Annotated in this window: 60 protein-coding genes, 1 tRNA gene and 1 pseudogene (1 of these 62 running past the window's edge); 35 read left to right on the top strand and 27 right to left on the bottom strand. The window is 66.5% G+C overall.

The genetic code is table 11. The features are described 5' to 3' along the window. Positions 1-58: the end of a LysR family transcriptional regulator gene (locus MBENS4_RS07650; protein ID WP_052322095.1), read on the top strand. It extends 875 nt beyond the left edge of the window; 58 of the gene's 933 nt are visible here — the last part of the coding sequence; the start codon falls outside the window, past its left edge; it ends in the stop codon at positions 56-58. Positions 59-99: 41 nt separating this feature from the next. Here the strand turns inward: MBENS4_RS07650 and cutA are convergent, their stop codons facing one another. After that, positions 100-438, bottom strand: coding sequence for a divalent-cation tolerance protein CutA (gene cutA / locus MBENS4_RS07645; RefSeq protein WP_039389844.1), 339 nt, complete (start codon positions 436-438; stop codon positions 100-102). 1 nt (position 439) lies between these two features. Further along, positions 440-1,534, bottom strand: a complete 1,095-nt coding sequence (locus tag MBENS4_RS07640) for a COX15/CtaA family protein (protein ID WP_052322094.1) — start codon at positions 1,532-1,534, stop codon at positions 440-442. 132 nt (positions 1,535-1,666) lie between these two features. Here MBENS4_RS07640 and MBENS4_RS07635 point away from each other — a divergent pair, with 132 nt between their 5' ends. From MBENS4_RS07635 to MBENS4_RS07610, 7 genes are all read left to right on the top strand, one after another. Next, positions 1,667-2,044, top strand: a complete 378-nt coding sequence (locus MBENS4_RS07635) for a MerC domain-containing protein (protein WP_039389842.1) — start codon at positions 1,667-1,669, stop codon at positions 2,042-2,044. Positions 2,045-2,164: 120 nt separating this feature from the next. Continuing rightward, complete coding sequence (gene thiS, locus MBENS4_RS07630) at positions 2,165-2,395, top strand: sulfur carrier protein ThiS (RefSeq protein ID WP_084592131.1); 231 nt, start codon at positions 2,165-2,167, stop codon at positions 2,393-2,395. A gap of 79 nt (positions 2,396-2,474) precedes the next feature. Next, positions 2,475-3,281 carry a bifunctional sulfur carrier protein/thiazole synthase protein gene (locus tag MBENS4_RS07625; RefSeq protein WP_304413561.1) on the top strand — a complete coding sequence of 269 codons (807 nt, stop codon included), beginning with the start codon at positions 2,475-2,477 and terminating at the stop codon, positions 3,279-3,281. A 155-nt stretch (positions 3,282-3,436) separates the two neighbouring features. Continuing rightward, positions 3,437-3,964 (top strand): hypothetical protein, encoded by a 528-nt coding sequence (locus tag MBENS4_RS07620; protein ID WP_039389840.1) that lies wholly within the window; start codon positions 3,437-3,439, stop codon positions 3,962-3,964. Between the two features lie 233 nt (positions 3,965-4,197). After that, the gene (locus MBENS4_RS23980; protein WP_052322093.1) at positions 4,198-4,527 is read left to right on the top strand and encodes a hypothetical protein; all 330 of its coding nucleotides are present in this window, start codon (positions 4,198-4,200) and stop codon (positions 4,525-4,527) included. A gap of 3 nt (positions 4,528-4,530) precedes the next feature. After that, entirely contained in the window at positions 4,531-4,851 is a 321-nt protein-coding gene (locus tag MBENS4_RS23975; protein WP_052322092.1) for a hypothetical protein, read from the top strand. Between the two features lie 56 nt (positions 4,852-4,907). After that, on the top strand, positions 4,908-5,642 hold the full coding sequence (locus MBENS4_RS07610; protein WP_052322091.1) for a class I SAM-dependent methyltransferase: 735 nt from the start codon (positions 4,908-4,910) through the stop codon (positions 5,640-5,642). Between the two features lie 89 nt (positions 5,643-5,731). Here the strand turns inward: MBENS4_RS07610 and MBENS4_RS07605 are convergent, their stop codons facing one another. The 4 genes from MBENS4_RS07605 to MBENS4_RS07590 all read right to left on the bottom strand — a co-directional run bounded on the left by MBENS4_RS07605 (position 5,732) and on the right by MBENS4_RS07590 (position 11,885). Next, the gene (locus tag MBENS4_RS07605; RefSeq protein ID WP_039389838.1) at positions 5,732-6,838 is read right to left on the bottom strand and encodes a transporter substrate-binding domain-containing protein; all 1,107 of its coding nucleotides are present in this window, start codon (positions 6,836-6,838) and stop codon (positions 5,732-5,734) included. Positions 6,839-6,885: 47 nt separating this feature from the next. Then, positions 6,886-8,691, bottom strand: a complete 1,806-nt coding sequence (locus MBENS4_RS07600) for an AMP-dependent synthetase/ligase (RefSeq protein WP_039389836.1) — start codon at positions 8,689-8,691, stop codon at positions 6,886-6,888. 315 nt (positions 8,692-9,006) lie between these two features. Next, positions 9,007-10,818, bottom strand: a complete 1,812-nt coding sequence (ggt, locus tag MBENS4_RS07595) for a gamma-glutamyltransferase (protein WP_084592001.1) — start codon at positions 10,816-10,818, stop codon at positions 9,007-9,009. A gap of 11 nt (positions 10,819-10,829) precedes the next feature. After that, positions 10,830-11,885, bottom strand: coding sequence for a quinone-dependent dihydroorotate dehydrogenase (locus MBENS4_RS07590; RefSeq protein ID WP_039389834.1), 1,056 nt, complete (start codon positions 11,883-11,885; stop codon positions 10,830-10,832). A gap of 363 nt (positions 11,886-12,248) precedes the next feature. Between MBENS4_RS07590 and MBENS4_RS07585 the strand changes: the two genes are divergently transcribed. The 10 genes from MBENS4_RS07585 to MBENS4_RS07540 are packed head-to-tail and all read left to right on the top strand — an operon-like array spanning position 12,249 to position 19,138. After that, a complete protein-coding gene (locus MBENS4_RS07585; RefSeq protein ID WP_039389832.1) occupies positions 12,249-12,656 on the top strand; it encodes an SUF system Fe-S cluster assembly regulator in 408 nt (135 codons plus the stop codon). Then, a complete protein-coding gene (sufB, locus tag MBENS4_RS07580) occupies positions 12,657-14,159 on the top strand; it encodes a Fe-S cluster assembly protein SufB (RefSeq protein ID WP_039389829.1) in 1,503 nt (500 codons plus the stop codon). It abuts the gene before it with no gap. Further along, positions 14,159-14,644, top strand: a complete 486-nt coding sequence (locus MBENS4_RS07575) for an endonuclease domain-containing protein (RefSeq protein ID WP_039389827.1) — start codon at positions 14,159-14,161, stop codon at positions 14,642-14,644. The genes sufB and MBENS4_RS07575 overlap by 1 nt, the downstream gene beginning before the upstream one ends. Then, complete coding sequence (locus MBENS4_RS07570; protein WP_039389825.1) at positions 14,641-15,024, top strand: hypothetical protein; 384 nt, start codon at positions 14,641-14,643, stop codon at positions 15,022-15,024. The genes MBENS4_RS07575 and MBENS4_RS07570 overlap by 4 nt, the downstream gene beginning before the upstream one ends. Before the next feature lie 51 nt (positions 15,025-15,075). Further along, positions 15,076-15,831 (top strand): Fe-S cluster assembly ATPase SufC, encoded by a 756-nt coding sequence (sufC, locus tag MBENS4_RS07565; RefSeq protein WP_039389823.1) that lies wholly within the window; start codon positions 15,076-15,078, stop codon positions 15,829-15,831. Beyond that, complete coding sequence (locus tag MBENS4_RS07560; protein WP_039389821.1) at positions 15,828-16,568, top strand: SufD family Fe-S cluster assembly protein; 741 nt, start codon at positions 15,828-15,830, stop codon at positions 16,566-16,568. Before sufC ends, MBENS4_RS07560 begins: the two co-directional genes overlap by 4 nt. Continuing rightward, on the top strand, positions 16,565-17,779 hold the full coding sequence (locus MBENS4_RS07555; RefSeq protein WP_039389819.1) for an aminotransferase class V-fold PLP-dependent enzyme: 1,215 nt from the start codon (positions 16,565-16,567) through the stop codon (positions 17,777-17,779). Before MBENS4_RS07560 ends, MBENS4_RS07555 begins: the two co-directional genes overlap by 4 nt. After that, positions 17,776-18,264, top strand: a complete 489-nt coding sequence (locus MBENS4_RS07550) for an SUF system Fe-S cluster assembly protein (RefSeq protein WP_039389818.1) — start codon at positions 17,776-17,778, stop codon at positions 18,262-18,264. Before MBENS4_RS07555 ends, MBENS4_RS07550 begins: the two co-directional genes overlap by 4 nt. Continuing rightward, complete coding sequence (locus MBENS4_RS07545; protein ID WP_052322090.1) at positions 18,261-18,782, top strand: GNAT family N-acetyltransferase; 522 nt, start codon at positions 18,261-18,263, stop codon at positions 18,780-18,782. Before MBENS4_RS07550 ends, MBENS4_RS07545 begins: the two co-directional genes overlap by 4 nt. After that, positions 18,779-19,138, top strand: coding sequence for a HesB/IscA family protein (locus tag MBENS4_RS07540; protein ID WP_039389816.1), 360 nt, complete (start codon positions 18,779-18,781; stop codon positions 19,136-19,138). The genes MBENS4_RS07545 and MBENS4_RS07540 overlap by 4 nt, the downstream gene beginning before the upstream one ends. Positions 19,139-19,285: 147 nt before the next feature. On the opposite strand, the gene MBENS4_RS07535 is transcribed toward MBENS4_RS07540, so the two are convergent. Together MBENS4_RS07535 and MBENS4_RS07530 are read right to left on the bottom strand one after the other, a co-directional pair. Continuing rightward, positions 19,286-20,218 (bottom strand): hypothetical protein, encoded by a 933-nt coding sequence (locus MBENS4_RS07535; RefSeq protein ID WP_039389814.1) that lies wholly within the window; start codon positions 20,216-20,218, stop codon positions 19,286-19,288. A gap of 101 nt (positions 20,219-20,319) precedes the next feature. Next, positions 20,320-20,805 carry a hypothetical protein gene (locus tag MBENS4_RS07530; protein WP_039389811.1) on the bottom strand — a complete coding sequence of 162 codons (486 nt, stop codon included), beginning with the start codon at positions 20,803-20,805 and terminating at the stop codon, positions 20,320-20,322. A gap of 170 nt (positions 20,806-20,975) precedes the next feature. Here MBENS4_RS07530 and MBENS4_RS07525 point away from each other — a divergent pair, with 170 nt between their 5' ends. Then, a complete protein-coding gene (locus MBENS4_RS07525; RefSeq protein WP_039389809.1) occupies positions 20,976-21,962 on the top strand; it encodes an adenosine kinase in 987 nt (328 codons plus the stop codon). A 91-nt stretch (positions 21,963-22,053) separates the two neighbouring features. Next, on the top strand, positions 22,054-22,581 hold the full coding sequence (locus MBENS4_RS07520) for a hypothetical protein (RefSeq protein ID WP_039389806.1): 528 nt from the start codon (positions 22,054-22,056) through the stop codon (positions 22,579-22,581). A 167-nt stretch (positions 22,582-22,748) separates the two neighbouring features. On the opposite strand, the gene MBENS4_RS07515 is transcribed toward MBENS4_RS07520, so the two are convergent. Both MBENS4_RS07515 and purD read right to left on the bottom strand, forming a co-directional pair. Then, complete coding sequence (locus tag MBENS4_RS07515) at positions 22,749-23,243, bottom strand: hypothetical protein (protein WP_039389804.1); 495 nt, start codon at positions 23,241-23,243, stop codon at positions 22,749-22,751. A 4-nt stretch (positions 23,244-23,247) separates the two neighbouring features. Beyond that, positions 23,248-24,531, bottom strand: coding sequence for a phosphoribosylamine--glycine ligase (gene purD, locus MBENS4_RS07510; protein WP_039389802.1), 1,284 nt, complete (start codon positions 24,529-24,531; stop codon positions 23,248-23,250). Between purD and xseA the strand changes: the two genes are divergently transcribed. From xseA to MBENS4_RS07490, 4 genes are all read left to right on the top strand, one after another. Next, complete coding sequence (xseA, locus tag MBENS4_RS07505; protein ID WP_052322089.1) at positions 24,493-26,076, top strand: exodeoxyribonuclease VII large subunit; 1,584 nt, start codon at positions 24,493-24,495, stop codon at positions 26,074-26,076. The genes purD and xseA overlap by 39 nt on opposite strands. A gap of 27 nt (positions 26,077-26,103) precedes the next feature. Continuing rightward, positions 26,104-26,307, top strand: a complete 204-nt coding sequence (locus MBENS4_RS07500) for a DUF2093 domain-containing protein (RefSeq protein WP_039389797.1) — start codon at positions 26,104-26,106, stop codon at positions 26,305-26,307. A 16-nt stretch (positions 26,308-26,323) separates the two neighbouring features. Beyond that, positions 26,324-27,223, top strand: a complete 900-nt coding sequence (locus tag MBENS4_RS07495) for a M23 family metallopeptidase (protein ID WP_039389795.1) — start codon at positions 26,324-26,326, stop codon at positions 27,221-27,223. 202 nt (positions 27,224-27,425) lie between these two features. Then, positions 27,426-28,442, top strand: coding sequence for an esterase-like activity of phytase family protein (locus MBENS4_RS07490; protein ID WP_039389792.1), 1,017 nt, complete (start codon positions 27,426-27,428; stop codon positions 28,440-28,442). Positions 28,443-28,545: 103 nt separating this feature from the next. Here the strand turns inward: MBENS4_RS07490 and rpmB are convergent, their stop codons facing one another. Beyond that, complete coding sequence (gene rpmB, locus MBENS4_RS07485; protein WP_039389789.1) at positions 28,546-28,830, bottom strand: 50S ribosomal protein L28; 285 nt, start codon at positions 28,828-28,830, stop codon at positions 28,546-28,548. 114 nt (positions 28,831-28,944) lie between these two features. Here rpmB and MBENS4_RS07480 point away from each other — a divergent pair, with 114 nt between their 5' ends. Further along, complete coding sequence (locus MBENS4_RS07480) at positions 28,945-29,400, top strand: nucleoside deaminase (RefSeq protein ID WP_039389786.1); 456 nt, start codon at positions 28,945-28,947, stop codon at positions 29,398-29,400. 168 nt (positions 29,401-29,568) lie between these two features. On the opposite strand, the gene MBENS4_RS07475 is transcribed toward MBENS4_RS07480, so the two are convergent. Genes MBENS4_RS07475 through nadC form a run of 3 tightly spaced genes read right to left on the bottom strand, consistent with a single transcriptional unit; the run spans position 29,569 to position 31,598 of the window. Beyond that, positions 29,569-30,294: a ribonuclease T2 family protein gene (locus tag MBENS4_RS07475; protein WP_084592000.1), complete on the bottom strand. Its 726-nt coding sequence runs from the start codon at positions 30,292-30,294 to the stop codon at positions 29,569-29,571. 1 nt (position 30,295) lies between these two features. Then, complete coding sequence (locus MBENS4_RS07470) at positions 30,296-30,703, bottom strand: hypothetical protein (RefSeq protein WP_039389784.1); 408 nt, start codon at positions 30,701-30,703, stop codon at positions 30,296-30,298. A 19-nt stretch (positions 30,704-30,722) separates the two neighbouring features. Then, positions 30,723-31,598: a carboxylating nicotinate-nucleotide diphosphorylase gene (gene nadC, locus MBENS4_RS07465; protein WP_039389781.1), complete on the bottom strand. Its 876-nt coding sequence runs from the start codon at positions 31,596-31,598 to the stop codon at positions 30,723-30,725. A 374-nt stretch (positions 31,599-31,972) separates the two neighbouring features. Here nadC and MBENS4_RS07460 point away from each other — a divergent pair, with 374 nt between their 5' ends. Then, entirely contained in the window at positions 31,973-32,182 is a 210-nt protein-coding gene (locus MBENS4_RS07460; protein WP_039389778.1) for a hypothetical protein, read from the top strand. 145 nt (positions 32,183-32,327) lie between these two features. Here the strand turns inward: MBENS4_RS07460 and MBENS4_RS07455 are convergent, their stop codons facing one another. From MBENS4_RS07455 to MBENS4_RS07415, 9 genes are all read right to left on the bottom strand, one after another. Next, positions 32,328-33,128: a LytR/AlgR family response regulator transcription factor gene (locus tag MBENS4_RS07455; protein ID WP_039389775.1), complete on the bottom strand. Its 801-nt coding sequence runs from the start codon at positions 33,126-33,128 to the stop codon at positions 32,328-32,330. An 81-nt stretch (positions 33,129-33,209) separates the two neighbouring features. Next, the gene (locus tag MBENS4_RS07450) at positions 33,210-34,376 is read right to left on the bottom strand and encodes a sensor histidine kinase (RefSeq protein WP_039389773.1); all 1,167 of its coding nucleotides are present in this window, start codon (positions 34,374-34,376) and stop codon (positions 33,210-33,212) included. Between the two features lie 61 nt (positions 34,377-34,437). Continuing rightward, positions 34,438-35,148: a DsbA family protein gene (locus MBENS4_RS07445; RefSeq protein WP_039389772.1), complete on the bottom strand. Its 711-nt coding sequence runs from the start codon at positions 35,146-35,148 to the stop codon at positions 34,438-34,440. 65 nt (positions 35,149-35,213) lie between these two features. Then, entirely contained in the window at positions 35,214-36,575 is a 1,362-nt protein-coding gene (locus MBENS4_RS07440) for a M48 family metalloprotease (protein ID WP_039389770.1), read from the bottom strand. A gap of 255 nt (positions 36,576-36,830) precedes the next feature. Beyond that, positions 36,831-38,204 (bottom strand): PAS domain-containing protein, encoded by a 1,374-nt coding sequence (locus MBENS4_RS07435; protein WP_039389768.1) that lies wholly within the window; start codon positions 38,202-38,204, stop codon positions 36,831-36,833. Positions 38,205-38,307: 103 nt separating this feature from the next. Further along, positions 38,308-39,612 (bottom strand): MFS transporter, encoded by a 1,305-nt coding sequence (locus MBENS4_RS07430; RefSeq protein ID WP_084592128.1) that lies wholly within the window; start codon positions 39,610-39,612, stop codon positions 38,308-38,310. Between the two features lie 76 nt (positions 39,613-39,688). Continuing rightward, a complete protein-coding gene (locus MBENS4_RS07425; RefSeq protein WP_445321505.1) occupies positions 39,689-40,111 on the bottom strand; it encodes a DUF2141 domain-containing protein in 423 nt (140 codons plus the stop codon). Positions 40,112-40,137: 26 nt separating this feature from the next. After that, positions 40,138-40,872: a sterol desaturase family protein gene (locus tag MBENS4_RS07420; protein ID WP_039389767.1), complete on the bottom strand. Its 735-nt coding sequence runs from the start codon at positions 40,870-40,872 to the stop codon at positions 40,138-40,140. Positions 40,873-41,183: 311 nt separating this feature from the next. Continuing rightward, positions 41,184-42,677 (bottom strand): DEAD/DEAH box helicase, encoded by a 1,494-nt coding sequence (locus MBENS4_RS07415; protein ID WP_039389765.1) that lies wholly within the window; start codon positions 42,675-42,677, stop codon positions 41,184-41,186. Between the two features lie 307 nt (positions 42,678-42,984). Between MBENS4_RS07415 and MBENS4_RS24675 the strand changes: the two genes are divergently transcribed. Then, positions 42,985-43,152, top strand: coding sequence for a DUF1289 domain-containing protein (locus tag MBENS4_RS24675; protein ID WP_084591999.1), 168 nt, complete (start codon positions 42,985-42,987; stop codon positions 43,150-43,152). Between the two features lie 197 nt (positions 43,153-43,349). Next, positions 43,350-43,565, top strand: a complete 216-nt coding sequence (locus tag MBENS4_RS26085; RefSeq protein ID WP_039389762.1) for a hypothetical protein — start codon at positions 43,350-43,352, stop codon at positions 43,563-43,565. Between the two features lies 1 nt (position 43,566). Here MBENS4_RS26085 and MBENS4_RS07405 read toward each other — a convergent pair whose 3' ends face one another. Both MBENS4_RS07405 and MBENS4_RS07400 read right to left on the bottom strand, forming a co-directional pair. Next, the gene (locus MBENS4_RS07405) at positions 43,567-44,076 is read right to left on the bottom strand and encodes an MmcB family DNA repair protein (protein WP_039389760.1); all 510 of its coding nucleotides are present in this window, start codon (positions 44,074-44,076) and stop codon (positions 43,567-43,569) included. A gap of 50 nt (positions 44,077-44,126) precedes the next feature. Next, the gene (locus MBENS4_RS07400; RefSeq protein WP_039391961.1) at positions 44,127-44,450 is read right to left on the bottom strand and encodes a hypothetical protein; all 324 of its coding nucleotides are present in this window, start codon (positions 44,448-44,450) and stop codon (positions 44,127-44,129) included. A gap of 259 nt (positions 44,451-44,709) precedes the next feature. Here MBENS4_RS07400 and MBENS4_RS07395 point away from each other — a divergent pair. From MBENS4_RS07395 to MBENS4_RS07365, 7 genes are all read left to right on the top strand, one after another. Then, positions 44,710-44,786, top strand: a tRNA-Arg gene (locus tag MBENS4_RS07395). A 245-nt stretch (positions 44,787-45,031) separates the two neighbouring features. Then, positions 45,032-46,240 (top strand): helix-turn-helix domain-containing protein, encoded by a 1,209-nt coding sequence (locus tag MBENS4_RS07390; protein ID WP_039389758.1) that lies wholly within the window; start codon positions 45,032-45,034, stop codon positions 46,238-46,240. A 322-nt stretch (positions 46,241-46,562) separates the two neighbouring features. Then, positions 46,563-47,339: a ribbon-helix-helix protein, CopG family gene (locus tag MBENS4_RS07385; RefSeq protein ID WP_039389756.1), complete on the top strand. Its 777-nt coding sequence runs from the start codon at positions 46,563-46,565 to the stop codon at positions 47,337-47,339. After that, the gene (gene mobF, locus MBENS4_RS07380) at positions 47,336-50,284 is read left to right on the top strand and encodes a MobF family relaxase (protein WP_052322087.1); all 2,949 of its coding nucleotides are present in this window, start codon (positions 47,336-47,338) and stop codon (positions 50,282-50,284) included. Before MBENS4_RS07385 ends, mobF begins: the two co-directional genes overlap by 4 nt. Positions 50,285-50,346: 62 nt before the next feature. Then, a complete protein-coding gene (gene parA / locus MBENS4_RS07375) occupies positions 50,347-51,003 on the top strand; it encodes a ParA family partition ATPase (RefSeq protein ID WP_039389754.1) in 657 nt (218 codons plus the stop codon). Continuing rightward, positions 51,000-51,260 carry a ribbon-helix-helix domain-containing protein gene (locus tag MBENS4_RS07370; protein WP_039389752.1) on the top strand — a complete coding sequence of 87 codons (261 nt, stop codon included), beginning with the start codon at positions 51,000-51,002 and terminating at the stop codon, positions 51,258-51,260. Before parA ends, MBENS4_RS07370 begins: the two co-directional genes overlap by 4 nt. Positions 51,261-51,298: 38 nt before the next feature. Beyond that, positions 51,299-51,508, top strand: a complete 210-nt coding sequence (locus MBENS4_RS07365; RefSeq protein ID WP_039389751.1) for a hypothetical protein — start codon at positions 51,299-51,301, stop codon at positions 51,506-51,508. A gap of 322 nt (positions 51,509-51,830) precedes the next feature. On the opposite strand, the pseudogene MBENS4_RS07360 reads toward MBENS4_RS07365, so the two are convergent. Beyond that, positions 51,831-52,753, bottom strand: a pseudogene (locus tag MBENS4_RS07360) (nucleotidyl transferase AbiEii/AbiGii toxin family protein). Further along, positions 52,740-53,570: a type IV toxin-antitoxin system AbiEi family antitoxin domain-containing protein gene (locus MBENS4_RS07355; RefSeq protein ID WP_039389749.1), complete on the bottom strand. Its 831-nt coding sequence runs from the start codon at positions 53,568-53,570 to the stop codon at positions 52,740-52,742. Before MBENS4_RS07355 ends, MBENS4_RS07360 begins: the two are co-directional and overlap by 14 nt. Positions 53,571-54,231: the final 661 nt, after the last annotated feature.

Here is a 54,231-nt window from a genome sequence, read left to right as displayed (position 1 = left end):
CATTCGCTTCGCCCGCCAGCTTGCGCCTCAGCCCGGCCTGAGCGTGCAGGCAGATTGACCTGTGCGCCCGTCAGGCGGGCCTGCGCGCCCGGGTGTCTGTCAGAGGTCGCCCAGCCAGCCCAGCGTGGCCGGGGCGCCCGTGTCGCAGACCCAGCCCAGCACGGCGGGCGCCTCGTAGGGGTGGATCTCGCCAAGGCGCGCGACGGCGGCTTCGAGCAGGTCGGCGCGGGTCTTGAGCAGCAGGCCGACTTCGCGCGCGGTGTCGATCCGGCCCTCCCATTCGAACACGCTGGTGATCCCCGGGATCACGTTGCCGCAACCGGCGAGCTTCTCTTCGACAAGGGTGCGTGCGGCCGCGAGTGCGGCGGTTTCATCGGGGCAGGGACACCAGACAAGTGCTCCTGAAAGGGGCGCGCCGGAAAGGGGCCCGTCCGCCATCTCAGGCCGCGCTCAGCAGGTTGACCGGATCGCGGCGGCCCAGCGCATGGGCACCCCAGACCACGCTCATCACCAGCAGCGCGGCGCAGACCTGGTGGGCGACCGCCAGCCACAGGTTCACGCCCGACCAGATTGTCGCAACGCCGAGCAGGATCTGCAGGCCGAAGGCCATGTGGATCGCCACCGAGGCCGGGCGCTGGCGAATCGCGCGCAGGCGCCGCCCCATGACGACGAGGATCGCCACGACCACCCAGGCCCACCAGCGGTGAAGGAAGTGGACGAGGAAGGGATCGTTGAAGAGCGCATGGAAGAGCCCACTCGACGCATCGATGCCCTCCGGGAAGAGATGGCCCTGCATCAGTGGCCAGGCGTCGAGGTGGAACCAGCCGGCTCCCGCGACGTAGCCCGCGCGCATGCCCGCGACGAGCGCCCCGTAGAACAGCTGGAGCGTCAGCGCGGCCAGCGCCACGAAGGTGAAGCGCCCGAGCGAGGAGCGCGGCGTGCCCTGTTCGAGCTGTTTCAGGTCGAGCGCGGTCCACACGAGGCCGCCCAGCGTCAGGAGCGCGGTCAGGAGGTGCGCGGCAAGCCGGAAGTGGCTCACCCGGTCGAGCGCGTCGGGGGAGAGCCCGGAAGAGACCATCCACCAGCCCACCGCGCCCTGCAGGCCGCCCAGCGCGAGGAGGGCGAGCAGGCGCGGCTTGTAGCCCAGCGGGATCGTGCGGCGCACCCAGAACCAGATCAGCGGCAGCGCAAAGACCAGCCCGATGATGCGCGCGATCAGCCGGTGTGCCCATTCCCAGAAATAGATGAACTTGTAGTCGGCAAGCGTCATGCCCGCCGGGCCGTTGACATCAAGGTACTGCGGGATCTGGCGGTACTCGGCGAACTCGGCCTGCCACTGCGCGTCGGTCAGCGGGGGCAGGGCGCCGGTCACCGGCTTCCACTGCGTGATCGAGAGGCCGGATTCGGTGAGGCGCGTAATCCCGCCGATAGCCACGATGAGCACGACCAGCACGGCGACGGTGAACAGCCAGCGCACCATCGCGCCGATGTCGTCGTGGGTTCCGATGAGAGGGCGACCGTCCATGTTCTTCATGGGGACTCTTCCTGAGCCCTTGCCGCAGGTTACGCAAGGGCCCGCAGCCTCCGGGCGCGGTAAGGGCTCGGTTCGCGGCAAATTTCGGCCCCGCTCTTGATTAATGTTACAACGTTACATATTTGCCGAGCGATGCGCAGCAACCCTTCCTCGATTCGTGGACGGCTCGACCGGGCCGGAATCCTGCTCAGCGGGCTTTGCGCGGTGCACTGCGTGGCAGGCATCGTGCTGGTCGGCGTGCTGGGGCTGGGCGGGGAACTGCTGCTCTCGCCCGCAATTCATGAGGTTGGGCTGGCCCTTGCCGTCGTGTTCGGCGCGGCCTCGCTCGGATTTGGCGTTCTGCGCCATGGCCGGATGACTCCGCTGGTAACCGGCGGGGCGGGCATCGTGCTGATGGCGCTCGCGCTGTTTGTCGGCCATGGCCTGCCCGAGGCGCTGCTCACCATCTGCGGCGTGGCCCTTGTCGCGGGCGCGCATCTCTTCAACCTGCGCGGCCACGCGGCCCACTGATCCCTGCGGGTGGGACGCGCAGGCGATGACCCTGCGCACCGAGGCGAAAAGCGCCGCTCATATACCGGCTCGGCGGCGGGAAACCTTGCGCTCGGCGCAGGGCGCGCTATCTGCACCCACATGGCCCAGAACGACACGCCGAACGCCCTTATCTCGCTCACCGTCAACGGCGAGCCGCACCGGATCGCGGCTGGCTCGACGATTGCCGACCTTGTCGCGCACATCGGCCTTGATCCCACCAAGGTCGCGGTCGAGCACAACGCCGAGATCGCGCCGCGCTCCACTCTGGCCGACGTGACCCTGGGCGAGGGCGACATCCTCGAGATCGTCCATTTCGTGGGCGGTGGCTGACGCGCCTCCAGCTCCGTCCCCCGTTCCTGTTTCTCCTGTGATTTTCGCGCGCCTCGACGCCGCTGAAAGGATGCGACCCGTGACCGATACCGCCGCCGCCGCCACTGCCTCCAACGAGGCCGACACCTGGACCGTTGCCGGGCGCACCTTCACCTCGCGCCTGATCGTGGGCACGGGCAAGTACAAGGACTTCGAGCAGAACGCGGCTGCGGTCGAGGCTTCGGGCGCCGAGATCGTCACGGTCGCGGTGCGCCGCGTCAACGTGTCGGACCCCAAGGCGCCGATGCTGACCGACTACATCGACCCGAAGAAGATCACCTACCTCCCTAACACGGCGGGCTGCTTCACGGCCGAGGATGCGATCCGCACGCTGCGCCTGGCGCGCGAGGCGGGCGGCTGGGACCTCGTCAAGCTGGAGGTGCTGGGCGAGGCGCGCACGCTCTATCCCGACATGCGCGAGACGCTGAAGGCCACCGAGATCCTCGCCAAGGAAGGTTTCCTGCCGATGGTCTACTGCGTCGATGATCCGATCGCGGCCAAGCAGCTTGAAGAGGCGGGCGCGGTGGCGGTCATGCCGCTGGGCGCGCCGATCGGTTCGGGCCTTGGCATCCAGAATCAGGTCACCGTGCGCCTCATCGTGGAGGGCGCCAAGGTGCCCGTGCTGGTCGATGCGGGCGTGGGTACCGCGTCGGAAGCGGCGGTCGCGATGGAACTGGGCTGCGACGGCGTGCTCATGAACACCGCCATTGCCGAGGCGAAGAATCCGGTAAGGATGGCGAAGGCAATGCGCCTCGCGGTGGAGGCCGGACGCCACGCATATCTTAGCGGGCGCATGCAGAAGCGCCGCTATGCAGACCCCTCGAGCCCGCTTTCCGGCATGATCTGATGGTTAATGATTTTATTGCCTAATACTTTCGGTCAGTGAGGTGTTCAAACGATTGCATGTTTAACGCGCGGGTAAGCGCGTGGGGCTTAAAGTGTGTCCATCACGGGAAAGGCGAAAGCTGAACAACGACACATAACAAGCAACGGACACAGCACATGGAATACGCAGGCACGGCAAGTCTCACGATCAGCGAGCTTCGGGAATTCGCAAGCTTCACCCCTTCGGAACAGCGCTATATCCGGCGCAGTCTCGATGTTGGCCTGGGGCGCCAGGACGCTTTCAAGCTCTGGGGCCGCGATGCCGGGGAAATGGCCTCTATCCGGGGCCAGTACGAGAGCTACCGTGACCTGCCGGCCCTGCGCGGCCAGCGCCCGGACGAGTATGGCTTTGCCGATCTCGATCCGTTCATGGGCAAGCTGGTGCGCATGGCCGCCTACGACCTGGCGCAGGGCGGGCTGGACAGCTTCTCCGCCTTCCGCTTCCTCTACGAACGCCTGCTGGGCGCCTGGGCCCGGCCCTGGCTCCCCGGGGCCTTCTGCGGCGCGGCCGCGCTCCCGCAGATCCGCCCCGACCGGCGCAAGACCCTGCTGCACTCGATCAGCGAGGCTGCCGCGACGGCGCCGGGCTGGTCGGCGCGCGAACCCGGCTTCTACCCCGAGTGGATCGAGCTCGAAGCTGCCTGAGATACCTTTCCTTTACCGCAGGGCCCTCGGGTCGCACCGCTTTCCCTGCACCGGGCCCCTCTAGAACGTAGCGTGAGGCCCAAACCGCAACCTGCGACCGGAAAATCCGGCGCAGGTTGTCGCCGTTCGGACAAATCGAAGGCGGCCCTGCACCCGAAGAGCGTTATGGCATCTTGTACTCCCGAGAGATCCGGTCTCTGTCGCAGCCGGAACGGAAGCAAGAGGTGTAACGCGTGACCAACAAGCCGCAGATGGCCAAACCCCAGACCGCCGGTCGCCGGGACATGCCCGGCCTGGACGAAGGCGATGACCAGACCTTCGCGATGATCACCGCGCTGGCCAGCGAACTGGCCATGGCGCGCGAGCGTATCGACACGCTCGAGCGCCTGCTGGCCCAGGCCGGCACGCTCGACGCAGGCGCGGTCGAGGCCTATGTTCCCGACGAGGACGCCGCCAAGGCGCGCGGCGCGCTGCGCCAGCGCCTGATCGGCAAGGTATTCCGCCCGATCCGCGAGGCGGCCATGCGCCGCGCGGCCAAGACCACTTCGAACCAGGGAGCCTGAACCATGTCGCATCCGATGCTTGCCAGCGCCAACCACGACGAGACCACCGAACAGCTCTTCGTGCGCGACCTGCAGTACTGGCTCTACACCGAGGTCGAGCCGCACGAGCGCCAGATCGCCGAGGAACTGGACCCGGGCCTCAGCCACAACGCGCGCGCCGAAGAGGTCTTCGACAAGCTGCACAAGGAGCCTGCGTTCCTGGGCTGGTCGAACATGCGCCGCACGACGCAGGAACTCCTTTGGGATTCGGTGTGGAACTGCGTCGATCGCCAGGCCGGTGAGCTGGACGCCAAGCTTCCGAGGCGGCCGAGATCGGCTCGCTGACGCTGGCCGAGGACTTCCAGGTCCCCGATTACCTGGAAGACGCCCACGTCCACCTCATGCCCGGCGGCTACGGTTCGGACACCGATGGCGTGCGCCAAGGCGCGCTGATGGACCGGGGCGGCGCGGTCTACATGCTGGGCCGCAACGGCGGTTTCCTCAACGACGGGCGCGGCAAGGCCGTCGCGGCGCACCTTGCCTCGTGCTACCCCGATTTCCAGCCCGAGAAGCTGGTCGAACTGGGCTGCGGCGTGGGCTCGAGCGTGATTCCCGTCGCCGAAGCCTACCCCAAGGCGGAGGCCTACGCGGTCGACGTCGGCGCCTCGGTGCTGCGCTACGCGCACGCGCGCGCCGCGCACCTGGGGGCGGCGATCCACTTCGTGCAGGACGATGCCGAGAAGACCCGCTTTGCCGATGAGAGCTTCGATCTCGTCTTCACCGCGGCGGTCATGCACGAGACCTCGCCCGAGGCGATCCGGAACATCCTCACGGAAAGCCACCGCCTGCTGCGCAAGGGCGGCATCGCGGTTCACCTCGAAGTGCCCGTCAAGTACGAGACGCTCGACCTGTGGAGCCAGGTGATCGCGGGCATGGAACGCGACTACAACAACGAGCCCGCCTGGCAGGAAGCCACCTCGGCCGACTACGGCGCGCTGATGACGGCGGCCGGGTTCGAGGACGTGAAGGTCGGTTTCCAGGATGCGGTCCTGGGCCCGGACATGTCGGCGAGCAAGTTCGGCGAGGAATCGAAGGGCGTCTTCCTGTCCTGGTTCGTGACCTCGGGCCGAAAGTAAGACGGGGCCTCATCAGGGCTTCAAACGAAAAGGGGCGCTCTTCCAAACCGGGAGAGCGCCCCTTTTTCGTGGCCGGCGTCCGCCGCGCGCTACTTCACCTTGCCCAGCACCCGGGTGAGGTCATTGCGCCATTTCGACCCTTCGACGATCTGGAGCAGGGAGATGTCGACAGGCTCGCGCAGGGCGCTGTCGGGGCCGGTGGCGATGGCATAGTCCTGCCGCCCGAACGTGCCGGGAAGGACGCGCAGGGTATTCGTGGTGTCGTTGCGCACGCGGTAGCGCAGCAGCGGCTCGTCGTAGACGAAAGCCTCGATCCGGCCCTCGCGCAGGGCCGCAAGGCCGCTCTCGATGTCGGGATAGCCGGTAAAGGCGATGCCCTCGCTGGAGAGCCATTCATCGCTTGCGGACGCGCGGATCGAGCCGACCGAGGCCACGGCGAGGTCCTCCGGCCCGCCGATCGCGCCGGTCAGCCGCCCGCTCGTCAGTGAGGAGGCGATCATGCCGGTGAAGGTCGAAATGATCAGGATTGCCGCGAACATCCAGACCAGCGCGATGGCCTTGCCCGCCGCCGTCCGTGGCGCCTTGTCGCCATAGCCCACCGTGGTCATCGTCACCGCGGAGAACCAGAAACCGGCAAACAGGCCGCGCGGGCCGGGCGCAAATTCCTCGGCGTTGTGGCGCCGCTCGACCAGCCAGAACAGGAGCCCCAGCAGCAGCAGCAGCAGCGCGCACAGCGCCAGAATTGCCTGAAGGAACTGGAGCGTGAAGAAGTTGCGCAGGAGCGAGAGCCAGGCGGGCGGCGCCTTGGGCACGGCGATGCCGAAGCCGGTGGCGTAGAAGGGGTGGGTGAAGTCGACCTGCTCCTCGCGCGCGGCCGTCACCGTGAGCGCGCCCACGCTGGCGTCATAGCGCCCGTCGACCACCCCATCGACCTTACCGGCCAAGTCGCTCTCGACGAATGTGTACTCGTAGCCCCGCTGCTCGGCGATTTCGCGCCACATGTCGATGGCAAGGCCCGACCAGGCGCCATCGTCGTCCTTCATCACGAAGGGCGGGGCTACGCGCGTCGCGACGGTCAGGCTATGCCCGGTCTCCTGCGCCCGGGCAGGAAGGGCCGAGAGGCAGGAGGCGAGTGCCAGGAAGACCGCGAGAAGGGAAAGCAGGGCAGGCGGTGTCTTCACTGGCAGGCGGGGCATGGGCACTCCGTGATGGGCCGCGACTGCGGCCGGGAGCGCCCATCCAGTCAGCTGCGGTAAAGGGCGTCCAGACGCGCGCCGTAGCGTTCCTTGAGCTTGTGGCGGCGGATTTTGAGGCTGGGGGTCAGTTCCTCGTTCTCGATCGCGAAGGGCTCGTCGGCAAAGGCGAACTGGCGGACCTTCTCGATCACCGACATCTCGCGGTTGACCCGGTCGATGGCCTCGCGAATGGCCGCGCGGAAGGCGGGCAGGGCCTGGAGGGTGGCCAGATCGCCCTCCTCACCGTTCTCCTGCGCCCATTCGCGCGCCCAGTCCGCATCGGGTACGATCAGGCCCACGACGTAGGGACGACGGTCGCCCGCGACCATGGCCTGCGCGATCTCGTTCTGGAGGGTGAGCATCGATTCGATCCGCTGGGGCGAGACGTTGTCGCCCTTGTCGTTGACGATCATGTCCTTCTTGCGGTCGGTGATGCAGATGCGGCCCTTCTCGTCGATGTGGCCGATGTCGCCGGTGTGGAGCCAGCCGTTCTGGAGCGCGGCCTCGCTCGCGGCCGCGTTCTGCCAGTAGCCGTGCATGACCAGCTCGCCGCGCACGAGGATTTCGCCATCCTCGGCAATCTGCACTTCGGCGCCGCGCATTGGCGGGCCGACAGTGTCCATCTTGATCCCGGCGCGCGGCCGGTTGACCGAGATGACGGGGCCGCTCTCGGTCTGGCCGTAGCCCTGCAGGAGCGTGAGGCCCATCGCCTCGAAGAAGATGCCGATCTCGGGGTTGAGCGGCGCGCCGCCCGACACGAGCGCCTTCATCCGCCCGCCGAACTTGGCGCGGATCTTGGGGCGCAGCGTACGCTCGAGCAGCGCGTCGAGCGGGTAGTCAGTCAGGCGCCGTTTGCCGGCGGCCTTGCGCATGGCGACCGCGATGGCCTGGTCCATCATCCACTTGGCCGCGCCGCCCTGCTTCTCGATCTGCTTCATGATCTTGGTGCGCAGAACCTCGAACAGGCGCGGCACGACGACCATGATCGTGGGGCCGACCTCCTCGATGTTGGCGGCGAGCTTTTCCAGCCCTTCGGCGTAGTAGATCTGGCCGCCGAGGCCGATCGGGAAGATCTCGCCCGCGGTGTGCTCGTAGGCGTGGCTCAGCGGCAGAAAGGAGAGGAAGACCTCGGGACGGTCGAGGTGGAAGTCGTCGAGGATGACCTGCGTGGTGCCCGCGATGTTGGTGAGCAGCATGCCGTGGTGCTGGCGCACCCCGCGCGGCGCGCCGCCCGTGCCGCTGGTGTAGATGATGCAGGCGAGGCTGTCGCGCCCGATGGAGACAAGGCGCGCCTCCACCGCCGCGCGCGCGGCCTGCGCATCGCCCGTCAGCATGTCGTCCCACAAGGAAGTCGCGAAGTTGCCGCCCTGCAGGCTGGGGAGCGCCTCCATGCCCACGACATGGCGGCACAGGTCGGTCTGGACGATGGCGGGAAGCAGCGGCTTTGCCAGCTTCGCGCTCGACACGATGGCTGCGCAGGCGCCCGAATTTTCAAGGATATGCGTATGATCGCGGGTGGTGTTGGTGGTGTAGGTGGGCACCGTCACGCAGCCCGCGGCCATGATCGCCAGGTCGGCGAGGCACCACTCGGGCCGGTTCTCCGAGACGATCAATACGCGCTCGCCGTCGCGCAGGCCCCGCGCGCGCAGGCCCTCGGCGAGGAGGCAGACTCGCCGCGCGGCCTCGGCCCAGCTGATCGAGGTCCATTCACCCTCGCGCTTGGCCCAGAGCATGGGCGCCTCGCCCAGCGCATCGGCGCGGGCCAGGAACAGCGATACGACGTTGGCGCACCTGTCGAATTCGACAAGATCCATGGGCTCGGAAATCCTCTCTGCCTTGTACCGGGCTTGTACCGGGCCCGCGCACGTAGACTGTGCCAGGCGTGCTTCTCGGATCAAACGCTTAGGCCGCGCAATCGGTTGCGGCAAGCGGGCAGGGGGATTGTCAGAAAGGTCGCAAGGCGGACACGGGCTGTCGCTTGGAGGGGGTAGAAGACGAATTTCCGAGGGCCATCGCCCTCGGGCTCCACAAACTGTAGGCCTCACCTTACGCGCGCGGCCTTTGCAGTGGGAGGTGAGGTCGCCCATTTGGGGGTCAAGGGGCGATGGCCCCTTGAATCATGTCTCTTCCTACTCGTGCGCGCCGTTGAGGCTGTTCTTGCGGCGCTTGATGATCGTGACGTTGCCCAGCGTATCCATGCCCACGCCTTCGCTGCGCGGATCGGCCGCGCCCAGCCACTGGCCATTGACCTTCTCGACCGCGTTGGCCTTGAGGCCCAGCGGCGCGATCTTGACGTTCTCGCCCAGCGCCTGGAGCGCGGGGAGCATGGCTTCAAGCTCGGTGCCCTCTTCGAGCGTCGCGGTCTTTGAGCCGGGCGCGTAGATGAGGCCCATTGCGATGGCGTCCTGCGCGGACATGTCCCAGTCGATCACGCCGATGATGGCTTTGGCGATCTGGCAGATGATGGTGGAGCCGCCCGCGGCCCCGATGGCCAGGCGCACCGAGCCGTCGGGAGCATAGACGATGGTGGGTGACATCGAGCTGCGCGGCCGCTTGCCACCCTCCACCCGGTTGGCGACGAGATAGCCGTCCTGGCTCGGCACCGGGTCGAAATCGGGCAGCTCGTTGTTGAGGAGAAAGCCCGAGGCGGCGATGCCCGATCCGAAGTAGCCGTTGATGGTGGTGGTGACCTGCGCAACGTTGCCCTGCTTGTCGACGACGGCAAGGTCGCTCGTGCCCGGATCGTCGCGGAAGGGGACGCGCTGGCGCGCGGGCGCACCCTCGGGCGTGCCGGGCTCGATCACCTGCATCGTGCGCGCCGGATCGATCCGGGCCGAACGGCGGGCGAGGTAGGCGGGGTCGAGCAGGCCCTTGACCGGGACACCCACGAAGTCGGGGTCGGCCATGTAGAGGTTGCGGTCGGCGTAGGCGAGGCGCTCGGATTCGGCGAGGAGGTGCCAGGAGACCGGGTTGTCCTTGCCCAGCGCCTTCATGTCGAAGCGTTCGAGCTGCTTCAAGATCATCAGCACGGTCAGGCCCCCCGAAGAGGGCGGGCCCATCGAGCAGACCTTGTAGCCCCGGTAATCGTCGCAGACCGAGGGGCGTTCCTTCGCCTCGTATCCGGCGAGGTCGGCAGTGGTGATCGGCGAGGAGACGGGCTCGGCGCTGTTGAGCGCGTGGACGATGCTCTGCGCGATATCGCCCTTGTAGAAGGGCTCGGGCCCTTCGGCGGCGAGGCGTTCGAGCGTCTCGGCCAGGGCCGGAGTCTTGAGCGTCGAGCCGATGGCGACGGCCTCACCGCCCGGAAAATAGGTCTCCTTGGCCCAGCCGGTCACGTGGCGGCTGTAGAGATTGAGGCCGTTGTGGAGGCGGTCGGTCACCACGAACCCGTCGCGGGCGAGCGCGATGGCCGGCGCGAAGAGATCGGCCCAGGGCAGCGTGCCCCACTGCGCGTGGGCCTTGGCCATGGCGGCGAGCGCACCGGGCACGCCCGAACTGAGCGCACCCTGGTAGATCTCGCGGCCCGGGCGGCGTTCGCCCTTGGCATCGAGGAACCAGCTTTCGTCGGCGGCACCCGGCGCGGTCTCGCGCCCGTCGATGGCGGCGATCGAACCGTCGGCCGCGCCGTGGCGGACCCAGAACAGGCCGCCGCCAATCCCGGAATTCTGCGGTTCGACCACGTTCAATGCAAGCATCGTCGCGATGGCGGCATCGGTCGCGCTGCCGCCGCGGTTGAGGATCTCGACGCCCGCGGCGGCCGCGCGCGGGTCGGCCGCGCTGACCACGCCGATCCCGGTACCGTCGCGGTTCTGCGCGGCAGGGGGCGGTGTCTGCATCTCGGCAGGCGCGGTGGCGGTGCAGCCTGCGGTGCCCACAAGAAGGGCAAGCGAGGCGGAAAGGGCGAAGGGCGTGCGCAGGACGGCGAGGGAATTTCGAAGCATTGCGCGGGAGGCTATTCGCTTCCGACCGCCTCGGCAATGGTGGTGAAGCCATCGCGCTTCATCAGCGTTTCCAGCCCCTTGCAGATGTGCTTGGCGATATAGGGGCCTTCGTAGACCATCGCGCTGTAGAGCTGGACGAGGCTGGCGCCCGCGCGGATGCGGGCCCAGGCATCCTCGGCGGTGGCGATGCCGCCCACGCCGATCAGCGGCAGCGCGCCGCCGGTCGCCCTGCGGAAATCCCGCAGGCGCTGCTGGGCCAGGTCCTTGAGCGGTGCGCCCGACAGGCCGCCACCCTCGCCCGCGTGCGCAGAGGCCAGCGGAGGGCGCGAGATGGTGGTGTTCGAAACGATCAGCGCGCCCAGTTTGCGCTCGATGGCGATGCGCGCGATCGCGTCGATGTCGGCGGGCTCGAGATCGGGGGCGACCTTGAGGAAGACGGGCGGGGCCTTCACCGGGCAGACCTCGTCACGCGCGGCGATGACGCCGTCGAGCAGGCCGGTCAGCGCCGATTCGTCCTGCAACGCGCGCAGGCCCGGCGTGTTCGGGCTGGAGATGTTGACCGCAAGGTAGGTGGCGTAAGGTGCCATCATGCGCGCCATGGTCGCGTAGTCGGCGACGCGGTCGGTCGAATCCTTGTTGGCGCCGATGTTGATCCCCACCACGCCCGGGCGCGCGGCGCGGGCCGAAAGGCGCTTGCGGGCCGCCTGGCCACCGCCATTGTTGAAGCCCATGCGGTTGATCACCGCGCGGTCCTCTTCGAGGCGGAAGAGGCGCGGCTTGGGATTGCCCGGCTGGGGCAGGGGCGTGATCGAGCCGACCTCGGCAAATCCGAAGCCCAGCTTCAGGAGCGCGTCGGGCACCTCGCCGTCCTTGTCGAACCCGGCGGCCATGCCGACCGGATTGGGAAAGGCAATGCCGGCCACTTCGCTCGCCAGTGCCGGATGGGGCGCAGGGGCGGGCAGGAAGCGGGCCATCGCGAGCGTGCGCAGCGCGATGCCATGTGCCGATTCGGCGTCGAATCGAAAAAGGGCGGGGCGAAGGGCTTTGTAGGTCACAGCCGCGCTCATAGCCGCGTTGCGCGAAGGCCACAAATCTTTCGTCTAACAACAATTGTCAGCAAAAAAGCGTTCTTAGCCCGCACCCTCCCGCAGCACCATGTCGCAAATCTACAATTCCTGAACGGCGCCTCAGCCTACATGGGATGCGCGACCCGAAGGGCTCGTAGCGGGATGCGCACGAGTTCTTTATACCTTGAGGCGGCTTTCTGCATCGGCGGAAAGCCGCCCTTTTTTATGACCTTGTGTGCGCATTTTGCATCCAGGCGGCGCGTGCGACGGTCTGCGCCCCATTGAAAACCGCGGCGTCCTGCGCTAGTTGAATTGGAGAGATTTAATCCAGTTTAACCCTCGGGTGCGAGAAGTCCTTTAGCGATGCGCTTGTCCAGCATGGCCGACTACGCTGTTGTCATCATGTCCGCCGCCGCGCGGCATTGCGGCGGCGTGCGCATCAGCGCGGGGCAACTGGCCGAGGAAACCGGCCTTCCCGGACCCACGGTGCAGAAACTGGTGAGCAAGCTCAGCGCGGCGGGGCTCATGCGCTCCTCGCGCGGGGCCGGTGGCGGTCTCAAGCTGGCGCGCCCGCCCGCCGCAATAACGATAGCCGACATTGTCGAAGCGGTGGAGGGGCCGATCGCGCTCACCGCCTGCATCGAAGAGGGCAAGCATGACTGCACGCTGGAGGGGCAATGCACGGTTCGCCCCCACTGGCCGCAGGTCAATGCGGCCCTGCGCGGGGCATTGGCACAGGTGCCCCTCACCCAGTTCGTCGAGGAAGCATAAATGACACAAGGTTCCGCCCCTCTCACGCCGGAGGCTCCCGAGCGCGACCAGGCCGCCCGCGAGGCCGCCGCGCGCGTCGCCGACTACGAGCACGGCTGGTCCTCGGACATCGAGCAGGAATACGGCCCCAAGGGCCTGTCCGAAGAGACCGTGCGGTACATCTCGGCCAAGAAGGACGAGCCCGAGTGGATGCTCGAGTGGCGTCTCAAGGCCTACCGTCGCTGGCTTGAAATGACCCCGCCCGACTGGGCCAAGCTCGACGTGCCGCCGATCGATTACCAGGAGGCCTATTACTGGGCCGCGCCCAAGGCCAAGGACGGCCCCAAGTCGCTCGACGAGGTCGATCCCGAGATCCTGCGCGTCTATGAGAAGCTGGGCATTCCGCTGGAAGAGCAGAAGGTGCTCGCCGGGGTCGAGGGCGCGCGCAAGGTCGCGGTCGATGCGGTCTTCGATTCGGTTTCGGTCGCCACCACCTTCCGCAAGGAGCTGGAAAGCGCGGGCGTGATCTTCCGTTCGATCTCCGAGGCGATCCGCGAGTACCCCGAGCTCGTCAAGAAGTGGCTCGGCAAGGTCGTGCCCCAGCATGACAACTACTTCGCCACGCTCAACTGCGCGGTCTTCTCGGACGGCACCTTCGTCTACGTTCCCGAGGGCGTGCGCTGCCCCATGGAGCTGTCCACCTATTTCCGCATCAACGCGGAGAACACCGGCCAGTTCGAGCGCACGCTGATCGTCGCCGACAAGGGCGCCTATGTCTCGTACCTCGAGGGCTGCACCGCGCCCCAGCGCGACGAGAACCAGCTGCACGCGGCGGTGGTGGAACTGGTCGCGCTGGAGGATGCGGAGATCAAGTACTCCACGGTGCAGAACTGGTACCCCGGCAACGCCGAGGGCAAGGGCGGCATCTACAACTTCGTGACCAAGCGCGCGCTGTGCCAGGGTGATCGTTCGAAGGTGTCCTGGACCCAGGTCGAGACCGGCTCCGCGGTCACCTGGAAGTACCCCTCGTGCGTGCTCAACGGCAAGGACTCGGTCGGTGAGTTCTACTCGGTCGCGGTCACAAACAACTACCAGCAGGCCGACACCGGCACCAAGATGATCCACAACGGCGCAGGCTCGCGCTCGACGATCATCTCCAAGGGCATTTCGGCGGGCCGCTCGAACAACACCTATCGCGGCCTCGTGCGCGTGGGCGCTTCGGCGGAGAACGTGCGCAACTTCACCCAGTGCGATTCGCTGCTGCTGGGCAAGGACTGCGGCGCGCACACCGTCCCCTACATCGAGGTGAAGAACCCCACCGCGCAGATCGAGCACGAGGCCACCACCTCCAAGATCAGCGACGACCAGCTCTTCTACGCGCAGCAGCGCGGGCTCGATACCGAGGAGGCGGTCGGCCTCATCGTCAATGGCTTTGCGAAGGAAGTTCTCCAGCAACTGCCGATGGAATTTGCGGTCGAGGCGCAGAAGCTGCTCGGCATTTCGCTCGAAGGGAGTGTCGGATAATGACCGTGGAACGCAAGACTTTGGGCGTGAGCCAGGGCGGCACCAGTGGCGGCAGCGACGTGCGCGCGACGTTCGCGCTGACGGGGGCACGCTATGAAAAGCTCAAGGAACGTGCGCGCGAACAGCGCCACCATCCCAGCGAGGCGCAGGCCGCGCTCTGGGCCGAACTGTCGGGTTCGAAGCTGGGCGGGGTCAAGTTCCTGCGCCAGGCGATCGTCGGCTCGGCGATCGTCGATTTTGCCTGCCCCTCGCGCTGGATCGCGGTGCTGCTGAGCCCCGAAGGCGCCAACGCCGAGGTCGCCACGCTGCAGGATGCCAAGCTGCGCCAGGTCGGCGTGCGCGTGCTGCGCTTTGCCGAGAGCGAAGTGCTCTCGGACACCGACGGCGTGGTCCAGGCGATCAGCGTCGAGGTCAACCGGCCCTTCGACAAGCGCGCCGCGCGCCGTGGTGGAGCCGGTGTCCAGATGGAGGACACCGAGGCATGAGGCGGCGCGCAAGCGCCTTTCTCCTGCCGCTCCTGGGCGCACTTGCGGCGGGGACGGTGTCCGGCACCGCCCAGGCCGCCGGGCCTGTGATCCCCGAAGCCTTCCGGGGCCACTGGGAAGAGGAGCGCCGTTTCTGTGCCCTCCCCAGCGATGCGACCCTGACCCTGACCGCCACCGCGCTCAGGGGATGGGAAGCGACGGGCGCCGTGACCAAGGTGGAAGAGGTGGGGCCACGCGCCATCGTCATCACCGCGACGTTTGACGGCGAGGGTGAGACCTGGACCTCGAGCGATCGCTACGAGCTGTCGGGCGACGGCGGCACGCTGACGACGACCAACGAGAAATTCACATTCCAGCGCTTTCGGTGCCCCAAGGGCTGAGCCCTCCTGCACCCCAGCGCCACACGAATCCAAGCGGAACTGAACAACGCCATGCTCAAGATTGAAAACCTCCAGGCCAAGGTGGCCGACAAGCCGATCCTCAAGGGGCTCAGCCTCGAGATCAACCCGGGCGAGATCCACGCCATCATGGGCCCCAACGGCGCGGGCAAGTCGACGCTGGGCTACACCCTGGGCGGCCGTCCCGGGTACGAAGTGACCGGCGGCTCGGCGACCTTCAACGGCGAGGATCTGCTCGAGCTGGAGCCGCACGAGCGCGCGGCCGCCGGGCTCTTCCTCGGCTTCCAGTACCCGGTCGAGATCCCCGGCGTCTCCTTCGTCCAGTTCCTGCGCGAGGCGGCCAACGCCCAGCGCAAGGGCCGCGGTGAGGAACCCTATTCGGGCGGCGAGTTCCTCAAGCTTGCCAAGGAGAAGGCCGGCCTTCTCAAGATGGACATGGACATGCTCAAGCGCCCCGTGAACGTGGGCTTCTCGGGCGGTGAGAAGAAGCGCGCCGAGATGGTGCAGATGGGCGTCCTCGACCCCAAGCTGGCAATCCTGGACGAGACCGATTCCGGCCTCGACATCGACGCGCTGCGCATCTGCGGCGAGGGCATCAACGCGATCATGCGCCAGAAGGACAAGGCCGTCCTTCTCATCACCCACTACCAGCGCCTGCTCGACTACGTGAAGCCGGACTATGTCCACATTCTCTCGGCGGGCCGCATCGTCAAGTCGGGCGGTCCCGAGCTGGCCCTGCGTCTCGAGGACGAGGGTTACGAAGCCGTGGTGCACGAGACGGCGGCATGAGCGATACCCTGACTCTTCCGACGCGCCGGGACGAGGACTACCGGTATTCCGATCTCGCGGCGCTCGAAACGCTCTGGCCGATCGCGCCCGAGGAGATCCACGTCGCCGCAGGCACCGAGGAAAGCCTGCAGGTGGTCCTCGACGGCGAAGCGGCCGTCGCGCGCCATCTGGTCATCACCCTGGAAAAGGGCGCGAAGTATGACCTGCGCGTCCTCTCGGCGGGCCCTGTCTATGGCCGCTTTGCGCTCGACGTGCGCTTGGGCGAAGGCGCGGACTTCACCTTTGGTGCCGCGCAGCTGGCGACGGGTTCGGAAAATCTCGAGATCGTGACCAAGGTGGTGCACGCCGAGGAGAACGCGACCTCGGCGCAGATCGTGCGCACCGTTCTGGCTGAAAAGGCGGTCGGTACGTACCTGGGCTGCATCGGCGTGGAACGCGGCGCGGACGGCACCGATGCCGAGCAGTCGGTGCGCGCCATGCTGCTTGATCGCACGGCGACGGCCAACGCCAAGCCCGAGCTCGAGATCTTTGCCGACGACGTGAAGGCCGCGCACGGCTGCGCGGTGGGTGAGCTCGATGCGGATGGGCTCTTTTACCTCATGTCGCGCGGGCTTCCCCCGGCGGACGCCAAGCGCCTGATGCTCCAGGCCTTCATCGCCGAGGCCTTCGCGGGCGCGCCCGAGAGCGACGAACTCAACGCAGCCGCGCAGGCCCGGCTGGAGGCCATCCTGGGATGAGCACCGCGACGCTGACCTTGAAAGACCAGTTCCCGGGCCTTGCGGGCAACTGGCACTACCTCGACACCGCGGCGACCGCGCAGAAGCCGCAAGTCGTGATCGATGCCACCGTGAACGCGCTGGGCCGGGACTACGCGACCGTGCACCGGGGCGTCTACGCGCGCTCGGCCGAAATGACGCTGGCCTTCGAGGCGGCGCGGCGCACGACCGCCAAGTTCATCGGAGCGCAAGAGGACGAGATCGTCTTCACCCGCGGCGCGACCGAGGCGATCAACCTTGTCGCGCAGACCTGGGGCCTGACGAACCTGAAGGCGGGCGACCGCATCCTGCTTTCCGTGCTCGAGCACCACGCGAACATCGTGCCCTGGCAGCTCCTGGCGGAACGTACCGGCGTTGCCATCGATGTCTGCCCGCTGACGGAGGATGGCCGGATCGATCTCGATGCGGCGCAGGCGATGCTGACCCCGGCGCACAAGCTGGTGGCGCTGGCGCATGTCTCGAACGTGCTGGGCTCGGTGCTCGACGTGGCGCGTGCCGCCCGGCTCGCGCACGATGTCGGCGCGAAGCTCCTGGTTGACGGTTGCCAGGCCACCCCGCGCCTTGCGCTCGACATGAAGGCGCTGGACTGCGATTTCTACGCCTTCTCGGCGCACAAGCTCTACGGACCGACCGGCGTGGGCGTGCTCTGGGCGAAGAAGGAGATTCTCGATGCGATGCCGCCCTGGCACGGCGGCGGGGCGATGATCGACCGCGTGACCTTTGAAAAGACCACTTACGCCCCGGCGCCGCAGCGCTTCGAGGCGGGGACGCCGATGATCGTCGAGGCGCTGGGCATGGCTGCGGCCATCGACTGGCTCGACGAGGTTGGCCTTGACCGGGCCCAGGCGCACGAGCGGGACCTTACCGCCACGCTGCGCCGCGAACTGTCCGCGCGCAATGATGTGACCCTGTTCGGGCCCGAGGATGGCCTTGGCATCGTCAGTTTTGCGCTCGACGGGGTTCACCCGCACGATCTGGGCACCATATTGGACGAGGAAGGTGCAGATGGCAGCCGGGTCGCGATCCGCGCCGGGCACCACTGCGCGCAGCCGCTGATGGACCACCTCGGGGTGTCCGCCACGGCCCGGGCCAGCTTCGGCCTCTACAGCGATGAAAGCGATATCGAGGCGCTCCTGAAAGGGATCGAGCGCACCAGGAGAATTTTTGGATGAGCAACGACGAGAAGCCCAACTTCACCGTCGAAAGTGTCGATGAAGCCCCCGCCCCCCGCCGCGCGCGGGTGGACGACGCCGACGCGCCGCAGGTCGAAGCGGACGCGGGTGAGCGCAAGCGCGACTACCTCGAAGGGTTCCTGGCCGAGAAGCCGCAAGCGACCAATCCGGGTGAGCCGGGCGGCGCGATCTACGACGGCGTGGTCGATGCCCTGAAGGAAATCTTCGACCCCGAGATTCCGGTCAACATCTACGACCTCGGCCTCATCTACGCGGTCGATGTCTCGCCCGAGGCCTCGGTTGCCGTCACCATGACCCTGACGACGCCGCACTGCCCGGTCGCCGAATCGATGCCGGGCGAAGTGGAACTGCGCGTTGCCGCGGTTCCGGGCGTGCGCGATGCCGAAGTGAACCTGGTTTGGGATCCGCCGTGGGACATGGCCAAGATGTCCGACGAGGCGAAGCTCGAACTGGGCATGCTGTGAGCGAAGCGACGGACCTTGCCGAGCAGGGCCACGTCGATGGCCTCAACGTGCGCCTCGCCAACTATGGCTACGAGGCGGACGGCAAGGCCATCGTCGCGCTGCTCGATGCCTATGCGCGCGATCCGATGGGCGGCGGCGAGGGCCTCGCCCCGGCGGTGCAGGACCGGCTCGCCATTGCGCTCGACGCCTTCCCGGGGGCCTTCTCGGTCCTCGCTTTCGCTGGCGCCGAGCCGGTTGGGCTCGCTAACTGCTTCACCGGCTTTTCGACCTTCGCCGCGCGCCCGCTGGTCAATATCCATGACCTTGTGGTACTCTCAGGTCATCGCGGCAAGGGTATCGGCCGCGCGCTGATGCATGCGGTCGAGGCCGAGGCCCGCACGCGCGGGGCCTGCAAGGTCACGCTCGAAGTGCTCTCGGGCAACGCGCCCGCCAAGGCGCTCTACACCGCGCAGGGGTTTGCCACCTATGCGCTCGATCCCGATGCGGGAACCGCTCAATTCTGGGAAAAGAAGCTATGACCACCACGACAACCTCCCGCCCGCGTCCGGCCGCCGTCGTGCTGACCCCGAGCGCCGAGGAGCGGGTTGCCAAGCTCATGGCCCAGGCTCCCGACGGCGCGATCGGCGTCAAGCTCTCGACTCCGCGCCGGGGCTGCTCGGGGCTGGCCTATTCGGTCGACTATGTGACCGAGGAAAGCCCCATGGACGAGAAGATCGAGACGCCCGGCGGCGTGTTCTACATCGATGCCGCCTCAGTGCTCTACCTGATCGGTTCGACCATGGACTGGCAGGAAGACGACTTCACCGCCGGCTTCGTGTTCAACAATCCCAACGCCAAGGGCGCCTGCGGCTGCGGTGAGAGCTTTACCGTTTAAGAAGAACGGCCTTTTCCAAGGGGCCATCGCCCCTTGACCCCGAAATCGGCTACCTCACCTTTCTCAGCCAACGTGGCGCGCGCAAGGTGAGGTCGACCGTTCGGGGAGCCCGAGGGCGATGGCCCTCGGATATGCCTTTCTTTCTATTTACCCCTCCGCGAGAAACCGCAGCAGGGCCTGGTCGTACTCGTCGACCATGCCGTTGGCCTCGATCCGCTCGTCGAGCCAGATCTGCTCGTCGCGGGTGATGTCGGTGGCGGCTTCCACCAGTGCATTGAATTCACGGCGCGGGGGCTTCTTGCCGAAGACCTTGCCGAGATGGTTGGGATTGAGCGCCGCGCGCCCGGTCCGGCCCAGGAACCGCCCGACCGATGAACTCGTATCGTTCATGAACCGCTCGAGCTCGGCCGCGCGTTCGGCGTCGAGCGGGGTGTGGCTGGTAAAGCCCTGCAGGTAGTTGCCCACCCCTTGCACGAACAGCGCCTTCCATTCGGGCGCATTGTCGGCGCTGAGCGTCTCGTCCTTCAGGCGAAACAGCAGTTCGGCTTCGCGCCGGCCGATCCCGGCGGGGCGGTCCGATCCGCTGGAAAAGAGCACGCGGCGCAGCAGCGCGGCTTCGGCCTGCGTGACCCGGCCCTTTTCCAGCTCGCCCCAGCAGCGCGTCGGGCCCTGGCCGGTCAGCACTTCGCGTTCCAGGCACTCGATGGCCCAGACCCGCAGGGTCTCGGGCGTGGAGAGCGCGGTCTCGAACACGCGGATCAACGTTTCCAGTTCGGTCAGCGAGCAGACCGCGCCGTCGGCCTCGATCTGGTCGATCAGCCAGCGGGCATTGGCCTCGCTCACGTAGCTGCGCGGTTCCTCGATCTCGACGATGAAGTGGGTGATGGCCTCGCGGAAGAATTCGGCCCACTCGGGCTCGGGCGTGGCAAGGCGGCGGTTGACCGCGAAGATCGTCGCGGCCTCTTCGGCGGTGATGGTGCCGTCCGCCCAGCCGGTGCGGCGCAGCTCGAGAACGTCCTTGGCGCAGATCGTCCCGTCGGCGAGAGCCTTCTCGGCAATGGCGCTGAAATGCATGGTCATCGGTCGTGCTGGTCCCCGCCCTGGTTGCAGGCGCGAGACTAGGCCGAATAGCCCTATTTACGCGTTAATGCAGGGGCGGCCGAGGCCCCTGTGCGCAGGTCCTAGCGCTGGCGCAGCGCCGCGACGCAGGCCGCGCGGTCCACGTCCTGCCCGTCCGACTGGCGCCGCGCATCGACGTAGGTCGCGACCGGCGCCTTCGAATTCGAGGTCGGGTAGAGGTAGACGTCGAGCAGGCAGGCGCGCCCGGTGAACTGCAGCTTGCGCGCATCGCCTTCCCAGACTTCGAGCCGGGGCTGGCCGAACTGGCGCACCAGTTCGCGCTCGGTCACGCCGATCACGCCTTCGAGCCCCGGAATGTTGAGGAAGCGCGGGTCGCGCGCGCCGGACGGCGTCGCGGGGCGGATGTTGGTGGCGCGCGGCGGCGCGCTGGTGCGCGAGCCCCCGCCCGTGCCGGTGCTCGACACACAGCCCGCCAGCGCCAGGGCCCCGGCCAGCAGGACCGCGGCTCCCCTCCCCGGGAGCGGCGTGCGGTCGGGCGTGGAACGGCGGCGGCGAAGGCGCGAATGTGCGGGGCGGATCGTCGTCATTATGGCTCCAGCGCATCGCCCGCCGCCGCGCCCGTGTCAACGGGCCGCGGGGGCGGGGAAGGTTGCACCGCGACAGACGGCAGGCTACTCGCGCCATGATGCGGTGCAAAACCTGTGTGCTGCGCGAAGTTCACCGCCGAACAACCCCTTAGCCTGAGGAAACAAGCTGCATGAGCGAGACTACCCTGGACGTCGTTGCTATCGGTAACGCCATTGTCGATGTCATGGCCCCCTGCGAGGATTCGCTGATCGAGGAGCTGGGCATGGTGCGTGGCGGCATGACCCTGATCGACACCGAGGGGGCGACCTCGCTCTACGCGCGCATGGGCCAGGCGACCGAGATCTCGGGCGGTTCGGCGGCGAACACGCTGGCGGGCCTTGCGGCGCTGGGCGCCGACTGCGGCTTCATCGGCCAGGTCGCCGACGACCAGCTGGGCGAGATCTTCGCGCACGACATCCGTTCGGGCGGCATCGCCTACACCACCGCGCCGCGCGCAGGCGATCCGCCGACGGCGCGCTGCCTGATCTTCGTCTCGCCCGACGGCCAGCGCACGATGAACACTTTCCTCGGCGCGTCGCAGTACCTGCCCGCCGAGGCGCTTGACCTCGACATGATCGCGCGCGCCAAGGTGCTCTACCTCGAAGGCTACCTGTGGGATCCCGAAGAGCCGCGCGCCGCCATGCGCAAGGCGATCGATGCCGCGCGCGGCGCGGGCGCGAAGGTCGCCTTCACGCTGTCCGATGCCTTCGTCATCAGCCGCCATGGCGACGACTTCCGCGCGCTCATCGCCGATGGCCTGATCGACATCCTCTTCGCCAACGAGGTGGAACTCGCCGCGCTGACCGGCGAGGACGACTTCGACGCCGGGATCGCTGCGCTCGCGCCCAATATCGGCACGCTGGTCGTGACCCGCAGCGAAAAGGGCGCGGTTGCCGTGACCGGCGGCGAACAGACCCAGGTTCCCGCCGAGCCCATCGCCAAGGTCGTCGATACGACGGGCGCCGGTGACCTGTTCGCGGCCGGCTTCCTCTATGGCCACGTGCGCGGCATGGAGGTTGCCAAGTGCCTCAAGCTTGGGGCAGTCTGTGCAGCCGAGATCATTTCGCACATGGGGGCCCGTCCGGAAGCCGATCTCAAGGCGCTCGCAGGCGTCTGACCCGACAGGGGCCAAGTTTCCGGTTCCGGTCCGTCGGGCAGCGCCATGGTGTGCCGCCCGACGGAGCGCCCGGAACTGGGGAGTTGGCCGATTGACCTGTCCGGCGCTGATCGACTTCGAGGCAAGCTGCCTGCCCGAATATGGGCAATCCTTTCCCATCGAGGTCGCCATCGCGCGCGTGGACGGACGCAGCCGGGCCTGGCTCATCAAGCCCTCGCCGCGCTGGACCTACTGGGACTGGTCCGATGAGGCCGAGAGCCTCCATGGCATCAGCCGCGAACTGCTGGAATCCCAGGGCCTGCCGCCCGCGCAGGTCTATGCCGAGATGGTCGCCTTCACCGAGGACTGCGACCTCTACGCCGATGCCGACCTCGACGAATACTGGTTCGAGGTCCTGTGCCACGCCATCGGCAAACCCCTTCCCTTCCCGATCCGGTACCTGGGCGAATTCATTGGCCGGCGCGGTTACACGCGCGGACAGGTCGTGCGCGCGCTGGAGGCGGCGCGGGCCAAGCTTCCCAAGGAGCACCTCGCGCGCGAGGACGCCAAGAGGCTGGCGATGATGGTGAAACTCCTGCTCGACGAGCCGCCCGGAGGGCTCAGCCGCGCGGCAGTGTGATTGATCAAGAGACGAAGAAGAGAAATCCGAGGGCCATCGCCCTCGGGCTCCCCGAACTGTCTAGCTCACCTTTCGCGCGCCGCCTTGGCTGAGAAGGGTGAGGTCGCCCATTCCGGGGTCAAGGGGCGATGGCCCCTTGAAATAGTCTTCTCTTCTTTCCTGAAAACTCAGACTTCGGCAGACGCCCTGCGCCGAGCCTCTTCCAGATCCACCTGGCATTCGCGGCGCGCCTCGCGGCGTTCCTCGACGAGCCGGTCGGCAAGCTGGGTGGTGAGCGCGCAGCCGCGTTCGGGCCGGATCGGATGCTTGCGGCGGCATCCGCTCTCGGTGGCAAAGAAGTTGTCCGCGCAGTCCTCGAACTCGGCGACGTCGGCGGCGTGCTGGGCGCGGCAGGCCGCGCTCCAGTGGTTCTTGTACGTCAGCTGCGTGCGGCTGACGCAGTCCTCGAAGGCGGTCTGCGCGGCCTTCTCGCGCCGGGCCTGTTGGGCCAGTGCGTCGGTCTGGTGGACCGCATTTTCCTGGCGCTCGGCCATGGCCTGGCTCTGCTGGTGGATGTCCTGCGAGGGCAGGTAGATGCCATAGTAGAAGCCGACGCCCGCCCCGCCCATCAGGGCCCCGGCCGCAAGGCACAGCTTGAGGATGGCGTCGGCGTGCTTGATCATGGGCTTAGTGGGCGCTCTTCTCGCGCGCCACCTCGCGCCAGCCGATGTCGCGGCGGGCAAAGCCGGTCGGGAAGTCGATGGCATCGAGCGCGGCGTAGGCACGCCCCTGCGCTTCGCTGACCGAGGAGCCCATTCCGGTCACGTTGAGCACGCGGCCTCCGGTCGCCACCAGCGTATCGTCCTTGATCGCGGTGCCTGCGTGGAAGACCTTCACGTTCTCGTTTTCGTTGCCCTCGATACCCTTGATCGCGCCGCCCTTCTCGGGCGTGCCGGGATAGCCGCGTGCGGCCATCACGACGGTGAGCGCGGGCTCGTCGGAGAAGCGCGGCGGCGCCACCGAGCCGAGGCGGTTCTCCGCGCAGGCGTGGAGCAGTTCGACGAGATCGCTCTGCAGGCGCATCATCATCACCTGGCATTCCGGATCGCCGAAGCGGCAGTTGTACTCGATCAGCTTGGGTCCGGTGCTGGTGAGCATGATGCCCAGGAACAGGACGCCGTTGTAGGGCATGCCCTCGTCGGCCAGCGCGCGCACGGTGGGCGCGATGATGCGGGTCATCGTCTCGGCGGTGAGCTCGGGGGTGAGCACCTTGGCCGGGCTGTAGGCGCCCATCCCGCCGGTGTTGGGGCCGATGTCGCCATCACCCACGCGCTTGTGGTCCTGCGCGCTGGCGAAGGGCACGATGGTCGAACCGTCGGTCAGCGCGAAGAAGCTGGCTTCCTCGCCCTCGAGGTATTCCTCGATCACCGCTTCTGCGCCCGCCTCGCCAAAGCGGCCCGAGAAGATTTCCATGACCGCCATTTCGGCCTCGGCCTCGGTCATGGCGACGGTCACGCCCTTGCCCGCGGCCAGGCCATCGGCCTTGACCACCACCGGCGCGCCGAATTCGGCAAGAGCGGCAAGTCCGGCCGATTCACTGGTGACGCGCACGTAGCGGCCGGTGGGAATGTCGGCCTTGGCGCACAGGTCCTTGGTGAAGCCCTTGGAGCCTTCGAGCTGGGCTGCGGCCTTGTTGGGACCGAACACCGGAACGCCGGCCTCGCGCAGCGAATCGGCAAGGCCATCGACGAGCGGGGCCTCGGGGCCGATCACGACGAGCCCGATGCGCTTGTCCTCGCAGAAGGCGAGAACCGCACCGTGGTCGGTCGCATCCAGCTCCACGCAGGTTGCCTCCTGCGCGATACCCGGATTTCCGGGGGCAGCGTAGAGCGCGTCGCACAGCGGGGATTGCGCCATCTTCCATGCCAGCGCATGTTCGCGCGCGCCCGAGCCCAGAAGAAGGATGTTCATAACCCCGTGCCTTTCAATCGATCCACTGACGATGACAATACCGAATACGGTCGCTTGGAGGGGCTGGTAGCGAAGGAGGGCGCAGGGGACAACGCCGCGCCGCTCTCGATCACCGAGATTTCGGCCCGATTGAAGCGCACGGTCGAGGACCGGTTTGGCTATGTGCGCCTGCGTGGCGAGCTGTCGGGGGTCAAGCGCGCGGCCTCCGGGCACCTCTATTGCGCCTTGAAGGACGACAAGGCGGTGATCGACGGGGTGATGTGGCGCGGCAATGCGCAGCGCCTCGCCTTCCGGCCCGAGGACGGGATCGAGGTCGTTGCGGCGGGCAAGCTGACGACCTATCCCGGACGCTCCAAGTACCAGATCGTCATCGAATCGATGGAGATCGCGGGCGAGGGCGCGCTGCTCGCGCTCCTGGAAAAGCTGCGCGCGCGGCTCGCCGCGGAAGGTCTCTTCGCGCCCGAGAGGAAGCGCGCGCTGCCCTTCCTGCCGCGCACCATCGGTGTTGTCACCTCGCCCACGGGCGCAGTCATCCGCGACATTCTCCACCGTCTGGCCGACCGTTTCCCCAGCGAGGTCCTGGTCTGGCCGGTGCTGGTGCAGGGCGAGGGCGCCGCGCAGCAGGTCGCGAACGCGGTGCGCGGCTTTTCCGACATCGCGCCCGGCGGTCCGGTGCCGCGCCCCGATCTCGTCATCGTGGCGCGCGGCGGCGGGTCGATCGAGGACCTGTGGAGCTTCAACGAGGAAGTGGTCGTGCGCGCGGTGGCCGACTGCTCGATCCCTGTCATCTCGGCCGTGGGGCATGAGACCGACACCACCTTGTGCGACTACGCCGCCGATCGACGCGCGCCCACGCCCACCGCCGCCGCCGAAATGGCGGTGCCGGTGCGCCGCGAACTGCTGGGCCAATTGGACGAGATGGGCTTTCGCATGCGCCGCTGCGCGCTGCGCCCGGTGACCCTGGGCGGTGAGCGGCTGGAAGCGCGCGTGCAGCGCCTGCCGAAGCCGGACGCAATCCTGGCCATGAAGGCGCAGGCGCTTGACGATCTGACCGACCGGCTGCGGCGCGGCCTCAAGGATCGGGCGGGGCGCAAGCGTGAGCACCTCGGGGTCGTCGCCGCCAGGCTCTCGCTGCCGCTGCTCCAGCGCCAGGTGGTCCAGGCAGGCAAGGACCTCGCCGGTACGGGCCTCGAACCGCGCCTCCTGACCCGCCGCTGGGCGCAGGACCGCGACCGGCTGGCGCCTTTTGCGCGCGTGCTGCCCCAGCTCAACCCACGCTTGCCGCTTGAACGGGGCTATGCGCTGGTGAAGACCGTGGACGGCAAGGCGCTGACTACGCGGGCGAAGGCGGCGGCCGAAACCGGCCTCGTCCTGGAATTTCGCGATGGCGAACTGGCGGTCGCGGTGGGCGAGAGCGGCCCCGCACCCGCCCCTTCCAGCTCGGCGCCGAGCCCCACTCCGGCCCCGGCGCCCAAGGACAGTTCCAAGCCCGCGCCTGCTCCGCGACCGAAGGCCGAGGAACCGCGACAGGGCGATTTGTTTTGAGGCGGGGCCTCTGCTAGATCCAGGGTCATGCTAATGTCTTCTGCCGACCGTCCCGCCAAGCTCGCCTACGGGCCCAGCAGCTACCGCATGCTGAGCCCGGGCAACTACGTGAATTGCGCCGTGACTGGCGAGCCTATCGCGCTCGAGGAGCTGCGGTACTGGAGCGCGGAGCGGCAGGAAGCCTACGCGAGCGCGGAGATCGCGACGCGCCGCATGCTCTCGGACACCTGACCCAGGGAACCATCCCATGACGAAGTTTGCACCCACGTCCCTCCTTGGCCGGCTGGCCTTGGGGGGCGCTCTTGGCTGCGCGGTTCTCGCCGCGGGCACATTTCTGGCCGCCGAGCGCCCGGCTCACGCGGCCGATGATGCGGCGCGCGGGCAGGGCCTCTCCTTTACCGGCGAAGTCACGCAAGGGGGCTGGATTCGCGGCGTCGCGCCCAGGGGCACCGTTTCCATGACGCTCGATGGCGAGGATGTCGGCGTGGCGGAAGGGTCGGGCCAGTGGTTTGCCGCCTTCGACCGCGATGCCAGCGACAGCGCCCGGCTCGTTGCCAAACTGGCCGATGGCTCGGTGGTGGAGCGCACGATCTCGGTCTCGCCGCGCCAGTGGAACATCGAGCGGGTGAATGTCGCGCGCCGCAAGGGCGGGCCGTCCGAAGCCTTCATGAAGATTCGTCGTCCGGAACTCGCCCAGATCGTGGCCGCGCGCGCCAAGCGCACCGGCGCTATGGGCTGGACTCAGGACTTCATCTGGCCGGTAAAGGGCCGAATCTCGGGTCGCTTCGGCTCACAGCGCATCTACCGCGGCGAGCCGGGCAGCTACCACTCGGGTCTCGACATCGCCACCGGTACGAGCGGCACGCCCTTCGTCGCGCCGGCCGATGGCACGGTGATCCTGGCGGCCGATTCCAAGCCCTTCTCGCTTGAAGGGCACTTGCTGATGATCGACCATGGCAATGGCCTCAACAGCGCGTTCCTGCACTGCTCGGAAATCGACGTGAAGGTGGGGGATACGGTGCGCCAGGGCCAGGTGATCGGCAAGATCGGCAGTTCGGGCCGGGCGACCGGGCCGCACCTGCACTGGTCGATCAAGTGGAAGGACGCGCGCGTCGATCCGATCCTGTTTACAGGGCCGATGGACTGATCGCGCCAGTTCGAAAGAAGGATTGTTCAAGGGCCGTCGCCCCTTGACCCCCAAATGGGCAACCTCACCTCTCTCAGCCGGGATGGCGCGCGGCAGGTGAGCTAGACAGTTTCGGGAGCCCGAGGGCGATGGCCCTCGGAAATCTCCTTACTTCCTGCTCCATATACCCTAACGTGACGATATCCGCCTTCAACGAGGACCCGTGCGCGCTCGTATTGCTTCGCTGATCCTGCTGGCCGGGCTCCTCGTGCCGATCTGGGTGCGCTCACCGCAGCTGCCCGAGCCCGAGGGCAACGGCCTTGCGCTGGCGCGTCAGCGCCTGCCCGATGGGGACCGGCTGGCGCGCGATCTTGGTCCCTTGCGCCTGGAAGGTGCCTGGCAACTGACCGGTGCGAGTGCAGGCGGCTATTCGGCTCTGGTGCCGGTTGACGATGACCAGCTTCTCGCAATCAGCGACGGGGGCATGTGGCTGCACCTCGACATGCGCACAGGGGCGCCCTTCCGCCATGCCTATGGCAGGCTGGGCCTGGCGGCGCGCAGCAAGGAGAAGGAGGATCGCGATGTTGAATCGGCCTTTCGGGACTCCCGAAGCGGCGCGATCTGGCTCGGAATGGAGGGCATCAACGCGATCGTGCGGATGAACGCTGCACTGGAGGAGGAGAACCGGGTGCGATCTGCCTCGATGCGCGCATGGGGTGTAAACTCCGGCCCCGAGGCACTGACGCGGTTGGAGGACGGACGTTTTCTCGTGCTGCGCGAAACGCCGACGTCGGGGACGGGTGGGCGCTTGCACGAAGCGGTGCTGTTCGAAGGTGATCCGGTCGAGGGTGCGAAAGCCCTGCGGCTGCAATTTGCAGGGCCGCGCAACTTTTCTGCGGTCGATGCCGCCACGCTGCCCGACGGGCGCGTGCTGGTGCTCATGCGGCGGCTGGTCTGGCCAGCGCCGCTGACCTTTGCGGGGCGCATCGTCATTGCCGATCCGCGCGACATCGTGCCGGGCAGGACCTGGACCTCGCAGGAGGTCGCGGTGCTGGCCTCGGACATGCCGCTCGACAATTTCGAGGGAATGGCGGTGCGTAAGGGCGCGCAGGGCCGCGTCGAAATCTGGTTGATCTCGGACGACAATTTCATGCGCCACTGGCAGCGTACGCTTTTGTGGAAGCTGTCGGTCGATCCCGCACAGCTACCGCGTACGGACGCATCGAAGCGCGTCCGCTGAGCGCGGGTTCAGATAGCAAAGGACACGCAAAAAGCGCGCGGTTCAACCGCACGCCCTTGCGAGAAGCCGAATTGGCCGTTCACCCCTTGCGGGGTGAGGACAATCAGGCGGCCTGCTGCTTCTTGAGCTCGCGCTTGACCTTGAGGGCGCGCGGGCTGAGCTTGCCGTCCGAGGTCTTGAGCAGCCAGTTGTCGAGGCCACCATTGTGCTCGACCGAGCGCAGGCCGTGCGTCGAAACACGGAACTTGAAGCTGCGGTCCAGACGTTCCGACATCAGCGTGACGTTCTGGAGGTTGGGCAGGAAGACGCGCTTGGTCTTGTTGTTGGCGTGGCTGACGTTGCAGCCGACCTGACGGCCCTTGCCGGTCAGTTCGCAGATGCGGGACATGTTTACTCTCGCTCGAAAAAACGGTTGCCGTAAGTACGGGAAGGCGCGCCCTTACTGATTCCCTGTGCAAAGGTCAAGTTGCATGGGCGGATTTCGCAGGCTAGCGCAGGGTACATGACCCGCTGGCCGCTCCCCCAATACATGGCTCTCGCCCTCGCGCAAGCCCGCGAAGCCGCCGATTCGGGGGAGGTCCCCATCGGCGCCGTGGTGGTGAAGGATAAAAAGGTGATCGCCACCGGCCGCAACGCCCCCAGGGCCCGCCACGACCCCACGAGCCACGCCGAAATCGAGGCGATTCGCGAGGCCGCGCGAATCCTCGGCGACGAGCGGCTGACCGGATGCGAGCTGTGGGTGACCCTTGAACCCTGCGCGATGTGCGCCGGCGCGATCGCCCATGCCCGTATCGCCAGACTCTATTACGCCGCCAGCGATCCCAAGGGCGGGGCCGTCGAACACGGGGCGCGCGTCTTCGACCACCCCCAGTGCCTCCACCGCCCCGAGGTCTATTCCGGCATGGGCGAGGCCGAAGCGGCCGATCTCCTGCGCACCTTCTTTCGCGAGCGGCGTTGATCGGGGCCGGGAAGATAGAAAGAAGGACTCTTCAAGGGGCCATCGCCCCTTGACCCCGGAATCGGCGACCTCACCACTCTCAGCCAAGGTGGCGCGCGGGACGTGAGCCAGACAGTTTGGGGAGCCCGAGGGCGATGGCCCTCGGAATCCATTTCCTGATTCTCGGGCTTACAGCCCCCGCCAGATTTTCATGGCGGTATCGTCCCGCGCGCCCAGGCGCCGGGAGTCGCAGGCGCGGGGGCGGAAGTCTGCGCCGTAGCACAGGCGCACCTCCTGCAGCCAACCCTTGCGGCTGAGGTGGATGCCGATGGCCTTGCGCGGCCAGTCGCGGTTGCGCGCGAGGAAGGCGTCGCGAACGTCTCCGGCTCTCAGGTCCTCCTTGCGCGAGAGACGGTCGGCGTCGGGCCAGTGCACCGAGCGCCACAGGATCGCGCTCACGCGGTAGTACTTGGCCGGGTCCTTCGTCATGCAGCTGCCGTGCTTGGCCCATTCGTGGACCAGCAGCGTGGGCGATGGGGTCATGCACAGGTGTTTGCGCAGCGTTTGCGGGCGGGGCAGGGGCGTTGCCGCGCACCACTGCGGGGAGGGGCCCCGCGCGGCCTCGGGCCAGAGGCCGTGCAGGATGAAGCCGAAGCGCCCGAAGCGGGTGTCGCACTGCATCGCCTTGGGATTGCCGTGGGTCTTGCACCAGTCGGGCGACCAGCTGGCCGCCAGCGTGTAGCCCGCGACGGGACGCGGGCGGGCAGGGCCATCGGGGGTGACCGGCCCTGACGGCGCCAGTTGGCGCGGCATGCGGCACTGGTAGGCTTGTGCGAGGACGTGCTGCGGGCCAAGGGGCATCGCCAGGAGCGCGAGGGCGAGGCCGAGGCCGATGCAGATGCCCGTGCGCGCCATCCTAGCCGAAGATGTCCCGGTGATCGGGGACCTGGCCCCTGGCGTGCACCCAGGTGCGCGCATCGGTGCACAGCAGGAGCGCCACCGAGGCCAGTTCGAGCGCGAGGTTGGCAAGGCTCAGCGACAGATGGAGCGTGCCGGGGGCCGTGTACTCTTCCCAGAAGACGATGGTCATCGGCAGGTCCAGCAGGGAAAGGCCGACATAGAACCACAGCGCGATGGCGTTGGCGCGCCGCGCGATCATGAACCAGAAGCACAGGTAGTAACCGATGGCGTACATCGCCATCAGCACCATCGGCAGGCTGCCGGGCTCCTGCGCATAGGTCAGCGGCACGGTGGCGAGGGCCGTGAGGCCCTGCGCCAGCATCAGGGCGCCGAAGATGCGGATCGAGGTCGGCCGGGACGGCATCGTGCGCGGACGTCCCGGGTCAGAGCGGGGTGAAGTCGAGCCCGATGTCGGCCGCCGGCGCGCTCTGGGTGAGGCGCCCGACCGAGACATAGGTGACGCCCGAAGCTGCGATCGCACCGATGGTGGCGAGATTGACGCCGCCCGAGGCCTCGGTGGGGACGCGCCCGGCGACGCGGGCCACGGCCTCGCGCAGCATGTCGGGGCCCATGTTGTCGAGCAGGAGGTGGTGGGCGCCCGCCTCGATGGCCGGTTCGATCTGTTCCAGGTGATCGACCTCGCAGATGATCTGCGCAACGCCCGCTTCGCGCGCGCGCGCCACGGCCGGGCCGACGCCGCCCGCGACGAGGACGTGGTTGTCCTTGATCATGGCCGCGTCCCACAGGCCCATGCGGTGGTTCTGGGCGCCGCCCATGCGCGTGGCGTACTTCTCGAGGTGCCGCAGGCCCGGAATGGTCTTGCGCGTGTCGAGAAGGGTCGCGTGGCCCTCCATCGCATCGACGTAGGCGCGGGTCATCGTGGCGATGCCGGACAGGTGCTGGACGGTGTTGAGCGCGCTGCGCTCGGCCGTCAGCATGGCCCGCGCGTTGCCGGTGAGGCGCATGAGGTCGGCGCCAGGCTGGACCTGCGTGCCTTCCGCGACGAGAATCTCGATCTCCATATCGGGATCGAGCGCGCGGAAGAAGGCCGCGGCCAGCGGCAGGCCTGCCACCGTGATCGCATCGCGCGAATCCATGACGCCCGAGAAGCGCGCGTCGGCATCGATCACGCTTTCGCTGGTGACGTCGCGTCCGCCTCCGGGCAGTCCTTCGCCCAGGTCCTCGGCGAGGGTGGCGGCAACGAATGTGTCGATGGCGAAGGCCTCGTATGCGAGGCCGGACAGGGTCGGCTCAGTCATGTGCGTGTCCTTGCCAAGCGATTGCCCGCCTGTCGAGGAGGCGTTGCATCCCGGATTTGCAAAATACGCAAAAGGAGCGCATAGGGGCTCCAACACGAGCTCACAGGCCACAAGGCGCTCGTGGCTGCATGACCCAGGACCCACGGCCCGGAGCCCCCCCGCTCCAGGTGCCCGCAGTCCCCCCGGATCGCTGTTCAGCCCAACCCTGCCGATGCCCGGACGCCCCCCGCGTCTGCCGGGCGTTTTTCGGCTGCCGTTCTGGCCCGCCCCGCTCGTGCCGGGGATCGGATTCCGTGCGCACCCGCAAGGGAGCGCAAGGTCCTCCCGTTCAACAGCAATGCCGGGTCGCCGGTACACGATATAGGAGCAGTTTCATGGCCCAGGGCCCCATCAAGCCTTTCCTCATCCAGAAGGACGAGAGCGGCAATTTCCGTCTGACCGTGCGCACCACGCGCTACAACTCGATCGGCTATCCGATCGTCTCGTCCAAGCTGCAGGATGAGATCTTCGAGACGCAGTCGGCGGCCAAGGCCTTTGCCCGCAAGAACTTCAACGCCGAAGCCGGCGAGTACGCGACCAAGTAAGGTTCCGCAGTACGCCCGGCCGGACACTGGCCACCCCTTGCACCTGAATGGCCGGTGCCTCGTGCGACGAAGGGCCCTGCCCGTCCCCTGGAAAGGGTGACCGGCAGGGCCCTTTTCGTTTCGTTTTCCGGCGGTGGTTCGTGCGTCAGTGCACGAAGCGGGCAATCACGTCGCGGTAGCTGCGCGAGACCTTCACCTGCGCGCCCGAATCGAGCACGAGGAAGCATTCGCCGTTGGTGTGCGGCTTGACCTGGCGGACCTGGTTGAGGTTGACGATGGTCGAGCGGTGGACGCGCTGGAACACGCGCGGGTCGAGGCGGCGCTCCAGATCCTTCATCGTCTCGCGCAGGATCAGCGAGTTGTCGGCGGTGCGGATGCACATGTAGTCACCCGCCGCCTCGATGTGCTCGATCGTGTCGACATCGATGCGGAAGATCTGGCCGCGATCCTTGATGTTGATGAGCTTCTCGTAGCGCTCCGAAGCGGCCTGTTCGGGGTCTTCCGGAATATGGTCGACCGCATCGGGGGCAACTTCGGCAAGCACCGACTTCAGCTTCTCGGCCTCTTCGGCGGACTTCTTTTCCGCGATGCGCTGGCGCACGCGGGCGAGCGTGTCGTCGAGCTTGCTCTCGTCGACCGGCTTCATCAGGTAATTCACCGCGTTGGCCTCGAAGGCGCGCACGGCGTGTTCCTGGTAGGCGGTCACGAAGACGAAGAGCGGGGGTTCGATTTCCATCACGCCCTTGACCACCGAGAAGCCGTCGAAGCCGGGCATCTGGATGTCGAGGAAGACGAGATCGGGCTTTTCGGTCTTGATCTTGCGGATCGCCTCGCGCCCGTTCGAGCACGTGTCGATGATCTCGACGTCGGCGTATTTCTCGAGGCGCAGCTGCAGGCCCTGGATGGCCAGCTTCTCGTCGTCGACAAGGATCGTGCGAATTGTCATCTTTTTACTTCTCCGGAAAAAAGCGCAATGCGCGCCATCCCCCTTTGTTCCCGCCCCCTTTGGTGATTGCGGGTGGTGTGCTCAGCGTCCCGCCAGGGCGGCCAGGGGTGGCCGACCGGGCAGGTCTTCCTCGGCTTCGTCCCGGCGTTCGGCGGGCATCTCGATAAGGACGGCAAAGCCGCCCTCGACCGGTTCGAGCGTCTCGAAACGGTGATCCTCGCCGTACGCCTGGTCAAGCCTGTCACGAATGTTCGATAGGCCAACGCCGGTGGATACCGGCTCCCCTCCATCGTAGGTCATGCCCGACAACCTGTTGTCGGTGGTGGCGCTTTGCAAGCCCGGCCCGGTATCGGAGACGGTAATGCGAAGCGTAGGGCCGATGAGCTGCGTGGCGATGGTGATCTCGGCCCCGGTTTCCTGCGGGCTCACGGCATACTTGATGGCGTTTTCGACCAGCGGCTGGAGCAGCAGCGAGGGCAGCAGACACTTCTCGGTGGCGGGATCGATGGTGAAGGTGGTGCGCAGCCGTTCCTCGAAGCGCATGCGCTCGATGTCGAGGTAGAGCTTCAGCGTCTCGACCTCCTGCGCCACGGTCACCCGCGCCGAGGGCTTGTTGACGAGGGTGTAGCGCAGGAACGAGGAAAGCCGGCTCAGCATCGCGTTCGCCGGCTCGGTCTGCTTGAGCAGCACCAGCGTCGAGATCGAGTTGAGCGTATTGAACAGGAAGTGCGGGTTGAGCTGGTAGCGCAGCATGGCCAGCTGCGCGCTCGTCGCCTGGCTTTCGAGCCGGATCAGCTGGTCGTTCTGCTCCTCCACCTGGAGGTAGAAATTGATCGCGTAGTAGAGCGCGGACCAGGCGCCCAGCAGCGTCGCGTCGATGTAGAGCACGCCCAGGAACAGCTGGGTGAAGCTGGCGTCGCTGTCGGTGCGCCAGAGCGACCAGACCCAGGCGTCGATGAAGGCGTGGAGCGAGACCGCAAAGGCCAGGATCACCGCGGTCAGGCCCCAGGTGATGATCGGGCGGCGCGCGATGAGCCCCCGGTAGATCACCGAGAGGACGAGCGAGATCGAGAAGCCGGTGATTGTCTGGATCAGCACCAGGACCAGCGAGGTCAGGGGCTGGTTGTTGGCGATCATCGACATCGTGCGCAGCAGCATCGCACCGGCCCAGCCGGCGGTCTGCAGGCGCCAGAAGGCCTTGTCCTTGTTCGCGAAGAACGGAATCGGCTGGATGGGCAGTACGCGCATGACCATGGTCTAGCCTAGATTGGGGGCGGGCCGAAACCGGGCCGCCTGAAAAGCAGTGGGCTCAGCTGTCCTGTGCGGAGCGTGCGGCGCGCGCTTCGTCGAGCGCGCGGGACAGCTGGTCGATGCCGACCGCGCCTGCGATCAGGGCGTCGCCCGCGACCCAGCTTGGCGTGCCGGTGAAGCCCAGTTGGCTCGCCATCTTGAGGTTGCGCTGGATCTCTTCCTCGACCGTCGGGCTATCGGCCACGCGGCGCGCGCGCTCCATGTCGAGACCGACCTTCTGCGCGACCGCCTCGATGGTGGCGTCATCGACCTGACCTGCTGCGTACATTGCGTCGTGGAACGCCGGGTACTTGCCCTGTTCGGCGGCGGCGAGCGCCATGCGCGCGGCGGCCGGGCTTGCCGGGCTGATCACGGGCAGTTCGCGCACGACGATGCGCAGGTCCGGATTCTTCGCGATCAGAGCCTGCACGTCGGGCAGGCTCTGGCGGCAGTAGCCGCAGGCAAAATCGCTGAATTCGACCAGCGTCGTGGTGCCATCGGGGTTGCCCAGGACCGCGCCGGGAAAGGGGGTCTCGACGCTCTGGCGCACCCCGGCGAGTTGCTCTTGCGATTCGCGCTTCTGCAGGTTTTCCATCGCCTGGGGCAGGATCTCGGGGTGTTCGAGGATGTAGTCGTGGACCACGCGTTCCACCGCCATGCGGCCGCCAAACCAGCCGCCCGCGCCAATCACGGCGATGGCGGCAATCCCGGCAGCAAGCTTCGTTCCCATTCCCATGTGTATCCTGGCGTCCTGTCTGGTCTGTCGAGGGTGGTCGGTGGTTGTGTGCAGGCGCCCTAGCGGCGCTCGGCGCGGCGTTCCAGTTCGGCGCGCGCCTGCATCTCGATATCCTGGGCACGAAGCCAGTCGGCGGAGTATTCCGGCAGGCCCGCCTCGGCGGCCTGGGCGCTGCGCAGGGCCTCGGCCATGCGGCCCGAGAGGGCCTGCTGTTCGGCGCTGGCGAGGTAGGCGCGGGGCATGTCGTTGTCCTGCGCGTAGATGACGCCCAGCTGGTACCAGGCAAAGGGGTTCTCACGGTCGCGCACCACGGCGGCCTTGAGCACGCGGCGCGCCTCGTCGTGGTTGGCGCGGTCCTCGGTGGCGATCAGCGCGTGGCCGAAGAGGGTGGCGATGAGCGGCTGGTTCCCGGTTTCCTGCGTGGCCTTGCGCAAGGGCTCGAGCGCCTTCTTGGGCTGCCCGCTTTCCAGCAGGATCTGCCCCTGCATTTCCAGGAAATAGGGATCGTCGGGATCGGTCTCGACCAGGGCGGCGACTTCGGCGCTCGCCTTTTCGAACTGGTTCTCGCGGTGGTAGGCGTAGGCGCGGGCGTAGCGTGCGGGGACCGTGTTGACGGTCGTGGGGTACTCGCGAAAGACGAGGCGCGGCTCGGCCAGATAGCCGAACAGCTTGGCCTTCATGCGCACGAAACGCTTCTGCATGGCCGCATCGGCCGGTTTATCCCAGGCCGGGTCCTTCTGGTAGGTGTCCTGGAGCGTCTGGATGCGGTCCCCGGTAAGCGGGTGGGTGGAGAAGAACTCGTCGCCCTCCTGCGGACGATAGCCATGACGAAACTCGAGGTTCTGCAGCTTTTTGAAGAACTCGATCGAGCCGCGCCCGCTGATCCCGGCCTGGGAGAGATACTCCGCGCCTGCCGCGTCGGCCGAGGCTTCCTGGGAGCGGGTGTAGGCGAGGAACTTGCCCATCGCGGCCTGCTGCCCGGCCATCATCACGCCAAGGCCCGCTTCCGCGCTACCGGCCGCCGCCGCCGCCGCGCCCAGCAGCAGCGAGAGGATCGAGATATTGCTCGCCGCCGAGGCACCCGGGCGCAGCACGGCATGCCCGCCCGTGACGTGGCCCAGCTCGTGCGCGATCACGCCCTGGACTTCCTCGGCAGTGTCCGCCTCGTTGATGAGGCCTGCATTGACGTAGACCGCCTGGCCGCCTGCAACGAAGGCGTTGACCGACATGTCGTTGACGAGAACGATGTCGACGTTCTCGGGCTCCAGCCCGGAGGCCGCGATCAGGGGCTCGGCCATGTCATGGAGCAGCGCCTCGGTCTCGGCGTCGCGCAGGATCGATTGCGCGGCGGCCGGGGTGGCCGACCAGCCCAGCAGGGCCAGAACGGAAATCAGGGCAGCGGCGAAACGCATCAACGGCATGGTGCCTCTAGGGCCTTTCGGGCCTTAACCGGTGCTGAAGCGCCCTTCAGACAGGGCGCCGGGGAACGGTGCGAAGCCTAGCGAGGGCGATGGGCCGTGGGAAGTGGGGAACAGGGAAGGATAACGCCCTTTGACGCCGGAACGGACGACAACACGTCCTTCGGCCACCGCTGCATGCGGAACGTGAGGTCGACAGTTCGGGGAGCCCGAGGGCGATGGCCCTCGGATATCTCTAGTTCTGCCTGCCGGGTTTGCTCAATCGAGCAGGTGGCGCGCCGCGCGGTCCAGCAGGCGCGCGTCGTCGTCGATCTCGCCCAGCAGGATGAGCCGCCCCTCGGGGGTGCGGCGGGCGACGAGGACGGCAAATTCGCTGCCCTGCGCGCTCTGTTCGAAGGGCTTGGGCGGCATCTGGCGCAGCGCGGCCAAGAGTTCCTCGTGGCGGGCGATCAGGGCGCTGGCGTCCCCGGCCTCGGCGCGGCGCATGTCGCGCTCGGCCCGGACAACGGCCTTGAGGCCGCCGGGCGTCGTGGCGAGCAGGTCCTTGAGACCCCCGCGGGCAAGGCCCAAGCGCTGGCCGTGGGCCATGGCGGTGGCAAATTCGGTGAGGCGCGTCTTGTCGTAGTCGGTCCCGAAGACGAGCTTGGCCACGGGCAGCAGCGGGGCGCGCTCCTGCACGGTGATCTCGGCCTGGGCGAGCAGCTCGGCGTACGCGTCCGGAGCTTCTTCGGTGGCCAATGCGAAGTCGTAGGCGCGTCCGATGGCCGCGTAGAGCGCCTCGCGCGAGCGGCTTTCGCAGCCGCGCGCCAGACGCGCTTCCTCACGTGCCGCGCCCAGCCAGTCGGCGAGGTCGCGCGGGGCGGGGGGCGCAAAGCCGGTCGGCGCGCTGGCGGCCAGGTCCGCCGGATCGACGAGGCCGAACTGCGCGGTCGGCAGTTCGAGCGAGAGCGCAGGCAGTTCGAGACCGCGGGCGATATCGAAGGCCTCATCGGCGGGGCCATCGGCCCATTCGGTCATCGGGGTCGTTTCGCGCAGCATGGCGGGCACGCTATCGTCGGCCTGCGCGGGCGCATCGCCCCCGCGTGCCGCGCGCGCCTGCGCCTCGGCCGCGCTCAGCGTCTTCCAGTTGATGACGCCCAGGATCGCATCGATGGTGGCATCGTCGCGCGCGAAGGGGAGCAGGATCCCGCGGTAGAGCACGGTCTCGCCGCGCTGGTTGACGAATTCGGCCTCGAACCCGATCGGGGCCTGGTTCGCGAGGATCTGCATGTAGTGGTCAGTGATGCGCGAGAGCAGCGAGCGGCTGGGCACCTCCGCAAGGGTGCGGATCGGCGTGTCGAGGTCGCACTCCTGCGCGAGCGTGGCGCCCACGAACCGGACGATGGGGTCTTCGATCCCCTCGGCGAAATCGAGGAGGACGCTGTTGGGCCCGAAGTCGAAGATCGTCTCGGGGGCAAGGTCGTCGGTGTGGGGAAAGGCGCGTTCGCCCAGAAGGCCGGCCCAGAAGTTGTAGGCGCGCACCTGCATGCGCCGCTCGTCGCGGCCCACGCTGGCAGGCGTGTCCGATTCGGTGTTGCCCGCCTCCTCGAAAGGCACGTCGGGCTCGGAAAACTGACCGCGCAACGTATCCATGTGAAACCCCAAGTCTCCGACAGGCCCATCGTCATGCCTTGCCGTGGTAAAATAATCTTTAAATGCGCGCCCCAGTGGCTCAATGGGGGGATCAATTGGAGGCTCAGTCCTCGCCGACGAGACCTTCGCCCAGACGTGGCAACGGGGCGAGCACGCGCAGCAGCAGGAACCCTGCGAGGAGCGCGACCGATCCGGCGTGGAGCGCGAAGGGCAGCCCCTTCCAGTCCGCCAGCGCCCCCCAGATCCACGCGCCGATGGCCATGCCCCCGAAGGTGACCGCCTGGTAGATCGAAAGGCAGCGGCCCAGGATCGATTCGGGCGAGCGCAGCTGGACTGCGGTGTTGATGGTGGTGAGGATCAGCACCCAGGCCATCCCCGAGATGAACGCGGCAGGCAGGGCAAGCGGAATCGTGCGGACCTCAGCGATGATCGAGAGGGAAACGACAAAAGCCCCCGTGCCCAGCATCAGGATGCCCTCGAGGCCGAGCTTGCGCCGGATGGTCGTGCCGAACGGGGCCGCGCAGATCGAGCCGATCCCGAACAGGCCGAGCATCATGCCGAAGTCGATCTCGGTGCCCCCGATCTGGTCGCTCACCACGGTGGGCAGCAGCGCCTGGTAGGCCGAGAGTCCAAGGCCCAGTGCGAAGCTGCGGGTGAGGATCCGGCGCAAGGGGCGGGTTGTCGCGCAGTAGCTGAGCCCGGCCCAGACGGCGGGCAGGATCGGGGTCGGGGCGATCTTGCGGTGCTGCGGGCGCCACCACAGCAGCACACCGATGAGGCCGATGTAGCTGACCGCGTTGATCGCAAAGGCGAAGGAGACATCCCAGATCGAGATGAGGAGGCCGCCCAGTGCAGGGCCTACCGAACGCGCGATGTTGAAGGAGATCGAGTTGAGCGCAATCGCCTGGGGAATCTGGCGCGGCGCGACGACCTGGCGCACCGAGGCCTGCCAGGCGGGCGCGTTGAGCGCGGTGCCGATGCCCACGCTCAGCGTGAAGGCGAGCAGCAGGATGGGCGAGATGAGCCCGGCATAAGTGAGCCCCGCCAGCAGGCTTGAGACAAGCAGCATGCCCGATTGCGCGATCAGCATGACGATGCGGCGGTCGTAGTTGTCGGCAATTGCGCCCGCAAACACGCCAAAGAGCATGATCGGTACGGTGGTCGAGGCCTGGACCAGTGCGACGAGCTGGTGCGAGCTCGTCAGGTCGGTCATCAGCCAGGCCGCGGCCACGCCCTGCATCGTCGCGCCCAGGTTCGAGAACAGGTTCGCGATCCAGATCGAGCGGAAGACGGGGTGGCGAAACGGAGAAAACGGGCCGTCAGGACCGCCGGGCGAGGTCTGCGCTGTCGCCGAAGGCGGGCGGGGGCTTTGCTGCGATCCTTCCACGCTTTCGGCGTTAGGGGGCACGGCGCGCGGCGGCAAGCCTTATGGGCCTGTCCAGGCGGTAAATGGCGTGCCTAGAGCAAATAGCGCATGCGGATCGTCAGGCGGGTATTCTCCGCACCGGTGGCGAAGGCGGCCTTGTCGAAAGCCGGCGGCCCCATGCGCACGGGCGCATCGCGCGAGAAGCCGAAGCCTCGCGGGGGATGATGAGGGCCTTGTCGAGCTTGCCGTTGGCGTTTTCGTCGTGGATCAGCGCGACGGCGTAGCGCCCCTGCGCGACCGGTCCGAAGTCGAGTTCCACGTCCTTGCTGGCCGGAACGATCAGGCGGTGCGCCTCGGGGTCCTTGTCGCAGTCGGGAAAGGTGTCGGGATTGCGGGTCAGGCAGGCCAGGATCTGCCCCTTGGTGGAGCGAAGGTCGGTGATGCGGGCGGTGACGTGGGGCATTGCGCCCTTCGCGGCGAGCGCACTGGTGACGACCTTGGCCGCGGGCGCCGAAGCGCCCTCGTCCCCTGTTGCCCCCATCGCGAGCGGGGCAAGGGCGAGCAGGCTCAGGGCGTGGATATACCCCGGTCGGTCCCGCAGAGGTGGTCCCAGAACCGGAAATAGAGGCCGTAGTTGCATCGGTACTGCTCGTGGTGGCGGTTGTGGTGCGAGGCGGTGATCAGCCAGTGGCCGAGCCGCGAGCGGACAAGGGCCTGGGGGAAAATCTCCCAGCCCATGTGGTTGGTAATGCCCATCACGGTCATGATGGTGAGCACGAGGCCGAGCATGGCCACGTGGATCGGGATGAGAAAGACGAGCGCAGGGATCACCACCGCGCCCGTCACTGCCTCGACGGGGTGGAAGCTCATCGCCGCCCAGGCCGTCGGCGGGCGGCTGGCGTGGTGGACCGCGTGGGCGATGCGGAACACGCGCGGGCGGTGCATCCAGCGGTGGGTCCAGTAGAACCAGGTGTCGTGCGCGAAGAGGAAGAGAAAGACCGAAAGCGGCATCCACCACACAGGGTAGGCGGAAAAATCGGTGTAGATGCGCGTCCAGCCATGGGCCTGCCAGCCCCAGGCCACGATCCCGGCGGGAACACCGTAGATCCCGGCCGAGAGCAGTGACCAGAAGATCTCGCTGCGGATCTGGCGGTCCATCCCGGCATAGAGCCCGGGCCGGGCGCGCCGGGTGATGAGCGCGAAGAGGCCGGAGGTCGCCAGATAGCGCCCGCCCACGATGGCCGTCATGGCCAGAGCCGAGACGAGAAGGGCCCAGAGGCCGGGGGCGGACAGCGATCCCATATACCCACTTATGCCTGCCTGCTGGACGCCTGCAAAGCCATGGCGGGAAAAGATACGCCGAATTCAGTGCGATCCGGATTCAGAAGAACAGGACGAGATATCCGAGGGCCATCGCCCTCGGGCTCCCCAAACTGTCGATCTCACGTCCCGCGCGCAGTCTGGGTCAAGACAGGTGAGGTCGACAGTTTGGGGTCAAGGGGCGATGGCCCCTTGAATCATCTCTTTTGCCCTTGTGGTAGGGCCAGAAACGAAACGATCCCGAGAGCAGGGCCCCCGGGATCGTCGTGTTTGCATGCGATGGCGCGGCAGGATCAGCCCGCGCGGCGCACCGCGTTCTTGTGCGTGCCCACGCTCTTGCCGCCGCGGGGACGGAAGCGGCGCTTGTGCTCGCCTTCGCCCGCGCCGCCCGCGTTCGCGCCGTTGTTGCGCTCGCCGCGCGGAGCTTCGCGGCGATCCTGGCGCTCGCCTTCACCGCCCTGGCGATCGCGGCGCAGCTTGCCGCCGCCCGAACGGCCACCCTGACCACCGCCGTTGCCACCCCTGGCGTTGTTGCCGCCGCGGCCACCGCCCGAGCGGCCCTGGCCCTGAGGCTCAGGCTTGCGGCGGGTGGGAGCGGGCAGGCGGCGCGCCTCGACCACGAAATCCTCGGGCAGGCCGAGCGCGGTCAGCTTGACGCGGGTCAGGCGCTCGATGTCGCGGATGTAGGGCTTCTCGTCCGGCGCGACGAAGCTCACGGCCACGCCGTCGGCACCTGCACGCGCGGTGCGGCCGATGCGGTGGACGTACTGCTCGGGCACGTTCGGGATCTCGAAGTTGTAGACGTGGGACACGCCCGAGACGTCAATGCCGCGCGCGGCGATGTCGGTCGCGACAAGGACGCGGATCGTGCCCTGGCGGAAGCCGCCGAGCGCGGCGGTGCGCTGGGCCTGGCTCTTGTTGCCATGGATCGCGGCGGCGGGAATGCCGGCGGCGGTCAGGTGGCGCACCACGCGGTCCGCGCCGTGCTTGGTGCGGGTGAAGACAAGCGCGCGGTCGATCGCGCCGTGCTCGGCCTTTTCAGCGGCGTCCTCGGCGAGGCCTTCCCGCAGGCGGATGGTGAGCAGCGCCTGCTTCTCGGCCTGGTTGATGAAGGTCGCGTACTGTTCGACGCGCTCGGCCGTGGTCGACTGCGGGGCGACTTCGACCTTGATCGGGTTGTTGATGAACTGCTTGCCCAGCTCGGCGATGGCCTGGGGCATGGTGGCCGAGAAGAACAGGCTCTGGCGCTGCTTGGGGAGCAGGGCGGCGACGCGCTTGAGCGGCACGATGAAGCCCAGGTCCATCATCTGGTCGGCTTCGTCGAGCACGAAGATCTCGACGTGCTTGAGGGTCAGCGCGCGGCTGTCGATGAGGTCGAGCAGACGGCCCGGCGTTGCGACAAGGACGTCGCAGCCACGCTCGAGCGCGCGGGCCTGCTTGCCCGCCGGAACGCCGCCGAAGACGCACTGGATCGAGAGGTTGAGGAACTTGGCATAGCCCCGCATGTTGTCGGCGATCTGCGCGGCCAGCTCACGCGTCGGCGAGAGCACCAGCATGCGGCAGCCCGCGTTCTGGCGCGGCTTGGGATCGGCGGCGAGGCGGTGCAGCGAGGGCAGCGAGAAGGCCGCCGTCTTGCCGGTCCCGGTCTGCGCGATGCCCAGCAGGTCACGGCCCTCGAGCAGCGAGGGGATCGACTTGCGCTGGATCGGCGAGGGATCGGTATAGCCCTTGGCCTCGAGCGCACGCAGCAGGGGCTCGGCCAGACCAAGGTCGGAAAAATAGGACATGCACGTCACTTTCAAGTTGTCATGCTTGGTGCGCGCCGGAAATATCGAAGCAAGCGCGCGCACGGCAAGGTGTCGTTCGGGCGACCCTGCGTGAAGAAGGAAGCTTGGTTCTATCGCAACCGCTCGTCCGGGCCGGTCCGGGATTTTTCGGCTTTTCGCCTATCCCTGGACCTCACGCCGCTCGCGGACTGCAGCGCAGGAATCACTCCTGCGCGCCGGTTGCGAGATGGCAGATAGGGGCGTTCTGTGGAAAACGCAAGATAATTGCGCTTGCCGGTCCGATCCGAATCGGCTGAGCATGGGGCCCATGTCCGAGGTCCCCTCTCCCTGCCGCAACACCTGTGCGCTCGATTCCGCTCGGCGGGTCTGCCGCAGCTGCCACCGCACGATCGAGGAAATCGTCGCCTGGCCCCGCCTCGATGAGGCGGGCAAGCGCGCGGTCTGGGCGCGGCTGGATGCGTTGGCGACAAAGTGAGGAAGCCGATGCGCGAGCCTGACTTGCAGGTTGATGGCTGGTGTCTGTACGATGGCGAGGTCTAACACGCCGCCGCGCCGGATACGTTCTGGATACCCTCCCTGGGTGAGCGAGAGAACCTGGCGTCGGGCGATCTGGTGAAGCTCATCTTCCGGATTTAGGTCGATTGCCCCGATGAGCCGGTTGCCGTCGAACGCATGTGGGTCCTCGTCCGCGCGCGCTACGACGGAGGATTTCTGGGCCTTCTCGACAACGATCCCAGCAGCATCCGCGAGAACGACACGTTCTGGAGCGGAATCGAGCTTCCTTTCCAACCGCGCCATGTGATCGACATCGACAAGGGGGATGCCAATACGCGCGCACTTGCGCAGAGCACCCCAAGGCGGCGCTGGCCAGGAGCCCAGGCAGTCTAGCTCAGCTCTCCCGGTCCCACTTCTGCGTTTCGGGGTCGGCGCTCACCACCAGGCGGCGCAGGGCGGCGCGGGCAAGGCGCTCGACCTCGACCTTGCGGCGCGCAGCGGCAAGCTGACGCAAGGGGGCCGGCCGCAGGATCTCGGCGTCGTAGCTGTCCGCCACGATCACCCCGCAGGTGTCGGGCAGGAACGCCTCGGTGTCCAGCGGGGCGCGGTCGAGCGCGGGGGGCAGCGCCCAGTAGAACCTGTCGCAGAACTCGAGATAGTCGGTCCACTTGTCATCGCCGAGCAGATCGGCCCGACTCACCTTGATCTCCACGATGATGACTTGCCCGCGCGCGTCCACGCCCATCAGGTCCGCGCGTCGACCGTTGCGCAGCATCATCTCGGGCAGGCACCAGATGTCGTTGCGGGCAAAGAGCCGCGAGACGCCGCGCACGACGTCGGTGGCAACGATGGAGGCGCCGCTGTCGGCAGCGGGATCGGGACGAATCGAATCGGTGACGGCCATGACCGCCATGATAAGAACAAAATGGGAACTTGCAACGTGTGGCGGACAGCTCAGGCCATTCGGCGCGCGGTCCCCTGCGGACTGAGGGCCAGATGGAGGAGCCCGTCGCGGGTGCGCACGAACTCGCTCCACAGCGCGCGGGCGGCGGCCTGGGGATGGCTCCCGCGCGCAAGGGCGGCGAGCAGTGCGGACAGTCCCGCCTCCATGATCGCCGAGAGGTCCGCGATTTCCTGTTCGGCCTGGAGGCGGCGCTCCTCTCCGGCATCGCGGACTTGCGCGGGGAATGCCCGGATGGCCTGGGTAAGCGGGGGGCAAGGCGTCCCGGCGATGCTGGCAATGGCTTGCGCGGCATCATGCAGGGCCGACCACTTCATCGACAGCGCGCTGGCCGATCCGTTTCCGAACTGGGCGCGCCCCGACCGGCCAGATCCAGAACCTGTGGCGGCAAATTTGCCCGTCTTGTGCGGAGTCGCGTCCATAATCAGCCCAATCTAGGCGCGGCGCGCTTGCCAATTTCCTAACTGCCGCGCATTCATGCGGCGAACCCGCGCCTCTTCTGGGTGAAGTTCCTGCACATGCGGATGGATTTGGCGCTGGCGTCCCTGCCAAGGCTCTGCTAGGCGGCGCTTTACTGCACCCGTAGCTCAGCTGGATAGAGCGCTGCCCTCCGAAGGCAGAGGCCACAGGTTCGAATCCTGTCGGGTGCGCCAGCCTTCTCAGAGACTTATCGATCATTGAAGGGTTCTTTTTGGGCCCTTCTCCCGGATTATCCCCGGATAATTCGCCTTTGGCGGGTGTCTGAAGCAGGCCCTTGGCCATCTGGATGCAGCGAGCAAAATAAAACCGCTGGGAGGACTGCCATCCTCACCAGCGGTCGATACGAAGCTGTAGCTACCCTTCTTCCCTACGCCATCGCCGAATCGCCTGCAAGGCGGAACCTCGTTGGAGGTGCGCCATGACAGGTGTCACGCAAAAGCATGGTGGCCTGCACGCGGCGATAAGCGGCAAGTGGGCGCTGATTGACCTTATCCGCGAGGTTGGCCGGGACGGCCTCAAACTCAACGCGCGTCAGATCCGTTACCTTGAGCTGTGCATCAAGTGGTGCCGCGACGGCGACTTTCGGCGCGGGGCAATCTGCGCGCATTGGAACAGCGTCGACGCCGTGGCGGGAGAGCTCGGTTGCAGTCCTCGGCAAGTCTGGAACATCGAGACATCGCTCGAGCAGGCCGGGCTGATCCAGCGCACGTTCGGGAAGAACGGCCGCCGCTGCGCCAAGCGGGACAGTTCCGGGCAAATCGCATGGGCTGCCGGGATCAATTTGTCGCCGATGCTCACGCAAGAGAAGCAAGCCTACCTTCTCGACCTCCAGAAGGAGCTCAGCGAAGAGCGGGCCGCGCTGGAAATCTTGCGCGCTGAAATCCAACTCGTACGGCGCCGGATCCAGGTCTGCGGAGACACTGGTGCAATCCGGAAGATGGATGCGATCCTGCCTGGCGGGCGTACATCGCGTCTGCGGGACAGGCCCCACCTCGAGGAACTTCTTGCTGCCCTGCAGTCCGTTCGGACCGCCATTTCCGCAGCTTGCGGTGCAACCAAAATTTCCGATGAGGATGCAAAAACTGCCGACGCGTCGGAAATTTCTGGGGCACCATATACCCCTCTTAAACCCTCTAAAAACTTTCGTACGGCTCCGGCCGCGAGCGAAGTGGCTTCTGTCACGCCGCGCCAAGCCATGCTTCTCGCGTCGACCTCCTATCGGATGCGGGTCGAAGCTCTGGGCGGCCCCAGTCCGGTAAACTTGATCGAAGCTTCCGCACAGGCCTGTGCCGAACTTGGCATAGGGCCTGCTGGATGGGGCTCAATTTGCGAGCGCTTGGGGCGCGAAGCGGCCGCCTTGGCCATTCTTGTCATCGACAGAAATGCCCGCCTACCGAAGGATGATCGCTACTACGCGCGCCATCCTGCTCGATGCGCCTTCGGCTTGGCCAAGCGGCTAGGCGGGGGGAATCTTCAGGGCATGTTGATGGCTGGCCTGCGCATGGATCTCGATCGCGAGCTGCCGCGCCAATTCGCAAGGTCCGAGCCGACAGAGGAGTGCCGGTACACAGCGCAGGATCTCACAGCGTCTTTCCTCGCAAACTTTCAATTGGAGGTGCTGCCATGAGCGCTTGTTTGCTCTACCGGCCGCAGGGCCGCCTTGGCTCCACAGGGGACCGCCCCCGTTCTTCAATAGTCGGCACGACCTCGAGGCCACCGCTCAATGACGGAAAGGGAATAGGGGATCACACTCCACGTTACGGCGTAACGGGCACTGCGATGGCCAACACCCGCAGAATTGCGCGGTTCTACTGCGTAGGCCGTGTTCTAGGGCGATCGGCAAAGCTGGCTTTGTGGACTGTTCGACGTAGAGCATCCTTCTACATCCGTCGTAGAGGCGCAGGAATCTGCGGTTTGTGGCGTAGCCTTCCGATCGAAGGAGGCGCGGCGTGAGCCAAGTGAATGTGGCCTATGACGACGCGCTCCTGCGCCGTCTCGATGCCCTTGCAGAGCGGCAGAACGTGTCGCGGCCAGACCTGTTTCGGGCTCTTGCCGAAGAAGCCATTCGCGCGGATGAACAGGGCCGCGCCATGTTCGATCCTCCTGAGCAACCGGTACGTCCCGATGACGCGGTGCGCCTGGTTCAGGAGCTCAGCGCCTTGCGTATCGATCTCGATCGCTTGCTGCGCTCGGCGGAGAAGCGCGAGCGCAACCTTCTAGTGGCGGCCCACGCGACCGAAGAGGCCAACCGCGACGCCAGAGAGGTTCATGCGAAGGAACTCGCCGACCGTTTCCGGGAGGGAAGTTCACCGTTCTTCCTGGCTCTTCGGGAGATGCAAGAACAGGTCGCCAGTAAATTGGATGAGGCCGTGTCGGCCGTTCAAAAGCCATCGGGTCAGGCGGCAATCGAAGCGCATCTCGTATCCTTGCGGAAAGAAGTTCAAGCCGGCCTCAAGCAGACGCGCCCTTCGCTCCACTGGCACTTCTTCGACACGTTCAAATTGGCGAGCTGGGAAACCGCTTTCCTCCTCGTCGTGGGCCTAATTGCCCTTTCGATTGTACAGGTGGGAGCCGCGAAAGTCCTGCCTTACAGCTGGATCGCGACGCCTGTCTCTCGCGCCCTCTACGGCTCTGCCGACATTGGCATCTGCGAGCTCTACCGTTCGTCCCGCCGACTGGATCAGTGCCCGGCCCTTGCCCCGGTGAAGACCGGAGGGCAGTCATGATTTCGATTGGAGCCGTGGCAGGCGATGGCGCCGCGTATTACGCATCCGACAACTACTACACAGCGGATGAGGCCGTCGAGCAAAGCGAGTGGGTCGGTCTGGGTGCCGATGCGCTGGGCCTATCCGGCAAGGTGGATCCGGAGATCTTCGAGCGACTGCTTCTGGGAAAACTGCCCGATGGCAGCCAGTTGGACGCCCGTCGTGGCGAGCACCGGCCCGGCCTCGATCTGACTCTGTCCGTCTCCAAATCGGTGTCCCTGCTGGCGATCATCGGCGGGGATAAGCGGATCGTTAGCGAACTGAAGCAGGCAGTAGGCGCCACCCTGGACTGGGTCGAGAAGAACCTCATCGAGACCAAAGTCTGGGATGGGGAGCGCCAGCAGGTCGAGCGCAGTGGCAATCTCCTGGCCGCGACCTTTCTGCACGATGTGAACCGGAACGCAGAGCCCCAATTGCACGTCCACGCCGTGCTGATGAATGCGACCACGGCGTCCGATGGAAAATGGCACGCGCTCAGGAACGATGAACTCTTCCGTCGTCAGCATACCATCAGCGCAGTCTTCAATTCCGAACTGCGTAGCCGACTCGAGGGGCTCGGCTACGAGACCACTCCGGCGCGTAATCCCGTGGACGGGGCCTTCGAGCTCACTGGCGTCAGTCGCGAGATCATCGAGGCCTTCTCGACCCGTTCGACCGAAATCCGGGAAGCGTTGGATGCGGAAGGGCGGGGCTCGCCTCGCGAACGGGAGATCGCAGCCCTGGCCACGCGGAAAGGGAAGGAGGTCGCGCCCGATCCGGCAAAGCGCGCGGAAGGATGGCGCGATCTGGCCGCAAAGGTGGGGCTCGATGCGCAGGGGGTGGTGCGCGCATCCATTCAGCAGTTCGAGCGCGGACAGTCGATGTGGGGGCAGGTGATGGCCGGGATCAGGGGTATCGGCAATCGCGGCGCAGCTTTGGTGGCGGCCATGGGGCTTACACCGCGCGCAGACGATCCCCTTGTGCCGGAACGCATCGGTCGACTCGAACCCAAGGCATACGCTGCGGCCGAAGCGGTTGCGTCCGCTTCGCGTGACCTTTCGGAGCGCGAGGCCGGGTTTGACCGGATCGACCTGCTTGGCCGGGCGCTGGACCGGATGGGACCGATGTCCGTCGCCGAGGTTGAGCATCGGATAGACCTTTTGGTTGCGAAGGGCCTGCTCGTCGGCGGTGATCGGCTGCTGACACCAGAAACCGCTGTACGCCTCGAGGAGCGCATTCTCGGGCATCTGCAGGCCGCGCGGGGTGCATGCGTTCCCATGATGCAGCGCCCTGAGGCGGCCGCTCGGGTTCAGGAGGCCGCCCAAGACCTAGGACTGCGCCGCCTGAATCCAGGGCAGCAAAAAGCCGCCGTAGACATCCTCTCGAGTACAAACCGGGTGCACTATGTCCAGGGCGGAGCTGGCACGGGCAAATCGGCTTCTCTAAGTCCGGTCGCGCAGGTAGCGCGCGAGGAAGGGCGCGCCGTTCATGCCCTTGCCATCGCATCGGGCACCGCGCGGGATTTTGGCGAGAAGGTCGGAGTTCCCGGGCAGTCGATTGCCGCCTTCGTCGCCCGCCACAGGGGCGTGCTGGATGGCAGCGCGGGGGCGGACAAGCTCTCCGAACTGCGCAGCACTCTCAGCGGATCGTTCGTAATGGTGGACGAGGCCTCGATGATCCCCAATCAGCAGTTCGAACAGTTGCTGCGCATTGCATCCGCGCTGGGCGTCGAGCGCCTAGTCATGGCGGGCGATGTCAGACAGCTACCGCCTGTCGAAGCTGGCAAGCCTTTTGAAATGACTCAGGCAAAGGGCGCCCCCACGTCGCATATTCAGGAGAACCTGCGGGCGGCGTCACCCTTGATGAAAGAGGTGAACGCGGCCCTTGCGGAGAACGACGTCGGCGGTGCCTTCCGGCTTCTCGAAGATAGAACGACCGAGGTGGGAAACCAGGAAGCGGCCAGTCTTGCCGCCCAGCGATGGGCGTCCCTCGACGCCAAGAGCCGAGACCGCACGCTGCTCCTCGCCCCAAGCCGGGCGATGCGCAGCGCCATCAATGCCGCGGTCCAGCAGGAACTGCGCACGGCAGGGGAAATCGGAGCTGCGGCAAGTCCGCAGACCGTGCTGGAGAAAATCAACGTGACCCGCGAAGGCGCGCGGCAATTGCGCGCCTGGACCGGAGGCAACGTGGTCGAGTTCAGGACGAACCTGCCGTCCCAGAGTCTGTGGAGGGGAGAACGCGGTACGGTTATCGACCGCGAAGGAAACCGCGTTACGCTGTGCATGTCCGATGGCAGCATCAAGACCATTTCACCAGAACGCCTGCCGCGAAATCTCAAGCACGATGCCGTGTCGCTCTACCGGGAAAAGCAGATCGACCTGCATGTAGGGGACCGTGTGCGCTGGACCGACAACAACCAGAGCCGAGGGCTTCTCAACAACCAGCAATCGTCAATCACCGCGATCACCGCAGAAACAGTCACGGTGCGGCATGCCGATGGAATGGAGATCGATCTCAGGCGCGATGATCGGGCACTGGAAAAGCTCGACCTTGCCTACGCGTTGACGGTCCATGCCAGCCAGGGGATGACGGCGCAGAGCGCCATTCTTGTGATGCGCGAACAGGAGCGCCACCTGAACTCGACCCGCTCGTTCCTGGTGTCCGCGACGCGCGCGACCGACAACCTCTCCCTGATCGTCGACAACGTGCAGGGCGTGGAACGCGCGGTGATCCGCAACGCGGGCGATAAGGCGAGCGCCCTGGAAATCGCGGACCAGGGGCGCCGTCCCGGCGAATCCGAGACCGACTATCTCAAGCGCAAGCTGGGCTTCGAGGATGCCCGGCCAGACCTGAGCCAAGCCGGTGAAGCCAAACCTGAAAACGCCAAGGTCGACCTGCCTGAGCGTAACATCGAACGCAGCCGGTGAGCCCTGATGCTCACCTGTCCACACTCCCACACCTTCACATGTGAACACGAGGACGCCTGAACATGTCCACCATTGCCATCATCAGCCAGAAGGGCGGCGCCGGAAAGACGACGCTTGCCATCCATCTGGCCGCAGCCGCCGAGCGTATCGGTCAGGTGTCGCTCATCATCGACACCGATCCCCAGGCCACCGCCAGCCAGTGGGCGGAATGGCGGGAAGGTGCCGCGCCCGAAGTCATCGACAGCGCGCCGCCGCGCATCGCCGCGAAAGTCTCCGCAGCGAAGGCCCAAGGCGCGCGTTTCGTAGTGATCGACACACCGCCCCACGCCGACAGCGCCGCAACCCGAGCCATCGAGATCGCCGATCTGGTCCTTGTGCCCTGCAGACCCAGCGCCTTCGATCTCGCCGCCATCCGCACCACCATCCAGCTGGCAAAGCTCGTCGGCAAGACGGCCCATGTCGTGTTCACCGCCGGTCCACCTAACGCCCCGCGCATTTACGAGGATGCTCGCGACCTCGTCAGCGGGTTCGGGGCGCAGTGCTGTCCAGTCCTGCTACCGGACCGGGCGGTCTACCGGCACGCCAGCGCCCAGGGCGCCACCGCCTTCGAGCTCGAACCCGAGGGCAAGGCGGCGCAGGAAATCGCAGCCTTGCACATGTGGGCCTGTGCGCAGTTGAACATGTCCACATGTTCACACGGATTGGAGACCGCCCAATGAGCCGGTTTGCCAATCTGGCCGACAAGGCCCCGTCCTCCACTCCCGCAAAGGAAGCCAGTCCAGGCTCGGCAACGGATAGCCCGGTCACGCCGCCCAGTCGTGTTGGAAGGAAAGCCATCTCAGGGTACTTCTCGCCGGAGATGTCTCTGGCCATGCACATGTGTGCCCGCAAGCAGGGCATGAGCCTTCAGGACCTCATGGCCGAGGCCTTTAACGACGTCCTGAGGAAGCATGGTGAGAGCCCGATCGGCAAATAGGCCCACGCGGAAATCTGTCTCGCAAGAAGGAACTGGCGATGGAAATGCAGCAGAGCGATACTGTCTGGTCGACGCTACCCGCCGATCTGCGTCAGCAGTTGGAGGGCTTGTCGAAGCGAACCGGGCGTTCGGTGGCTTCCTATCTAGAGGAATCCTTGCGGTTGTGTCTGCAGGATTTCGAGGACGAGTGCGCCGCTCGTGAAATTGTGGCGGTGAGAAGCATCTCCGATGTTTTGATCTCAAAATGACGCGAATTCGCCAGGTGCGTGAGTGCGGGGCCAATGCACGCTCTCATGGACATGTTTAGAAGTGGCGCGGTTCTGGGGCTCATTGTCTCCCGCCTCGACCCGACCCATTTCGGACCCTCAGCGCCGGAATTCGGCGCCTAGGTCCGGACCGGCAGCTATCCCGGCAGATGTCAACCAGACCTGGCAGTTCCTTGCCCCGCGTCAGAATGGCCGCTCTTGTGCCAAAGTAGCGCAAGACTCTAATTTTGATCCTGCGCGTGTCTGACGACCAGTTTAGCTGCGGGAGAAGTCTGCGAGATTCCTGTCTGGCAAGGGCGATAGTTCATCCGTCAGCTGCGAATACGGCCTCAAGGCGCTCGATGAGACCTGCCCTACGATCGGCGGGAAGCTTGGCAAGGTTCTGCTGCCTCCACCTTACGGCGGGCAGATCGACGGCTCCGGGCAGACCAAGCAGATCCCAATCGGGCTCACCGCGCTTGAAGCCGAGCAGGAACCGGCGATGCTCGGCGGGCATGTCCGTGACTATGAGCCGCACCAGCCTTTCGCGCGCCTCGATCAGCTCACCCAGCGGCACAGGCTCTTGAGTCATGCCCTCGAACCCGCGTGCGAACTCCTCCTCGAGGTCTTTTCGCGTTGGCGCAAGGATGTCCGCCATCGGCCGGTTGTGGCTCAGGATGTAGACGACGAACGCCCGGCGAAGCTCGTCACTGATACCTTCGTTGGCCAGCAAATCCCGCACATCGAAGAGGTCCCGTGGATGCTGGCGGTCGAGTGCGGCGACGATCTTGCCTGCATAGAGATCGGCGAACGAGACCACGGCGATCCGCGCATAACCGAACGTGTCTTCGACGAGCGCCGAGACGTCCGTCTCGACAGGCTCGTAGACGGCCCCGCGCAGCCTGGTGTCACCTCAATCTTGATCTGCGCGGTGCCATCGCGAACGACCAGCCTTGTGACGATGCCTTCCTTCTGGAGCCGACTTCGCGCCACATGGACCCCGGGAATGCCAGCTTCGATCCGTTGCGCGATCCTTTCCATGCCGGCGTCAATGGCGGCCAGCGAGGCCGTTCGGTCCGCCACGGGGAGGTAGGTCAGATCGATATCGACCGACAGGCGCGGCATGTCCCTCACGAACAGATTGATCGCGGTGCCCCCTTTGAGGGCGAAGTCGGGTTCGGCAGCCACGAAAGGGATCGTGCGCAGCAGCAGCGCTACCTGATTGTGGTAGTCTTCAAGAAAGGCCATCGATCTCGTCCGGAACAGTGATGAGGTAAGTAGGATCGAGCTTGCCGCCCTTCACGAGCACGCGCTTGCCAGTACCAAGGTCCACGGCCGAGCGGTCCAGCCGCTCAAGCCAGGCATGGCGATGGCGGTCGGCGAAGTAGAAGAACAGTCGCTTCACCTTGATGCTGGTGCAGGATGCCAGCTGGACCTGCAGGCTGCGGGGACTGAGGTTCGCCAGGCCCTCCATCAGCATGTCGACCTGGTGGAAGGTTTCGCGGCCCGGCAGCTCGTCGAGAAGCTGGAACAAGGCCCGTTCGGCACTGGCGAGGCGCAGGCCCCATTTGGCAGTTCCGCCACTGATCAGAAAACCGCCTGGCAGGAAGGGAAGCGGCTCATCGCTCGCACCGCTCTGTGCATCATCGAATTGCGTGACGACCGGATCATCAGGAAACAGCCGTTGGCTGTTGTGCCAGACAAACTCGACCTCGAGGGGCAAGGCGGCAAGCCAGCCGGGCAGCCTTTGCGCGCCATAGAGGTGAACCTCCCTGCGCCGCCCCAGATAGTGGCCATACCCCAGTTCCTCCAGCGCGCTTCGCCCGCCCACGGTGACGTCGCTCTCGAGGAAGGTCTGAAGGGATATGATAGCCTCGCGCCAGCCGAGCGGGCTGTTTCCGCGGCGATATACGCGCGGAGCCGGCTGATTGAGCCATCCCGCCTTGACGTACTGGCTGCGAAGCGAGGAGGAGTAGCCGCGACGCTCCAGCCAGGCCGCATCGACAAGTGCTCCATCCGGCAGTTGCTGGAGTTGGTTCAGCTTTCCTCGGTTTCCGGTAGCCATACTAAGTTTCTTAGCGCCAATTCAAACCAAAGGGAAGTTTGGAATTTTCTGAAAAACCGTAGCATGGCTTAGCATAGTGGCGCCGTTTCAAACCCGGAGTTCGAAAGCAACGCGCCTTTGCAGGTACCACCAGCTGCCATGTAGCGATAACACTCAGCAATCCTTTGTAGGCCTCGGCGCCAGCCTGATCCGGGACGAACCACCGCGACGGATGTCAGACCTCGTTTCTGAATGCAGAATTTCCAGATGCTTCACGTGAGGCGCGATCATGAGGGCAACACTTGGCAGATCACAGAGGCGTGGAACAAGAATGACTACGGTCGGCAATGCATCTTTGGTCACTGGAGAAGTCGTGGTAGCCAAAGCCTGGGCAGCCAAGTCACGGAATTCTTGATACTTGTTCGACGGCCGAACGAAATTGGTAGGCTGGCTGGCGACGGCTGCGAAATACGTCGCTCGCAAGCCCGAGGAGACCGACGAAGGCGTCCTGCTCAACGACCTTGCCCCGAATGACGAATGTGCTGAACAGCCACGATGCATCAATCGCGCGGATCTCGGCGCGGTACCGCGCCGAGATCGCCGAGCTTGAGCAGCTTGTCGAAAACGGAGAACAGCAACTTCCAAACGATCTGGCGCAGTTGCGTCGAATGTATGCGATGGC

Origin of the sequence: Novosphingobium sp. MBES04 (genome assembly GCF_000813185.1) — a bacterium.
GTDB classification, from domain to species: Bacteria; Pseudomonadota; Alphaproteobacteria; order Sphingomonadales; family Sphingomonadaceae; genus Novosphingobium; species Novosphingobium decolorationis.
Note: the sequence above shows the minus strand (reverse complement) of the source record. Positions and strands in the feature narration are given on the sequence as shown.

Coding starts and splice junctions, on each gene's coding strand:
- cutA (WP_039389844.1), bottom strand. CDS start 438: ATGGCGGACGGGCCCCTTTCCGGCGCGCCCCTTTCAGGAGCACTTGTC.
- MBENS4_RS07640 (WP_052322094.1), bottom strand. CDS start 1,534: ATGAAGAACATGGACGGTCGCCCTCTCATCGGAACCCACGACGACATC.
- MBENS4_RS07635 (WP_039389842.1), top strand. CDS start 1,667: ATGCGCAGCAACCCTTCCTCGATTCGTGGACGGCTCGACCGGGCCGGA.
- thiS (WP_084592131.1), top strand. CDS start 2,165: ATGGCCCAGAACGACACGCCGAACGCCCTTATCTCGCTCACCGTCAAC.
- MBENS4_RS07620 (WP_039389840.1), top strand. CDS start 3,437: ATGGAATACGCAGGCACGGCAAGTCTCACGATCAGCGAGCTTCGGGAA.
- MBENS4_RS23975 (WP_052322092.1), top strand. CDS start 4,531: ATGTCGCATCCGATGCTTGCCAGCGCCAACCACGACGAGACCACCGAA.
- MBENS4_RS07610 (WP_052322091.1), top strand. CDS start 4,908: ATGCCCGGCGGCTACGGTTCGGACACCGATGGCGTGCGCCAAGGCGCG.
- MBENS4_RS07605 (WP_039389838.1), bottom strand. CDS start 6,838: ATGCCCCGCCTGCCAGTGAAGACACCGCCTGCCCTGCTTTCCCTTCTC.
- MBENS4_RS07600 (WP_039389836.1), bottom strand. CDS start 8,691: ATGGATCTTGTCGAATTCGACAGGTGCGCCAACGTCGTATCGCTGTTC.
- ggt (WP_084592001.1), bottom strand. CDS start 10,818: ATGCTTCGAAATTCCCTCGCCGTCCTGCGCACGCCCTTCGCCCTTTCC.
- MBENS4_RS07590 (WP_039389834.1), bottom strand. CDS start 11,885: ATGAGCGCGGCTGTGACCTACAAAGCCCTTCGCCCCGCCCTTTTTCGA.
- MBENS4_RS07585 (WP_039389832.1), top strand. CDS start 12,249: ATGCGCTTGTCCAGCATGGCCGACTACGCTGTTGTCATCATGTCCGCC.
- sufB (WP_039389829.1), top strand. CDS start 12,657: ATGACACAAGGTTCCGCCCCTCTCACGCCGGAGGCTCCCGAGCGCGAC.
- MBENS4_RS07575 (WP_039389827.1), top strand. CDS start 14,159: ATGACCGTGGAACGCAAGACTTTGGGCGTGAGCCAGGGCGGCACCAGT.
- MBENS4_RS07570 (WP_039389825.1), top strand. CDS start 14,641: ATGAGGCGGCGCGCAAGCGCCTTTCTCCTGCCGCTCCTGGGCGCACTT.
- sufC (WP_039389823.1), top strand. CDS start 15,076: ATGCTCAAGATTGAAAACCTCCAGGCCAAGGTGGCCGACAAGCCGATC.
- MBENS4_RS07560 (WP_039389821.1), top strand. CDS start 15,828: ATGAGCGATACCCTGACTCTTCCGACGCGCCGGGACGAGGACTACCGG.
- MBENS4_RS07555 (WP_039389819.1), top strand. CDS start 16,565: ATGAGCACCGCGACGCTGACCTTGAAAGACCAGTTCCCGGGCCTTGCG.
- MBENS4_RS07550 (WP_039389818.1), top strand. CDS start 17,776: ATGAGCAACGACGAGAAGCCCAACTTCACCGTCGAAAGTGTCGATGAA.
- MBENS4_RS07540 (WP_039389816.1), top strand. CDS start 18,779: ATGACCACCACGACAACCTCCCGCCCGCGTCCGGCCGCCGTCGTGCTG.
- MBENS4_RS07535 (WP_039389814.1), bottom strand. CDS start 20,218: ATGACCATGCATTTCAGCGCCATTGCCGAGAAGGCTCTCGCCGACGGG.
- MBENS4_RS07530 (WP_039389811.1), bottom strand. CDS start 20,805: ATGACGACGATCCGCCCCGCACATTCGCGCCTTCGCCGCCGCCGTTCC.
- MBENS4_RS07525 (WP_039389809.1), top strand. CDS start 20,976: ATGAGCGAGACTACCCTGGACGTCGTTGCTATCGGTAACGCCATTGTC.
- MBENS4_RS07515 (WP_039389804.1), bottom strand. CDS start 23,243: ATGATCAAGCACGCCGACGCCATCCTCAAGCTGTGCCTTGCGGCCGGG.
- xseA (WP_052322089.1), top strand. CDS start 24,493: ATGTTCGCGCGCGCCCGAGCCCAGAAGAAGGATGTTCATAACCCCGTG.
- purD (WP_039389802.1), bottom strand. CDS start 24,531: ATGAACATCCTTCTTCTGGGCTCGGGCGCGCGCGAACATGCGCTGGCA.
- MBENS4_RS07500 (WP_039389797.1), top strand. CDS start 26,104: ATGCTAATGTCTTCTGCCGACCGTCCCGCCAAGCTCGCCTACGGGCCC.
- MBENS4_RS07495 (WP_039389795.1), top strand. CDS start 26,324: ATGACGAAGTTTGCACCCACGTCCCTCCTTGGCCGGCTGGCCTTGGGG.
- rpmB (WP_039389789.1), bottom strand. CDS start 28,830: ATGTCCCGCATCTGCGAACTGACCGGCAAGGGCCGTCAGGTCGGCTGC.
- MBENS4_RS07480 (WP_039389786.1), top strand. CDS start 28,945: ATGACCCGCTGGCCGCTCCCCCAATACATGGCTCTCGCCCTCGCGCAA.
- MBENS4_RS07475 (WP_084592000.1), bottom strand. CDS start 30,294: ATGGCGCGCACGGGCATCTGCATCGGCCTCGGCCTCGCCCTCGCGCTC.
- MBENS4_RS07470 (WP_039389784.1), bottom strand. CDS start 30,703: ATGCCGTCCCGGCCGACCTCGATCCGCATCTTCGGCGCCCTGATGCTG.
- nadC (WP_039389781.1), bottom strand. CDS start 31,598: ATGACTGAGCCGACCCTGTCCGGCCTCGCATACGAGGCCTTCGCCATC.
- MBENS4_RS07460 (WP_039389778.1), top strand. CDS start 31,973: ATGGCCCAGGGCCCCATCAAGCCTTTCCTCATCCAGAAGGACGAGAGC.
- MBENS4_RS07455 (WP_039389775.1), bottom strand. CDS start 33,128: ATGACAATTCGCACGATCCTTGTCGACGACGAGAAGCTGGCCATCCAG.
- MBENS4_RS07450 (WP_039389773.1), bottom strand. CDS start 34,376: ATGCGCGTACTGCCCATCCAGCCGATTCCGTTCTTCGCGAACAAGGAC.
- MBENS4_RS07445 (WP_039389772.1), bottom strand. CDS start 35,148: ATGGGAACGAAGCTTGCTGCCGGGATTGCCGCCATCGCCGTGATTGGC.
- MBENS4_RS07440 (WP_039389770.1), bottom strand. CDS start 36,575: ATGCCGTTGATGCGTTTCGCCGCTGCCCTGATTTCCGTTCTGGCCCTG.
- MBENS4_RS07435 (WP_039389768.1), bottom strand. CDS start 38,204: ATGGATACGTTGCGCGGTCAGTTTTCCGAGCCCGACGTGCCTTTCGAG.
- MBENS4_RS07425 (WP_445321505.1), bottom strand. CDS start 40,111: ATGGGGGCAACAGGGGACGAGGGCGCTTCGGCGCCCGCGGCCAAGGTC.
- MBENS4_RS07420 (WP_039389767.1), bottom strand. CDS start 40,872: ATGGGATCGCTGTCCGCCCCCGGCCTCTGGGCCCTTCTCGTCTCGGCT.
- MBENS4_RS07415 (WP_039389765.1), bottom strand. CDS start 42,677: ATGTCCTATTTTTCCGACCTTGGTCTGGCCGAGCCCCTGCTGCGTGCG.
- MBENS4_RS24675 (WP_084591999.1), top strand. CDS start 42,985: ATGTCCGAGGTCCCCTCTCCCTGCCGCAACACCTGTGCGCTCGATTCC.
- MBENS4_RS26085 (WP_039389762.1), top strand. CDS start 43,350: ATGTGGGTCCTCGTCCGCGCGCGCTACGACGGAGGATTTCTGGGCCTT.
- MBENS4_RS07405 (WP_039389760.1), bottom strand. CDS start 44,076: ATGGCCGTCACCGATTCGATTCGTCCCGATCCCGCTGCCGACAGCGGC.
- MBENS4_RS07400 (WP_039391961.1), bottom strand. CDS start 44,450: ATGAAGTGGTCGGCCCTGCATGATGCCGCGCAAGCCATTGCCAGCATC.
- MBENS4_RS07390 (WP_039389758.1), top strand. CDS start 45,032: ATGACAGGTGTCACGCAAAAGCATGGTGGCCTGCACGCGGCGATAAGC.
- mobF (WP_052322087.1), top strand. CDS start 47,336: ATGATTTCGATTGGAGCCGTGGCAGGCGATGGCGCCGCGTATTACGCA.
- parA (WP_039389754.1), top strand. CDS start 50,347: ATGTCCACCATTGCCATCATCAGCCAGAAGGGCGGCGCCGGAAAGACG.
- MBENS4_RS07370 (WP_039389752.1), top strand. CDS start 51,000: ATGAGCCGGTTTGCCAATCTGGCCGACAAGGCCCCGTCCTCCACTCCC.
- MBENS4_RS07365 (WP_039389751.1), top strand. CDS start 51,299: ATGGAAATGCAGCAGAGCGATACTGTCTGGTCGACGCTACCCGCCGAT.
- MBENS4_RS07355 (WP_039389749.1), bottom strand. CDS start 53,570: ATGGCTACCGGAAACCGAGGAAAGCTGAACCAACTCCAGCAACTGCCG.